Below are 54,072 nucleotides of genomic sequence, written 5' to 3' on the forward strand. Positions count from 1 at the left end.
TCTTTGCCTACTTTCTTGGCGAGACAAGAAAGTAGGTCGCCTCCCCGCAGGGGAGGTGAAACTGCCTTTGACTTTGAGCTTTTGACGTTAAGCAGTTGCTTTTGAAGTTAGGCAGTTGAATTTGCAGTGACGCAGCAACATGAATCGGCTCTGACGTCCCAGCCGATCCAGTCATGGTTGGCGCACAGCGGCATGCCGACGGCAACCAAGCCACTCCACTCACAACGCCTCCAGATCCCTCCCCCGCAACCCCACCAGCAGCGCCTGCCCATCCGGCCCCACGCGGAACTCGCCATAGCGTGCCTTCTCGAACCGCGCCGCCTGCCCTTCCTGGAAGAAGTACGCATCGGTGGACACCTGCGCCTGCACGCCGCCCCAGCGCGACGGCACGGTCTGGAAGCGCAGCAGTTGCTCACCCTCAGCCAGTGCCTCGCCCGCGTGCAGGCGCACCAGCGTGGCTTCGCCGCGTGCATCGCGGCGGATCACGGCGACTTGCTCGCGCGCGGGCTCGATGCCTTGCTGGCGGAGCGCCTCGCGGATGGCATCGGCGATGGCGAAGTTAAGGGCCATGTAGTCGCCTTGCATGAGCGAGCGCGGATCGACTGGCGCCAGGCGCAGGTAGACGATGTCGCCGTGCGCCAGCAGCCGTTCCTTGCCGGTGATGGCTAAGGCGGCGAGCCCGAGCGTGAGCACCCATGCCAACAGTATCCAGCGTTTCATGCTTGTCTCCTTGCACCGTCGCGATGCAGCGCCATGCGCAGCAGCAGCACGGCGATGCCGGCGCCGGCGAGCGTGACGGACTTGATCAGCAGCGTCCAGTGCAGCGCGCTGTAGTACCAGACGAAGCCGCTGCCGAGCGCGGCAACGGCCAGGCCCAGCCACGGCAGCGAGCCGCGGCGCAATGCCAGGCCAAGCGCGAGGGCGGCGGCGACTACCGCCGGCGCGCCGGCAAGCAGGATGCTGAAGAGCACGGCGCCGGCCAACGCCATGCCCCGCACCATCGGGCTTAACCGCAGCCGGCCTGCTTCGGCAAGGACAAAGGCCACGAGCACCGCGCCGAACAAGGCGCCGGCCAGCCAGTAGTTGCCGGCCTGGCGTCCGGTGTCGGCGTCAAACCACAGTGCGCCGGGCTGGCTGAGCCCGGTCCCCACCAGTGCGGCGCCAAGCGCGAACAGCAGCGTGGCGTCGGCGGCGGGCTCGATCCAGTTGTGCAGCCCGGCGGCGCAGAGCCGCCCCTCCGCCAGCACGAAGCCGGTGAGCAGCGTCATGGCGAGTGGCGCGAGCCAGCCCAGCGAGAAGCTCATGGCTTGCCAGCCGTGGCGCAAGCCGGGCGTCATGGCCAGGTGGAGCGCTAGCGCCACCGCCGTCCATACGCCCAGCGCGGCCAGGAAGCGATGCAGCCGGGTGCTGACCAGCACGTAGAGCACGGCCTCCAGCAGCGCCAGCGCGCCCCAGAAGGCGGCCGATTCGAGCAGGCGGGCGCCGCCGTAGGCCTGGCTCGCGCCGTACACGAGCAGCCCCTGGCCGCTGAGGCTGACGGCCAGCGCGAATTGCTCGAGCGCGGTGGCAGCCGCGCGGCGCCGGTACAGCACCGCGGCCAGCGCGATCATGGCAGCGCCGCAGGACGCCATTGCCGTGGCGTTGTCGCGCGCGGCCACAAACACCGAGCCGAGCAGGAAGACGAGGAAGAACACCGCGCCGAGCCAGCCCGCCAGGCCCATCAGCAGCCTGACAGCCCAGGGCGTGCGCGCTTGCGCGGCCTGCGGCTGCCCTTGCACCAGGCCGCGCGCGGCCAGGTCCTGCCACAGCGCTTTTACTGCGAGACGATCGCTGGTCATGCCGGCTCTCCATTGGGCGCGCCGCTCGGGGCCTGCCCGTGGTGTCGATAGGCGCGCAACAGCCATGCCGCGGCCGCGGCGGACAGGCCGATGGTCAGCAGCCCGAGGATCAGGAAGGCGCCGAACCCGGCCCCGTTGCCCTCCAGCAGCAGCCGGGCCATGCCGGTCACCAGCAGCACGATGACGGAGAAGCTGGCCAGGCTGAGCGCCACCACATCGAATGCCCGCAGCCGGAACCAGGCCAGCAGCGCGCCAAGCGTAAGCATGGCCACGCCGAACATGGCGGCGTCGAAGCGGTTGTGGACGATGCTGGCGAGGCCGAGCCAGCCCGCGTAGGCGCACGCCAGCGCGGCAAGGATGCGCGCGCCGGCCAGCCCGCGAAAGCCGTAGCCCGGCGCCAGTGCGCACAGCGCGAACCACAGCGCCAGCTGCGCCAGCGTGGCCGCCACCAGCGACAGCGTGGTGGCCCGCTCGCCGGCTGCGCCGAACAGCAGGTCGAACATGGCGCCCACGCCAAGACGCACGCTGAAATACCGGAGCAGCGCCACATTGGCCAGCACGATCACCAGCCACCAGTGCGGGGCCGCGCGTGCCGCCAGCGCCCACGGGATCGCCAGCAGTGCCCACAAGGCAAACAGCTGCCAGGCGTCGGCGCCGGTCTGGTACACCTGCCCGATCACGGCCAGCAGCACGCCGGCCACCACCTGGGCGCCGCAGAGCGCCGCCAGCCCCGCCAGGTCGGCAGGCGGGCGCAGCCAGGCGAATCCCGCCAACAGGGTGAGCGCGCCGGCCAGCAGGCCGAACTTGGCGAACTTGTGCAGGTCCTGCCAGTTGAAGGCGAAGAACACGATCACGCCGGCGCACAGCAGCGCCGCGCCCAGCATCAGCAACGTGCGGTCGAGCCAGGCCCGCCACTGGGCCGCGTCGGGCTCGGTACCCGGCCAGGCGGCGACGACGCCTTCTGCGCCAAGCGCGCCCTGCTCTCGCCAGTCCGCCAGCGCCTGGCGCATTGCCCGCCGGTCTTGTAAGCCCTGCATCGAGGTTGGCCGCATGGGTGTCCTATGTGATGGATACGCCAGTGCACTGTAGCAAAGGCGCCGCCCTCTGCGCAGCTTTCCTTGCGCGAGGACAGCGGGGGGTGCCGCCCTTCGCGGCGAGGCTTTGCGGCCGTGCCCCCTGCCCGGTATGCTGTGCGTTTTTCCCAATCCAGCCGCGCCCCGCCATGACCCTAGGTATCCTCGCCGCCATCCACGATGAAGTCGACGGCCTGATCGCCGCCATGCGCCACGACGACGCGCGCGCCACCGTGCAGCGCATCGGCATGCGCGACTATCACGTCGGCCACCTCCATGGCCAGCGCTGCGTGCTGGTGCTCGCGCGCATGGGCAAGGTGGCGGCGGCGGCCACCACGGTGACGCTGGTGCGCGAGTTCGGTGTGGACGAGATCGTCTTCACCGGCCTGGCCGGCGGCATCGGTGCCGAGACCCGGGTCGGGGATGTGGTGGTGGCGGACCGCACGCTGCAGCACGACCTGGACGCGCGGCCGTTTTTTGGCCGGCATGAGGTGCCGCTGCTGGAGCGCGCGGAATTCCCCACCGATCCGGGCTTGACCGCCGCGCTGCGCGAGGCCGTGGCGGGCTACCTGCGGGATGACCTGCCGGCTTCGGTGCCGGCCGACGTGCTGGCCCGCTTCGGGGTCAGCGCGCCCAGGCTGCATGTGGGGATGATCGCCAGCGGCGACCAGTTCATCGGCTCGCCCGCCGCCGCGGCCGAGTTGCGCGAGCGCTTGCCCGGCGTGCTGGCAGTGGAAATGGAAGGCGCCGCGGTGGCGCAGGTTTGCCATGAATATGGCGTGCGGCATGCGGTGATGCGCACGGTATCCGATCGGGCCGACGATACCGCGCACGTGGATTTTGCGGCGTTCCTGACGGACGTGGCCAGCCATTATTCCAGCGGGGTTTTGCAACGGTTTTTGGAGCAGCGCGGTTAATTCGGCATTCGAGCTCCGCGGGTATTAATTCAATCTCACCGTCCCCTGGCCACGCCCCCGACTCCGACCAGCACAGCCGCGCCCAGGATGGCCGCGAACCAACCCGCCATCTGCCCGTCGGCAAACCAATGCAGCCCCCGGCCGCCGTAAAACGCGGCCAGCGCGCCCAGTGCACCGAACACCACCGCCGCAAGCAGGCTGACCCGGCCCACAGGGTGCAGCCACCGGGCCGCCAGCCCAACCAGCACCCCTACCACCAGCGTACCCAACATCACTTTCTCCTGATTATCTGAATCTGGCGCGCTGTCTGGGGAGGCTCGCCAGGCGCCGCGCGTGGCCGTAACAATACGGTAAACCCGACCGTGCCCCGGCAAGATCCGCGCCGGGCGGTATAATGTAGCCCGGTTCGGCGGCGCTTTGCGCCGGAATCCGCGCTTGAATTCATGCCCGGATTGCACCTGACTCCCGCGCTGCAGCCTGCAAAGCCGCTGCCCGGAGCCCGGCCAGAGAGACATGCTCCCCACCATGCAACTGCTCGCGATCGGTATCAATCACACCACGGCGCCCGTCTCGCTGCGCGAGCGAGTGGCGTTTCCGCTTGAGCAGATCAAACCCGCCCTGGGCGCCTTGCGCACCCACCTGGCCGGCAAAAACGGCACCGAAGCCGCCATCCTTTCCACTTGCAACCGCACCGAGATCTACTGCGCCACCGATGTGCTGGTATCGGGCTCGGAAGGCTTCGAGCACACGCTGCGCTGGCTGGCGCAGCACCATAACGTGCCGGCCGGCGAACTCGCTCCCCACCTGTACGCGTTGCCGCAGTCCGAAGCCGTGCGCCATGCGTTCCGCGTGGCCAGCGGGCTGGATTCGATGGTGCTGGGCGAGACCCAGATCCTGGGCCAGTTGAAGGATGCGGTGCGCACCGCCGGTGAAGCCGGCGCGCTTGGCACCTACCTGAACCAGTTGTTCCAGCGCACGTTCGCGGTGGCCAAGGAAGTCCGCGGCCAGACCGAGATCGGCGCGCATTCGGTGTCCATGGCCGCCGCCGCGGTGCGCCTGGCCCAGCGGATTTTTGAAAGCGTCTCGACCCAGCGCGTGCTGTTTATCGGCGCGGGCGAGATGATCGAGCTGTGCGCCACGCACTTTGCAGCCCAAACGCCGCGCCAGATCGTGGTGGCCAACCGCACGGTCGAGCGCGGCGAACGGCTGGCCGAGCAACTGGCCGGCCAGGGCCTGACGACCGAGGCCATCCGCCTGTCGGACCTGGGCGCGCGCCTGCATGAGTTCGACATCGTGGTGTCGTGCACCGCCAGTTCCCTGCCCATCATCGGGCTGGGCGCGGTGGAGCGCGCCGTCAAGCTGCGCCGCCACCGCCCCATCATGATGGTGGACCTGGCCGTGCCGCGCGACGTGGAGCCCGAAGTCGCACGCCTGGATGACGTCTTCCTGTACACCGTGGATGACCTCGGCGCCATCGTGCGCGAGGGCAATGCCATGCGCCAGGCCGCCGTGGCCCAGGCGGAAGCCATTATCGAGAGCCGCGTGCAGAATTTCATGCACTGGCTGGAAACCCGCAGTGTGGTGCCGGTCATCCGCGACCTGCAGGCGCAAGGCGAGGCCATGCGCCTGGCCGAGCTGGAACGCGCGCGCCGCATGCTGGCGCGCGGCGACGACCCGGAAGCCGTGCTTGAAGCCCTCTCCGGGGCGCTCACCCGCAAATTCCTGCATGGCCCGACCCACGCCCTGAACCACACCCAGGGCGACGACCGCGAGACCTTGCTGCGCCTGGTGCCGGGCCTGTTCCGCCACAGCAGCCACTCCGAGCGCTAGCCGCGCTCACCTCGGCCGTGCGTGTCCTGCGCGCGGCCACCTTTGCGTTGCCTCCGGCCTTTGGCCCGCACGCATCCCCGGCAGCAAACATTCGCCTCCACCCGTTTCACCGCGCCCCTTCGGATCTCCATGAAAGCCAGCATGCTTGCCAAGCTCGACCAATTGTCCGAGCGACTCGACGAAGTCAACGCCCTGCTTGCGCGCGAAGATGCCACCGCCAAGATCGACCAATACCGCAAGCTCACGCGTGAGCACGCCGAACTGACGCCGGTGGCCGAGCAATACGCGCAGTACTGCCAGGCGCAGGAAGACCTGGCCACCGCACAGGCGTTGCTGGACGATCCCGAGATGAAGGAGTTCGCGGCCGATGAGATCACCGCGGCCCGCGAGCGGCTGGAAACGCTGCAAGGCAGCCTGCAGAAACTGCTGCTGCCCAAGGATCCCAACGACGAGCGCAACCTGCTGCTGGAAATCCGCGCGGGTGCGGGCGGCGAGGAAAGCGCGCTGTTTGCCGCCAACCTACTGCGCATGTACACGCGCTACGCCGAGCGCCAGCGCTGGCAGGTGGAGGTGATGAGCGAATCGGCGTCCGACCTGGGCGGCTATAAGGAGGTGATCATCCGGATTGCCGGCGATGCGGCCTTTTCCCGGCTGAAGTTCGAATCCGGCGGCCACCGCGTGCAGCGCGTGCCGGCCACCGAGGCGCAGGGGCGCATCCACACATCGGCCTGCACGGTGGCGGTCATGCCCGAGGCCGACGAGGTGACCGAGGTGGAAATCAATCCGGCCGACCTGCGCGTGGATACCTTCCGCGCATCCGGCGCCGGCGGCCAGCACGTGAACAAGACCGATTCGGCCGTGCGCCTTACCCACCTGCCCACCGGCATCGTGGTGGAGTGCCAGGACGACCGCAGCCAGCACCGCAACAAAGACAAGGCCATGAAGGTCCTGGCGGCCCGGCTGATGGACGCGAAGCTGCGCGCGGCGCAGGCGAAAGAGGCCAGCACCCGGCGCAACCTGATCGGCACCGGCGACAGAAGTGATCGTATCCGCACCTATAATTTCCCGCAGGGGCGGGTGACGGATCACCGTATCAACCTGACGCTCTACAAGATCGACATGATCATGGACGGCGATCTCGACGAGCTCCTGTCCGCATTGTCCGCGGAACACCAGGCGGATCAACTGGCGGCGCTGGGCGAAGGGCATTAATCGCTCGGCAATAACAGATTATTGCGACGATATAGCGGTCATTAAGGCAAACTTTTGGATCGCGCTGCATAAATCGCGATTTCTGAACGAAAACCTTTGTATCTGTTGTAAATGCTTGCAACAGCACTGGCGCGCCATTTTTCGCTGTCTATAATCGATTTCGACTGAGCCGCCAGACAGAGGTCGGCGTGTCGCCACTCGAAAACGGACAAAAGGACGAAATCATGAAGAAATTGCTCGCGCTGTTGATGATCACCGCCGCCATGGCTGCCTGCAGCAAGAAGGAAGAAGCCCCCGCCACGCCGAGCGCTGACAGCGCCATGCAGAGCGCCGCCGAATCCGCCAAGGCCGCCGCCAGCGACGCCGCATCCGCCGCCAGCAATGCCGCCGATGCTGCCAAGGCCGCTGCCAGCAGCGCTGCCGCCGATGTCTCCGTTGCCGCCGAAAAGGCCAAGGTAGACGCCGGCAATGCCATGGAAAAGGCTAAGGAAGCCGCCAAGGACGCTGTCAACGCCAGCGCCGACAAGGCCAAGGACGCCGTCAACAAGTAATCTGCACGCCACGGCGGCAAGGGGCTGGCGCACCGCGACCAGGCACCGCCGGCCAGGCAAGCGCGTTACACTGCAAACCCCGTCAGGGCACTCCCGACGGGGTTTTGTTTTTTTGCCTTCTCCATGCCCAGCACCACGTCCACCACGTCCACCGCCTCCTCCCCCAGCCCCAATGCCGCCGCACCGGTCCCACTGCCTGAGACGGCCACGGTACGCGATGCCCTGGCCCTGGCTGCGGCAGCCGGCTTGCCAGCGCTGGAGGCGCGCCTGCTGCTGAGCCATGTCACCGGGCTGACCCGCACACAGCTGATCACGCGCGACGACGAGACGCTTGCCCCGGCCCAGCGCGACAGCGTTGCCGCCTTGCTCGGGCGCCGCCTGGCCGGCGAGCCGGTGGCTTACTTGCTGGGTGAGCGGGAATTCTTCGGGCGCGCCTTCCGCGTCACCCCGGATGTGCTGATTCCGCGCCCGGACACGGAAATCGCCGTGGAAGCGGCCTTGAAGCTGCTGGCGCCGCTGGCTGCCCCCCGGGTGCTCGACATGGGCACCGGCTCCGGCGCGCTGGCCGTCACGCTGGCCTGCGAGCGGCCCGACGCCGAGGTCTGGGCCACCGATATCTCGCCCGGCGCGCTGCAAGTGGCGCAAGACAACGCGCGCGCGCTTGGCGCCGGCAATGTGCGCTTTCTTGCCTCCGACTGGTACGCCGCGCTGCCCGATGGCCTGCGCTTCGACCTGATCGTGAGCAATCCGCCCTATATCGCCGCCGGCGATCCGCACCTGGGCCAGGGCGACCTGCGCTTCGAGCCGATCGATGCGCTGACCGATCACGGCGATGGCTTGTCGGACCTTGGGACAATCGTGGCCGGGGCCGCCGCGCGCCTGCATGCGGGCGGCTGGCTGCTGATGGAGCACGGCTATGACCAGGGCCAGGCTGCCCGCGACCTGCTGGCCGCCGCCGGCATGGCCGAGATCTTCACCGCGCGCGACCTCGCCGGCCATGAACGCTGCAGCGGGGCTCGCCTGCCAACGCAGGCCGGGGCGGCCGCCTGAAGCAAGCGGCCGATTCCGGTAAAATCAATAACTTGATTGCATCAAGGCGCGCGTATCACGCGCGCCCTCCGATTTCCCGATAGCGGCGCCGGCCTTTACCGGCACCGCGAGCAACTGAAAAGAGACATCATGAGTGACGCGCAGCAAAAGATCGACCAGATCGTCAAGGGCAGCCCGGTGGTCCTGTTCATGAAGGGGACCGCCCAGTTCCCGATGTGCGGCTTCTCCGGCCGTGCCATCCAGATCCTGAAGGCCTGCGGCGTCGACGCACCGACCACGGTCAATGTGCTGGAAGACGATGGCATCCGCCAGGGCATCAAGACCTACGCCAACTGGCCGACCATTCCGCAACTCTATGTGAACGGCGAGTTCATCGGCGGCTCGGACATCATGATGGAGATGTACCAGAACGGCGAACTGCAATCGCTGCTCAAGGCCTGAGCGCGACATGACCGCAGCGGGTGCAGCGGGTGATGGCAAGCCGCGGCGCATCGTTGTCGCGATCACCGGCGCCACCGGCGCGGTCTATGGGGTCCGCCTGGTACAGATACTAGGCGCCGCGCCTGGCGTGGAGGCCCATCTGCTGATCTCGGCGGCGGGCGTGATGAACCTGCAGCACGAACTCGACATCAGCAAGGCCGAGGTGGAAGCCTTTGCCCACGTGGTCCACAACGTGCGCGATATCGGCGCCACCATTGCCAGCGGCTCCTTTGCCGCCCACGCGATGGTGGTGGCGCCCTGCTCCATGCGCACGCTGGCCGCGGTGGCGCATGGCCTGTCCGACAACCTCATCACCCGCGCCGCGGACGTCACGCTCAAGGAGCGCCGCAAGCTGGTGCTGATGGTGCGCGAAACGCCGTTGAACCTCGCGCACCTGCGCAATATGATCGCCGTCACCGAGATGGGCGGCATCATCTTTCCCCCGGTCCCCGGCTTCTACCAGAAGCCGCAGAGCGTGGCGGAACTGGTCGACCATACCGTCGGCCGCGTGCTCGACCTGATCGACGTACCGCAAACACTGGCGCCAAGCTGGGCCGGGCTCAACGGCCAGGCCTGACCCACAGGTTTTACCTCGTTCTATCCCGTGCTACCGCTCTCGCTTCAGTGCCAGTAGCGATAGCGGCGGCCACCGTAGTACCCGCCGCGATAGCCGTAGTAGCCACCATAAAAACCAGGGGCTACCACTACCGGCGGCGCGGCGTAGACCGGCGCCGGCGCCACTGCGACCTCGCCGCCACCATAGCCATAGCCGGGATAAGCCGGGTAGACCGCGCAGCCGCCAAGCATGGCGGCGGCGCCAGCCACCACGAGTCCCATCATCCATGTTTTCATCTCATCGTCCTTGTGGCTTGTTTAGCCATAAGAACGTTATACGGAGCGGTTTGGTAATACAGGGTCAATCTGCTGTAACCCTTGTTACGAATCGCAACGTTTGGATGAACGTAAAGGCCTCAAACCTCAAACCGAACCCCCTGCGCCAACGGCAACGCATCCCCATAGTTCACGGTATTGGTAGCGCGCCGCATATACCCCTTCCAGGCATCCGAGCCCGACTCACGTCCGCCGCCAGTCGCCTTCTCACCACCAAACGCACCTCCAATCTCCGCCCCGCTGGTGCCGATATTCACATTGGCGATCCCGCAATCGCTGCCGCTTGCCGACATGAAGCGTTCCGCCTCCCGCAGCGACTCGGTGAAGATGCAGGACGACAAGCCATGCTCCGAAGCGTTGTTCAGCGCGATGGCTTCGTCCAGCGTGGTGTACGGCATCACATAGAGAATCGGCGCGAAGGTTTCGCTCAGCATCATCTCGTGCTGGCGATCGGTCAGCACCAGCGCGGGCCGCACATACTCGGCATTGGGGTACTTTTCGGCCAGCACGCGCTCGCCGCCGTGCACGGTGTTGCCGTGCTCGCGGCAGCGGAGCAGCGCGGCGGCCATGGCGGCCCCCGCGGCGCCATCGATCAGCGGCCCGACCAGCGTTGTCTCGGCCAGCGGGTCGCCCACCGGCAGGCGGCCGAACACCTGGACCAAGCGCGTGGTCACGGCCTCCAGCACATCGACATGCACAAAGGCGCGGCGCAGCGACGTGCAGCGCTGCCCGGCCGTGCCCGCCGCCGCAAAGGTCATGGCGCGCACGGCGAGATCGAGATTGGCCGAGGGCGCGATGATCGCGGCATTGTTGCCGCCGAGTTCCAGGATGGCGCGCTTGAACCGCTCGGCGCAAGCGATGCCCACGGCGCGGCCCATGCGGGTAGAGCCAGTGGCGCTCACCAGCCGCACATCGGCGTGTTCCACCAGATGCTGGCCCAGCGCCGGCCCGCCCGAGAGCACGGTGGCGATGCCAACGTGCTGGGGCGCGGCGATCTCCAGCACGCCGTCAAGCAGGCTCTGCATGACCAGCGCGCTCAGCGGGGTCTTCTCCGACGGCTTCCAGATCACCCCGTTGCCGCACACCAGTGCCAGCGCCGCATTCCAGGCCCAGACCGCCACGGGGAAGTTGAAGGCCGAGATCACGCCGCACAGGCCATAGGGATGCCAGGTCTCGCGCATCGCATGCTGGGGCCGCTCGGACGCGATGGTGAGGCCATGCAACTGGCGCGACAGGCCGACCGCGAAGTCGCAGATGTCGATCATCTCCTGTACCTCGCCCAGCCCTTCCTGCAGGATCTTGCCGGCTTCGAGCGAGACCAGTTCGCCGAGATGCTTCTTGTGTTCGCGCAGCACTTCGCCAAAGCGCCGCACCACCTCGCCGCGCACCGGCGCGGGCACCAGCGCCCAGCTGGCTTGCGCCACGCGGGCGCGCTCGATGCGCGCGTCGGCCTCGGCGAGGCTGCAGGCGGGCAGGTGCCCGAATGCCTCGCCGTCGATGGGCGAGCGTACCGGCAAGGCGCCGGTGGGGCCTTCGCCGTCGCGCCACGGCGGCGTCAGCCCGATGGCCTGCCAGCAGGCCGCGAATTCCTTTGCTTTCATACCGTTGCCTCTTGAAGCGGATGACGGGTGTAGTGTCGGCCGAAACGGTTGGCCAGGAAAGTGTCCAGCGCCATCGCCTCTTGCGGCACGAAGCCGGCCTGCGGCAGTTCGCCGTTGGCCACCAGGTCCAGCGCGGTGCAGATGCCGGCCGCCGTGGTGAGCTGGATCGCATTGACGTGGCCGGCAGCCGTATCCGCGCCGCCGATGCGCACCGAGAACGACGCCTGCGTCAGCGGCCCGCGCCCACCTTTGCCGCCGCCCGCGGCATAGCCGGTGGCGTTGGCGAACACGATCACCACGTCCTGCTGCGTGGCGGGGATCGCGCTCTCGAAGATTTCCCGCATCCAGTCGCGGCGCTCGCGCAGGCGCAGGTCGTTGAGCAGCAGCTTCATCACCGCGCAGTGGCCCGGATAGCGGATCGACTTGTAGTCCACGTCGCGCGCCCGGCCCGCCAACGTCTCGGGCAAGGTGCCAAGCCCTCCTGAAGTATTAAAGGCCTCGTACTCGATGCCGTCCAGCGCGAAGCTCTCCAGCCCTTCCAGCGCCGGCACTTCCACGCGGCGCCCGTCGACGATGGCCTCGCACGGGTTGCAGTATTCGTTGATCAGCCCTTCCGTGCTCCAGGTCAGGTTGTACTTGAGCGCATTGCTCGGGTAGCGCGGCAGCGCGCCGACGCGCAACTTCAGGTCGAGCAGTTCGCCGCCGCCGCGCAGGAAGCGCTGGGCCAGGTCATTGCCGACCACGCCGATAAAGCCGGGGGCCAGCCCGCATTGCGGCATCAGCACGGAGCGCGCGCCATCGGCCAGGCGGCGAATGGCGTGGGTGGCGGCAACGTCTTCGGTCAGGTCGAAGTAATGTACGCCCAGGCTGGCCGCTACCGTGGCCACGCCGACCGCGGCGTGGAACGGCAGCGCGTTGAGCACGGCATCTGCGCCGCCGAGCAGCCAGGCGCAATCCTGGGTCTGGTCCGGGTCGCCGACACGCACGGCGATGCCTTCAGGCATGCCCTCGAGATGGGTGGGCTCGCGGTCGACCAGGGTCACGCGGTAGTCGCCGCTGTCATGCAGCATGACCGCGATGGTGCGGCCGATCTTGCCCGCGCCCAGCACGACCACGCGCATCGGCGTTTGCCGCGGCGTGCGCGCGGCGGTGGCGGCCGGAGTGACGGTACCTGGGTTGCCGGGCTGGGTGGTGAGTGCCGCGGCTTGGGTGTTCTGTCCAGTTTGGTCCAGATGGCCGGTTGGAATTTTGTAGGTCATGATGTCCCTCGTGGATCGCGAATGGAAGTTCCGTGACTGAAGTATGGTTGCGACCACAGTCAGAATGAAGGGACAAGATTGACGAAAGAGCCTCACAATCGAACGATTCGACGAAAATAACAGTCGAATCGACGAAATGCCCTTTCGCAGCCCTCGTTCAGCCGCATCCCCCGCCGCCCATGACCGACCTCGACCAGACCGACCGCCACCTGCTCTCCCTGCTGCAGGCCAACGCGCGCGAGAATGCCGCCAACCTCGCGCGCAAGCTCGGCATTGCCCGCACCACCGTGGTGGCCCGCATCGCGCGGCTGGAGCGCGAAGGCGTGATCGCCGGTTACGGCGTGCGGCTAGGCCAGCAGATGGAGGACAACGCCATCCTGGCGTTCTGCGGCATGTCGGTGATGCCGAAGAGCGCACCGGCGGTGGTGCGGGCGCTGCAGCGCTTTCCCGAAATCGAGGAGCTGAACTCGGTCAGCGGCCCGGTGGACTACATGGCGGTGATCCGCTGCGACACCCATGCCCGGCTGGACAAGCTGCTGGACGAAATCGGCGCGCTGGACGGCGTCAACCACACCACCACCTCGATCGTGCTGGCACGCAAGATCGACCGGCGCCGCGCCGCGGGCTGAGCCAGCGGCGCGCGCGGAAAAGGCTTATGCTGCACAGCTTGGCAGCCAGCCCGGCCAACCGGACACCCCGGAAAACCATCCAGATCAGGAGAGCAAGACCATGAGCAATCGCATTCGAGTCGCCGTGGGCGGCGTGACCGGCTGGGCCGGCGGCGAACTGGCGCGCGGCGTGGCCACGCGGATGACATGACGCTGGTGGCCGGGCTGTCGCGCGGCGCGGCTGGCCAGACCCTGGCGGCGCTGACCGCGCACAAGGGCACGCCCGGCGTGGCGGTGGCCAGCATCGACGAGCTGGCGCAGGGCGCCTTCGACGTTTATGTGGAATACACCAAGCCGGACATTGCCAAGCGCAACATCCTGCAGGCGCTGGCCAAGGGCGCGCACGTGGTGGTGGGCACGTCCGGGCTATCCGACGAGGACTATGCCGAGATCGACGCCGCCGCGCGCCAGGCCGGGCGCGGCGTGCTGGCCTGCGGCAACTTTGCCATTACCGTGGTGCTGCTGCAGAAGTTCGCCGAGATGGCCGCGCGCCACCTGGAGCACTGGGAAATCATCGACTACGCCAAGGCCGGCAAGATCGACGTGCCCTCCGGCACCGTGCGCGAGCTGGCGTATCGCCTGGGACAGGTCCGCGAAGCCAAGCAGGTGGTGCCCATCGACCAGGTCAAGGGCCCCCAGGAAACGCGTGGCGCAACGATGTCCGGCAGCCAGGTGCACGCCGTGCGACTGCCGGGCTATCAGTTGGGCGTGGAGGTGATCTTCGGCGCCGACGGGCAGCGCCTGCATCTGAAGCACGAGTCCGGCGACGGCTCAAAGCCGTATGTGTCGGGCGCCCTGCTGGCGATCCGCAAGGTGCATACCTTGACCGGGCTGGTGCGCGGTCTGGACAAGGTGATGGAAGGGCTTTGAGGACTTTGCGGACTTTGCGGCGTGCGCAGCGCCGCAAAGCCACAAACGCTACCAGCTGCCTTCCTTCCCCTTTTTCTCCCCGGCCTTGCCGCTCGGCGCCGCTTGCGGCGCCGACGCCGCCTTGGGGTTGAGCTGTTCCGCCATCGCGCTGTCCTGGTTGGCCATCAGCACGCGGGCCTGGGGCAGCAGCAGCTCGATGGTGCCGGTGGCGGGATCCTCCGGAATGGCATAGAGCTCCACGGTCAGCGGTTTTTTCATCCAGCCGGCATGCACGCTGGTGATGGGCTGGCCGGCCTTGTCCTTCATCTTCGTCTGCTCGGAGCGGAACGGCTTGCCGTAGCGCGCGGTGAGACTGTCCACCACGTCTTTCTCGGAGCGGACGCCGTCGGTTGGCACGATCACGCCGACCAGGGCGTTGCGGTCGACAAAGGCCACCACGTGGGGACCGTCCATGAAGGCGGGCCGCTTGTCGCGCGGCACGCCAACCTGGCGCATCACGCCGTCGCCACGCACTTCAACACACAGGGCGGTCACGTCGCGGCCGTCTGGGGTGCGCTTGTCGGCGCAATCGGGCAGCGTGGGCAGCGGGCTGCCAATCTCCAGGCTATCCAGCATCGGCGCCAGCTTGTCGGCGGCGCCATCCTTGGGGGCAGCGCCGGCCCAAGGCGAAATCAGCAGCAAGCTGGCAACGGCCAGCCCGGCGAGGGGGTATTTCATCCAGACTCCTGAGAAAAGCTCCAGGTTGGAGCACCCCCTGCGCGCGTGGTTCCTGCCACCCGCCACAAGATGGCATGGCAGGCACATTGCCGGGGGTTAATGCGTCATATTCATCACTGCGTTGGCCATGACCGCCAGCAACACCAGCATCAAGCCCCACAGCATCAGGCGCGGCACCCGGCTGGGCGGCAACTGCCGCCGCGGCGAGCGCGCCGACGACGGTAACGGCGCGCGCGGGCGGGTATGGCCATGCAGGCCGCGCGTATGCCAGACGGTGTCCGGCCCGAGGTCGCGCAAAGCGGTGCTTTCCTTGCTATGGGACTTCTGCGGCTGCGGGCGTGATGCGGCGTCAATGCCCGACGGTCGTCTTGTGGCCATCTGTGCTCCCCGGTTCGTGGTGCCGGCGCGGATCCTCCTGTGCCGCCGGTACACAGCGCCGGGTGCATGGCCCGGGCGCCGCCCATGGTAAGACAAAGCGGCACCCGGCACCATGGCCACGGCTCTTTATGTGGCGGGGGCCACTTTGCGCGTGGCTGCCAGGGCTTCGCGCCGGAAGGCATGGCCCACGTGGTGATAGAACGGGTGCGGGCAGAACTGGCGCGCCAGGAACGAGGCCAGCAGCGACGCCGCCAGCAGGAACAGGGTGAGGTCCTGCGAGCGCGTCATCTCCATCACGATCACGCTGGCGGTGATGGGCGCCTGGGTGGCGGCAGCCAGGAAGGCGGCCATCGACACCAGCGCCAGGACGCGCGGCTCTGTCATGCCGCCGAAGAGGTGGCCGACCCAGTCCGCCACATTGGCGCCGATGCCGGCACCGATAGCCAGCGAGGGGGTGAAGATGCCACCGGGAATGCCCGCGAAATACGAGACCACGGTCGCCGCCAGCTTGGCCACGCCGAACCACAGCGTGGCGTGCGGCTCGCCATTGATCAGGCCGGCGGCCTGTTCGTAGCCGGTGCCAAAGGTGGCGCCCCCGGTGGACCAGCCGATCACCGCGGCCACCAGGCCGCACAGGAAGGCCACCAGCACGGGATGCTGCAACGGCCAGGCGCGCAGCCGCGCCGGCATCAGCGCGGGCACGCCGCCGATCAGCAGCTTGGCAAACAGGCCGCCCAGCACGCCGTTGACCAGGGCGCACAGCAGTACCGGCCCCCAGGCATCGTGCAGTGCGAGGATCGGCGTCTTGACGCTGAAATAGGGATTGTTGCCAAGGATCGCCAGCGAGAGAAAGCCGGCGGTCAGCACCCCCGACAACACCAGCCGGTCCCAGCGCACGGCTGTACCGCGGCCGAGCTCCTCGATGGCGAACACCACGCCCGCCAGCGGCGTATTGAAGGCGGCGGCCAGCCCCCCGGCGGCGCCGGCGGCGATCAGCGCGTTGGGATGAAAGCCGATGCGAAAGCGCAGCTTTTCCTGGCACCAGCGCCCCCAGGCGAGCATGGCCGCGGCGCCCACCTGCACCGACGGCCCCTCGCGGCCGATGGAGGCGCCCGCCAGAAGGCCGCCGGTGGTCAGCAGCACTTTCCACATGGACTGGCGGAACGACACCAGCAGGGTCTGCGCCGGCCCCGCCGGAGGCAGGCCGAACGCGGCGATCACCTGTGGGATGCCGCTGCCACGCGCCTGCGGCGCCAGGCGGATCGTGAGCCAGCGCAGCGCGGCCAGCCCGAGGGGCAGCAGCACGAAGGCCAGCCAGGGCGTGGCGGCCGCCAGCTGCGCGTTCCAGCGCAGGGCCACCTCGGCAATCCACGCGAAGATCAGGGAGAACAGCGCCACGCCGCCGGCGCCGCACATGAAGACGGCGTAGCGCAGGGTGGTGCGGGAGATACGCCACATCTGGCGCGACTTGCGGCCCGCGGCCATGCGGGCGCGACGGCGCAGCGCGCGCAGCCGGTCGCGGTCGGAGGCGCGCTCGGAAACGCGGTCGGAAGCGTTGCCAGGATCGGACGGCTCGGGACCTTGGCTGTGATTTGGCGTGACGTCGTTCATGGAGCGGCAGGCGTGGGCGAAGAAATGCCGTGACCAGCCCGAGGGCCGGAATCATCACGGCGTGATGGAACTATACGCCGATCGCCTCCAGGCATGCCGCGCACAAAGCGCGCACCAGACGCCCTCCACTCAGTCCAGGCTGATGCTGTTGGCGCGGATGACCTTGCCCCAATGCTCGCGATCCGCCTCCACGTAGCGGTCGATCTCGGCCTGGCTGCGCGGCGGCTGGATCACCAGACCCAATGCGCTGAAGGTCGCCCGGAAGTGCGGATCCTTGAGGACCTGCGCGGCTGCGGCCTGCAGCTTTTCCACCACGTCCGGCGGCGTCTGCGCCGGCACGGCGAGCCCGAACCAGGTTGCGGCCTGGAAGTTGGGATAGCCGCCTTCGGCCACGGTCGGTACATTGGGCAGCACTTCCAGCCGGGTGCGGCCGGTGACCGCCAGCGCGCGCAGCTTGCCGCCCTTGATGTGCGGCAGCGAGGTGCTGACCACGTCCACCATCAGTTGCACATCGTTGGCGAGCAGCGCCGAGAGCGCCGGCGCGCTGCCGTTGTACGGCACATGGGTGACCGAGATCCCGAGCTCGGTCTTGAGCATTTCGGTGGCGAGCTGCAGCGCGTTGCCCAGGCCGACCGAGGCGTAGTTGAGCTTGCCGCCGCTGGCCTTGGCGTAGGCCGCGAACTCGCGGATGCTGGTCGCCGGCACCTGGCTGTTGGTCACCACCACCAGCGGCGCCTCGGCACCAACGGTAAAGATCCGGAAGTCGCGCGGCGGATCGTAGGCGATCTTCTTGTAGAGCATGGGGTTGAGCACCATGCTGCCGTTGGTGGCCAGCACCATGGTGTAGCCGTCGGCGGGCGCGCGCGCCACGCTTTGCGTGCCGATCATGGTGGCGGCGCCAGGGCGGTTCTCCACCACCACCGTCTGCTTGAGCACACGGCTCATGCCATCAGCCAGCCCACGCCCGAACTGGTCGGTGGAGCCGCCCGGCGTGTAGGGCACTACCAGCTTGATGGGACGGTCGGGATAGGCGGCAGCCGCGAGTTGCGAACAGGCGAAGAGGGCGGCGCCGGCCCAGGCGCGCCATCCGGTTTTCCAGCTATGCATTGCGTAGTCTCCTTGGTTTTTCTGATGTCTGGTGCCCCGCTCAAACCCGCCGCGTACGCCCTTCCCAGTACTGGTCGCGCAGGCGGCGCTTGGCCAGCTTGCCGGTATCGTCGCGCGGCAGCAGCGCCTCCACCACGATGGTGCGCGGCACCTTGAAGCCGGACAGGCGCTGGCGCAGCCACTCGATGATGGCCCCCTCCTCCAGCGTGGCCCCCGCCACGGGTTGCACCATGGCCAGCAGGCGCTCGCCGTATTCGTCGTCGGGCGCGCCAAACACCACGCAGTCGGCCACGCCGGGATAGAGCACCAGCTCGTGCTCGATCTCGGCCGGGTAGATGTTCACGCCGCCGGAGATCACCATGTCGGAGGCGCGGTCACAGATAAAGAGGTAGCCGTCCGCATCCAGGTAGCCCATGTCGCCCAGGCTCACCAGGCCGTCGCGGTCGATGGCGCGGCGGGCGGCCTCGTTGTTGCGATAGGTGAAGTCCGGGTAGGCGGGCTGGCGCACATAGACCAGGCCGATCTCGCCGGGCGCGCAGGCAACGCCCTGCGCATCCAGGATGCGCACTTCGCCCTGGTCCACCGGGCGGCCCGCCGTGCCAGGCTTGGCCACGGCGTCGGCGGGGGTGGCCACGGTAATCATGCCGGCCTCGCTCGAAGCGTAGGTTTCGTGGACCACAGGGCCCAACCAGTCCAGCATGGCGCGCTTGACCTCGGGCGCGCACGGCGCGCCAGTCGATGCGACAAAGCGCAGCGAAGACAAGTCGTAACGGGCGCGCACTTCGGGCGGCACCTTGAGCATGCGCACGTACATGATCGGCACCAGGTAGAGCACGTCGATGCGGTGCTTCTCCACCAGCGCCAGCACGTGCTCCGGATCGAAGCGTGCGCACAGCACCAGGCGCTCGCCGAGCTGCAGCGCGTTCTGGATGAACACGCCCGGTGCGCTGTGATACAGCGGCGCGGCCATCAGCGCGCGCGTGCCCTGTACGATGCCCATGGTCTGCGCCACCACCGAGCGCATGCGCGCGAGCTGCTCGGCCAGCATGGTCAGCGGCGGCGCGGCGCGCAGCACGCCCTTGGGGCGGCCGGTGGTGCCGGAGGTGTAGGCCATGTGGCCGCGCGGCGCCACGCGCGGGCCGTCATACGGTTGCTGCGCGGCGAGCCAGCTTGCGTAGTCGGTGGCGCCCGCGGGGCTGCCCTGGCCCGGCGCGGCCACGGCCAGCACCTGCACGCTTGCGGGCACCACGGCGCGCACGCCGTCCAGCAGGTCGGCGCCGACGATCAAGGCGCAGGCGCCGCTGTCGGTCAACAGGAAGCGGATTTCCTCGGCGGTGAAGTGCCAGTTGATCGGGCAATAGTAAGTGCCGGCCGTGCGGCAGGCGTGCACGATATCGGCAAAGACCGGGTCATTGCGCAGCAGCACCGCGACCACGTCGCCTTCGGCCAGGCCGAGCGCGCGCAGGCCGCCGGCCAGGCGCGCGCCGCGCTCACTCAGTTCGGCGCCGGTACGGTGGGTGTCTTCAAACCAGAGGTCAGCGGCCATCAGTTGTCTCCAGCCTGGCTAGGCTTGGTGGTAGGGGTGGTCGGGGTCGGTGCGTTGACAGTGCGGCCGGCACGATCGGCCGCGTTCCTGGCCGCGATGCGCTCACGCGCGGCTTGCCACTCGGCATCGCCCCAATCCAGGTACTGCTTGAAATAAGCGCCGTTGGCGAGGTAATCGCCACCATCCAGCGCAATGGTCTGTCCGTTGATCCAGGAGTTGTCGCGGGCCAGCAGGAAGGCGGCCAGGTTGCCGATATCCTGCGGCTGGCCGATGCGGCCCGTGGGGTTCTGGCCGCTCATGGCGTCTTGCTGCGAGTCCTGCGGGCGCAGGCGCGAGCCCGCGCCTTCGGTCGGGATCACGCCCGGCGCGATGGCGTTGCAGCGGATGCCGTGGCGACCCCACTCCACGGCCAGCGACTTGGTCATTGCATCCACGCCCGCCTTGGACATGGCAGAGGGCACCACGAAGGGCGAGCCGGTCCAGACCCAGGTCACGACGATGGAGAGCACCGAGCCAGGATGGCCGTCGCGGATCCAGCGCTTGCCCACGGCCTGCGTGGTGTAGAAGGTGCCGCGAAAGACGATGTCGGAGATGGCGTGGAAGGCGTTGGGCGACAGGTCCTCGGTGCGGCTGATGAAGTTGCCTGCGGCGTTGTTGACCAGGCAGTCGAGCGGGCCGTGCCGGGTCCAGATGGTCTCGATCATGGCGTCGACGGCAGCCGCGTCGCGGATATCCACCGCGTGGGTCACGACCTTGGTGCCGTGCTGGTGGCGCAGCATCTCGGCGGCCTCGTCCAGCACCGCCAGCCGGCGCCCACACAGGTGCAACTCTGCCCCCAGCCCGGCCAGGCGCTCGGCCATGATCAGGCCCAGCCCGGTGCCGCCACCGGTGATCAGCACGCGCTGGCCGGCGAAAAGATCGTTCTTGAACATGGTGTCTCCTGCTTGTTGTAGGGCGGCGTGGCGCCTGCCTGGCCCCGTCGTGGCAATCCGCCAGGGCATGGTCACTGTAGCCCCGGTTCCCGGCATCGACAATTCCCTCGTGGAAACTCACAATGTTGCATCAGACGCGACAATTCTCCATGGAATCCCGGATGGACCTCAACCTGATCCAGGCCTTCGTCGACATCGTCGAGGCCGGCAATTTGTCCGAGGCGGGCCGGCGGCGCGGCGTCACGCGCTCGCAGGTCAGCCGCCAGCTGCGCGAGCTGGAGCACCAGGCCGGCGCGCAGTTGCTGCGCCGGACCACGCGCCGGCTGGAGCTGACCGAGCCGGGGGGCGCGCTCTACCAGCACGGCCTGCGCATCCTGCAGGAAGTGGCGGCGGCCCAGGCGGAGATCGACAGCTTGGGCACCACCCTGCGCGGCCATGTGCGGGTGAGCGTGCCGACCGGGCTGGGCGACACCTTCCTCGCGCCGCTGCTGCTGGAATTCACCGGGCGGCATCCCGGCATCTCGCTGCGGGTGTTCTTTGCCAACCGCGTGGTGGACCTGATCGCCGCGGAGATCGACGTGGCGCTCAAGGTCACCTCGCAGCCACCGCTGGACCACGTGGCGCGCGACATCTGCGCCATCGACTGGCAGCTCTGCGCCTCGCCCGGCTACCTGGCGCGCCACGGCCCGCTGCTAACCCCGGCCGACCTGGCGCGCTGCCAGTTCCTGTGCCCGCCCTACCCCGCGCGGCGCTTCGTGCTCACGCTCAACCGCGGCGAGCAGCGCGAGGAAGTGGAACTGAGCCCGCACCTGCAATCCGAGCATTTCCCCTTCCTGATGCGCGCGGTACGCGACGGCCACGGCGTGGGCCTGCTGCCCGTCTACGCCGGCTGGGACGATGTGCGCGAAGGCCGCCTGGTGCCGGTGCTGACCGGATGGAAACCGGAAGGATTGGGCAGCCGGCTCTACATCATCACCACACCCAACCTGCATCCGTCGATGGCCACGCGCGCCTTGATCGACTTCCTGCGCGAGCGGATTCCGGCGCTGGATGTCTTCAGCGGCCCGGGCGATGCCGCTTTGTGCGCACCCTGATCCGCTTTGGCGCGGGTCTCCCCGCACGCCACTCGCAGCACGCCAGCGAACTTTCAAAGTGCAAGTTAAGATACGCCGGAACCGCTGGCTTGCAAAATGCAAGTAAAAAATCCGAGCCAACCCTGCAAGCCGCGCGAAAGGAGACCATGGGACATACCGACTTTGCCAGCATGCCTTGCCCGATTGCCCGCTCGATGGCGGTACTGGGCGAGCGCTGGGCCATTCTTTTGTTACGCGAGGCGTTCTACGGCAGCACCCGCTTTGACGAATTCCAGCGCCACCTGGGCATCGCGCCCAACATCCTCAGCGCGCGCCTCAAGACGCTGGCGGAACACGGCATGCTGGAGCGTGTGCCAGCACCCGACAGCGCGCGGCACGTCTACCACCTCACAGAAAAAGGCCGCGACTTCTTCCCCGCCTTCGTGGCGCTGAAGGCCTGGGCCGACCGCTGGATGACCGACGAGCGCGGCCCGCTCACCTTGCTGCAGGACAAGCACACCGGCGCGGAGATCGCCACGCCGGCGCTGGCCCGCCCGGACGGCAGCCCGCTGACGCTGGACGACCTGCGCGTGGCCCCCGGCCCGGGCGCGGGCGGCTATCTGCGGCGGCGCTTTGGCGCCGCTGCCGACCCGCAAGCCACGAACGACCCGCTGACGGAAGAATCGGTGTCCAGCCATGAGTGAGCCGCAAGCCAATCCCATGGCCGCAGCCGCGATGGCGCCGGCCGCAGGCACGGCCGCACCCATTGCCACCCCCATTGCCACCCCCACACACCCGCTGATGCGCGAACTGATGCGCCGCATCCTGGTGCTGGCCGCGCCCACCAGCCTGATCGCCTTGCTGCAGGCCGGCGCGCAACTGATCGAGACCTGGCTGGCGGCACGCCAAGGCACGGCGGCGCTGGCGGGCTGGGCGGTGGTGCTGCCATTTGCCTTGCTGCTACAGCAGATGTCCACCGGCGCCATGGGTGGCGGCGTGGCAGCGGCCATCGCCCGCGCGCTGGGCGCGAACAAGCGCGAGGAAGCCTCGTCGCTGGTGCTGCACGCGCTCATCATCGCGCTCACGGCGGGCCTGGCGTTTGCCGTGGCGATGGCCGGCTTCGCGCACGGCATCCTGGGCGCGGTGGCGGGGCAGACCGCGGCCGACGCGGCCGCCACGTATGCGATCTGGCTGTTCGGCGCCGGCGCGGTGCCGGCCTGGCTGGCCAACACGCTGGCATCGGTGCTGCGCGGTGGTGGCCGCCATGCGCTGGCGGCGCGGGTGCTGTCGCTGATGTGGATCGTCTTCCCGGTGCTGGCCTGGACGCTGGCCGAACCGGTGGGCATGGGCCTGGCCGGCATCGGCGCGTCGCTGGCGGCGGTGTCGTGGGCGGCAGCGCTGGCCATGGCCTGGGTGGTGCTGCGGGGCGGCGCGGGGTTCGTGCCGATGCTGCGGATCCGCCCGTCGCGCGCGCTGTTCACCCGCATCCTGTCGGTGGGGCTGGTGGCCTGCGCGCTGGCCTCGGTAGCCAACCTGTCCACCATCCTGGTGACCGCACAGCTGCGCCACTACGGCACCGCCGCAGTAGCCGCTTACGGCATCTCGGCGCGGCTGGAGTTCCTGATGATTCCGCTGGCGTTCGGCGTGGGCTCGGCGCTGACCGCGCTGGTGGGCCTCTCGGTGGGCGCGGGCGACTGGGCCACCGCGCGCCGCACGGCGTGGGCCGGTGCGTTGATGGCACTGGCGCTGGCCGGTGCGGTCGGTGCCGTGGTGGGGCTGGCGCCGGATACCTTTGTCGGGTTCTTCACCAAGGATGCCGAGGTGGCCAGCATCGCCGCGCGCGCGCTGTCCTGGGTAGCGCCGGCCTTCGGCGGCTTCGGGCTGGGCATGGCGCTGTATTTTGCGTCGATGGGCGCCGGCCGCATGGGCTGGCCGATCGCGGCCGGCATCTCGCGCATCGCGCTGGCCGCCGGCGGCGGCTGGGTGCTGGCCAATGTCGCGGGCATGGGCCTGGACGGGCATTTCCTGGGCGTGGCGCTTGGCATCACTGCCTACGGCGTGGTGACGGCGTTCGGCGTGCGCGACGCTAACTGGTCGGCGCGCTGAGGCTGAGGCGGGCGGCGAATCGCGGCGAGCTGCGCATCTTGCTTCGGTGGGTTCGGCCATGCAGCTAAAACACGGCTTGGGTCTTGAATGTGCCTGGCGGCAGCCTCAGCTACGTACCTCTTGCATGGCGCGGCGAAAAAGCGACGCCAAACGGACATTGAGCGACAACAGGCGCACGGGCACGGAAGGCCTGCCTTTCACCTGCGGTTCCGCCTGCATCGCGGCGCTGGAATGCACTAAAACAAAACTGGACGCGGGAATGTTCCTGGCGTTCGCTCTCCTGGAGGTGGCATGCCCCCTCGCACCACCGTTTTCGTCGCGGCCATCGTGGTTGGGCTGTTGCATGGCTACATCGGCCTGCGCCTGCTACCCGACCTGCCCGTATCCTATGTCGTCAAGGCACTTGCCGTGGCGTGGCTGGCGCTATCCTGGCCGCTGATCCCAGCCGGCCTGCTGGCGCGGCGCCTGGACCAGCCGTGGTCCGATGCGCTTACCTGGGTGGGCATGCTGGCAATGGGCTTCTTCTCCTCGCTGCTGGTGCTGACGCTGACACGCGACGTGGTGCTGCTGGCAAGCGCCGTCGCAAGCTGGCAGCCGGACTGGCTGCTGCCCCGCACCGCGGTGGCGGTGCCAGTGCTCGCGCTGCTGGTCACCGCGCTGGGGCTGTTCAATGCGCGGCGGCTGGCGCAGGTGGTGGAGGTGGAAGTGCCGATCGCCGGCCTGCCAGACTCGCTGCACGATTTCACCATCGTGCAGATCAGCGATATCCACGTCGGCCCCACCATCAAGCGCGCCTACCTGGAGCGCATCGTGGCGCGCGTCAACGGGCTGCGGCCGGACGCCATCGCCATCACCGGCGACCTGGTCGACGGCACTGTGCGCGAGCTGGCGCCGCACACCGCGCCGCTGGGCGATCTGAAGGCGCGCCATGGCACGTTCTTCGTCACCGGCAACCACGAGTACTACGCCGGCGCCGAGCCGTGGATCATCGAGCTGCGCAGGCTGGGCCTGCGCGTGCTGATGAACGAGCATGTGGTGATCGGCGAGGATGAGGAAGCGCTGGTGCTGGCCGGCGTGACCGACTACTCCGCCCACCGCTTCGACGAAAGCCACCGCAGCGACCCGGCGCGCGCGCTGGACGGCGCGCCGGCGGTGGTGGCAGCGCGCGTGCTGCTGGCGCACCAGCCGCGCACCGCGCCAGCCGCTTCCACCGCCGGCTTCGACCTGCAGCTTTCCGGGCATACGCACGGCGGCCAGTTCTGGCCCTGGAACCTGTTCGTGCCGATGCAGCAGCCCTATACCGCCGGGCTCAACCGGCATGAGGCAATGTGGGTGTATGTGAGCCGCGGCACCGGCTACTGGGGGCCGCCCAAGCGCTTTGGCGCGCCCTCGGAGATTACGAAGCTGCGGCTGGTGCCCAAGGCAGGGCCGCCGCGCAACGCGAACCTGGCGTAAAGATCGGGCGGGCGAAAGAGAAAGGGCCCCGCGCGAGCGGGGCCCTTGTCCTTTGTTGGCGCGCAACCGTACGCCGCCTTCCGATCCTGCTTATCGCACGATAGGCTTGTAACGAATACGCTTGGGCTTGGCACCCTCTTCACCCAGGCGGCGCTTCTTGTCCGCCTCGTATTCCTGGTAGTTGCCCGGGAAAAACTCCACGTGCGACTCGCCCTCGAAGGCCAGGATGTGAGTGGCGATCCGGTCCAGGAACCAGCGATCGTGGGAGATCACCATCACGCAACCAGCGAACTCCAGCAGCGCGTCTTCCAGCGCGCGCAGCGTTTCCACGTCGAGGTCGTTCGACGGTTCATCGAGCAGCAGCACATTGCCGCCGGAGATCAGCGTCTTGGCCAGGTGCAGGCGCCCGCGCTCGCCGCCCGAGAGCGTGCCCACGTGCTTCTGCTGGTCGGAGCCCTTGAAGTTGAAGCGGCCGATGTAAGCGCGCGACGGCGTTTCGTAGCGGCCAACCGTCAGCACGTCGGCACCGCCGGAGATCTCTTCGAACACGGTCTTGCTGCCGTCGAGCGCATCGCGGCTCTGGTCCACGTAGGCCATCTTCACGGTCGGGCCGACCTTGATCTCGCCGCTGTCCGGCTGTTCCTTGCCGGTGAGCATGCGGAAGAAGGTCGACTTGCCGGCGCCGTTGGGGCCGATGATGCCGACGATGGCGCCGGGCGGCACCTTGAAGCTGAGGTCGTCGATCAGCAGGCGCTCGCCGTAGGCCTTGCTCACGCCGTTGAACTCGATCACCTCGTTGCCCAGGCGCTCACCTGCCGGAATGAAGATTTCCTGGGTTTCGTTGCGCTTCTGGTATTCCTGGCTGTTCAGTTCGTCAAAGCGCGCCAGACGCGCCTTGGACTTGGCCTGTCGCCCCTTGGGGTTCTGCCGCACCCATTCCAGTTCCTTGTGCAGCGCCTTCTGGCGGGCCGACTCGCTCGATTCTTCCTGTTTCAGTCGCGCTTCCTTCTGGTCCAGCCAGGAGCTGTAGTTGCCCTTCCAGGGAATGCCTTGGCCACGGTCCAGCTCCAGGATCCACTCGGCCGCGTTGTCAAGGAAGTAGCGATCGTGGGTCACCGCCACCACGGTGCCGGGGAAGCGCGTGAGGAACTGCTCCAGCCATTCCACCGATTCCGCATCCAGGTGGTTGGTCGGTTCGTCGAGCAGCAGCATGTCGGGGCGCGACAACAGCAGGCGGCACAGCGCCACGCGGCGCTTCTCGCCGCCCGACAGGTTGCCCACCTTGGCTTCCCACGGCGGCAGGCGCAGCGCGTCGGCTGCGATCTCCAGCTGCAGCTCGGCGTTGTTGCCGTCGCTGGCCGCCAGGATGGCTTCGTACTTGGCCTGGTCCGCTGCCAGCGCGTCGAAATCCGCATCCGGCTCGGCATAAGCCGCATAGATCTCGTCGAGCTTCTTGCGGGCTTCGAACACGCCGCCCAGCGCTGCTTCCACCGACTCGCGCACGGTTTGCTCGGGATCCAGCTGCGGCTCCTGCGGCAGGTAGCCGATGTTCAGGTTGGGCATGGGCGTGGCTTCGCCTTCGATTTCCTTGTCGAGGCCCGCCATGATCTTCAGCACGGTCGACTTGCCCGAGCCGTTCAGGCCCAGCACGCCGATCTTGGCGCCCGGGAAGAAGGACAGGGAAATGTCCTTGAGAATGTGACGCTTGGGCGGGACGATCTTGCCCACGCGGTTCATGGTGAAAACGTACTGTGCCATGCGGATCCGGGTGAAATTGGGAGGAATCGGCCAAGTGTAGCAAAGCCGGTCCGCACAAGGCCCTTCATGACGCCCCTGAGGACGCCTTCCGGGCGCGCGGCGCGGCGCTCGGCGTGCCGGCTGCGCGCTTGCGCGTGCGGGTCAGGCTGGAGGTCAGGCGGCGGTAAGCGATGTCCATATGCCGCTGCATGACCGCGCGCGCCAGCTCCGGATCCTTGCCGCGCAGCGCCGCCAGCACTTCACGGTGCTCGGCGATGGCCTGTGCCCAGACCTCGGGCGTCTCGAAGTGGCTGTTCAGCTGATCGAACAGCGGCCCGAGGCGCAGGTCGAAGAGCCGGCGCACCACGCCCACCAGCACGCTGTTGCCGGTGGCTTGCGCCACCCGCACATGGAACAGGCGATCCGCATCGAGCGGCTTGATGCCGGCGGCAGCTTCGGCGGCCATCTGCGCAATGGCCTCCTCGATCGCGTCGAACTGGGCCTTGCGCCCGCTCCTGGCCGCCAGCGCGGCGACCTCGCCTTCCACCAGCGCACGCGCGCGAATCAGCTCGAGCGGCCCTTCCTCGCCGGACAGGTCGAAGCCGGCGTCGACGGATGACGGCGGCTCGCACACGTAGATGCCGGAGCCCATCCGCACTTCGATATAGCCCTCGACCTCGAGCGCGATCAACGCCTCGCGCAGCGATGGGCGGCTGACGCCGAGCTGCACCGACAAATCCCGCTCCGCCGGCAGGCGCGAGCCCACCGGAAACTCGCCGGCCTGGATCAGCGTGCGCAGCTGGGCGCTGATCTGGCGGTACAGGCGTTGCGGTTCGATCGAATGGATAGGCATGTGCGGCCCGAGCGTCTGGCGAAATTGGTTTGACCATTTGTCCAGCCGGCTGGAGTCTAGGCAGCGCGCTAGCGAATGTCCAGGCGGATTCATCGCGCGCTGCAGCATGCGCTGCGGCATCGGTAAAGACCACTAATTGGTAATACCAGTTTACCTGTCCAGACTCGTGAACTAGACTCCGCTCACTCGGCATGCATGCGGCAAGGCAGTGCAATTGGTCGTGGGCATCCGTATCTGCAGCGCACAATAAAGCGGGCATCAGCACACGTAGCGCCTACGCGCCAGCCGTCGCTACGCGGCCCCCGCGAAAACGCAGGAGACCCGAGTGAACGACGACAAGCCGACGCCCCCCACGCGCCGCAGTCAAGCCTGGTTTGGCCGCCTCGACCGCGATGGCTTCATCTATCGCTCATGGCTCAAGAACCGCGGCATCCCCCACGACCAGTTCGATGGCCGTCCGGTCATCGGCATCTGCAACACCTACTCCGAGCTCACGCCCTGCAACTCGCATTTCCGCACGCTGGCCGAACAGGTCAAGATCGGCGTGTGGGAAGCCGGCGGCTTTCCGCTTGAATTCCCGGTGATGTCGCTCGGCGAAACCATGCTGCGCCCCACCGCCATGCTGTTCCGCAACCTGGCGAGCATGGACGTGGAGGAATCGATCCGCGGCAACCCGATCGATGGCGTGGTGCTGCTGATGGGCTGCGACAAGACCACGCCTGCGCTGATGATGGGCGCGGCCTCGTGCGACCTGCCCACCATCGGCGTCTCCGGCGGCCCGATGCTGAGCGGCAAGTTCCGCGGCGGCGAGCTGGGCTCCGGCACCGATGTGTGGAAGATGTCGGAAGAAGTGCGGGCCGGGCAGATGTCGCAGGAAGACTTCTTCGAGGCCGAGAGCTGCATGCACCGCTCGCACGGCCACTGCATGACGATGGGCACCGCGTCGACCATGGCCAGCATGGTGGAGGCGCTGGGCATGAGCCTGCCCGGCAACGCGGCGATTCCCGCGGTGGATGGCCGCCGCAACGTGCTGGCGCGGGCTTCCGGACGCCGTATCGTGGAGATGGTGAAGGACAACCTGGTGATGTCGAAGATCCTGACCCGGGACGCGTTCGAGAATGCGATCCGTGTCAACGCGGCCATCGGCGGCTCGACCAACGCCGTCATCCACCTGCTGGCCATCGCCGGGCGCATCGGCGTCCAGCTCAAGCTGGAGGACTGGGATGCGCTGGGCCACGAGCTGCCATGCCTGCTCGACCTGCAGCCATCCGGGCGCCACCTGATGGAAGATTTCTACTACGCCGGCGGCCTGCCCGCGGTGATCCGCGAACTGCAATCGGTGCTCGCGCAAGACGCGCTCACCGTCAACGGCAAGACGCTGTGGGACAACTGCAAGGACGCGCCCAACTGGAACCGCGAAGTCATCCACGCCTTCGACGCGCCCTTCAAGGACAACGCCGGCATCGCCGTGCTGCGCGGCAACCTGTGCCCCGACGGCGCGGTGATCAAGCCATCGGCCGCCACGCCGGCACTGCTCAAGCACACTGGGCGCGCGGTGGTGTTCGAGAACAGCGAGCACATGCACCAGCGGCTAGACGATGAATTGCTCGACGTCGACGAGACCTGCGTGCTGGTGCTGAAGAACTGCGGCCCGCGCGGCTACCCCGGCATGGCCGAGGCCGGCAACATGCCGCTGCCGCCCAAGGTCCTGCGCAAGGGCATCACCGACATGGTCCGCGTATCGGATGCGCGCATGAGCGGCACGGCTTACGGCACGGTGGTGCTGCACGTGGCGCCGGAAGCCGCCGCCGGCGGCCCGCTCGCGCTGGTGCAGGACGGCGACATGGTGGAGCTGGACGTGGCCGCGCGCAAGCTGCACCTGCATGTCGACGAGGCCGAGCTGCAGCGCCGCCGCGCCGCATGGCAGGCGCCCGCGCTGCCGATGGAGCGCGGCTGGACGCGCCTGTATGTCGAGCACGTGCAGCAGGCCAACCTGGGCGCCGACCTGGATTTCCTGGTAGGCAAGAGCGGCGCCGCCGTACCCAAGGACAACCACTGAGGCGCGCCGTCGCCACACACGGCTTTCCATTCGCGACGCACTGCCGCCCCCGGCATGAACGGGCATAAGCGGCTCACGGAGACACCACCCATGGCATCGGTCCAGATTCGCGGCATCCAGAAATACTTCGGCAGCACGCAGGTCATCCGCGGCGTGGACATCGATATCGCCGATGGCCAGTTCACGGTGCTGGTCGGGCCATCCGGCTGCGGCAAGTCCACGCTGCTGCGCATGATCGCCGGGCTGGAGGAGATCACCACCGGCGAGATCTCCATCGGCGAGCGCGTGGTCAACCGCCTGCCGCCCAAGGAGCGTGACATCGCCATGGTGTTCCAGAACTATGCGCTCTACCCGCATATGACGGTCTACGACAACATGGCCTTCTCGCTCAAGCTCGCCAGGGGCGACAAGGACGAGATCAAGCAAAAAGTGGCCAAGGCCTCGGCCATTCTCGGCCTGGACAGCCTGCTGGAGCGCTACCCGCGGCAGCTCTCGGGCGGACAGCGTCAGCGCGTGGCCATGGGCCGCGCCATCGTGCGCGATCCGCAGGTGTTCCTGTTCGACGAGCCGCTCTCCAACCTGGACGCCAAGCTGCGCGTGCAGATGCGCGCGGAGATCAAGGAGCTGCACCAGCGCCTGCGCACCACTTCGGTCTATGTCACGCACGACCAGATCGAGGCCATGACCATGGGCGACCAGATCGTGGTGATGCGCGACGGCCGCGTGGAGCAGCGTGGCAAGCCGCTCGAGCTCTACGACCATCCCGACAACCTTTTCGTGGCCGGCTTCATCGGCTCGCCGGCGATGAACTTCCTGCCCGGCGTGCTGCGCCTCCAGGGCGGCAATGCCGTGATCGAGTTTCCCGACGGCACGTGCCTGGCCGCCCCCGCGCGCTTGGACCCCAGCGCGGGGACCGACGGCCAGCGCGTGATCTACGGCGTGCGGCCGGAGCACCTGAGCCTGGGCGAGCCCGGCCAGGGCCTGCAGAACCGTGTATCGGTGGTGGAGCCCACCGGCGCCAACACCGAGATCTATTCCCGCTTTTGCGAGACGGAGTTCATCTCGATCTTCCGCGAGCGCCATGAATTCGCGGCAGGCGACATCCTGAGTCTGGTGCCCGACCACCAGCACACGCATCTGTTCGATGCCGATTCAGGCCAGACGCTATTGCGGCGCGGCCCGGCGGCACCGGCGGACGATCCGGGAAGCAGGCATGACCAGCACGGGGCGGAGCCCCTGACCACGGAGGAGACAAAGCGATGAGCACACCGAGCAACTTCACGAGACGCGATTTCCTGGTATCCACGGCGGCGGTTGCGGCCACCACGGCGATCGGCGGCAATGCCTTCGCCGCGCCGGCTGCACTGCAATACAAGCCGGAAGCCGGCGCCAAGCTGCGCGTGCTGCGATGGAAGCGTTTCGTGCAGGGCGATGAAGACCTGTGGAACGCCAACACAAAGAAGTTCACCGAGCTGACCGGCGTCGAGGTACGCGTCGACAACGAAGGCTGGGAAGACGTGCGCCCCAAGGCCGCGGTGGCGGCCAGCGTGGGCAGCGGGCCGGACGTCATCGTCGGCTGGTTCGATGACCCGCAGCAATATCCCGACAAGCTGGTCGACCTGACCGACCTGGCCACCTACCTGGGCGGCAAATATGGCGGCTGGTACGACGTCTGCCGCAAGTATGGGACGCATAACGGCAAGTGGATTGGCCTGCCGCTGGGCGTGGTCGGCAACGCGCTCGTCTATCGCGAGAGCCACATCAAGGCTGCTGGTTTCGACACCGTGCCCAAGGACATCGCCGGCTTCCTCAAGCTGTGCCAGGGCCTCAAGGCCAAGAACACGCCGTGTGGCTTTGCCCTCGGCAAGGCCGTGGGCGACGGCAACAACTGGGCACACTGGCTGCTGTGGTCGCACGGCGGCATGCTGGTCGACAACAAGGGCAAGGTGGTGGTCAACTCGCCTGAGACCTGGGCCGCGCTGGAGTATGCCAAGCAGCTCTACGCCACCTTTGTGCCGGGCACGCTGTCATGGCAGGACCCGTCGAACAACAAGGCCTTCCTCGACGGACAGATCAGCCTGACCGCCAACGGCATCTCGATCTACTATGCGGCCAAGAATTCGAAGGAGCCCAAGCTGCAGGAGATGGCGCGCGACATCCAGCACGCGCACTTCCCGATCGGCACGTCAGGCAAACCCACCGAGCTGATGCAGATCACGCAGATGATGCTGTTCAAATACTCCAAGTATCCGAACGCGGCCAAGGCCTACCTGCAGTTCATGATGGAGCCGGAGCAGTACAACCCCTGGATGGAAGCCGCCATCGGCTACGTCAGCCAGCCGCTCAAGGCCTACGAGGCCAACCCGATCTGGACGGCCGATCCCAAGCACACCGTCTATCGCGACGCCGCCGCGCTGATGCTCGACAACGGCCATGCTGGCCCGCTGGGCACCGCGTCGGCCGCGGCCATGGCCGACTACATCGTGGTCGACATGGTGGCGGAGGCGGCCAGCGGCTCCAAGACGCCCAAGGAGGCGGCGGCGCGCGCGGCGGAGCGGGCGCAGCGATACTACAAGGCGTAGTTGGCCAACTAATGGCCAACGCCTGAAGCGAGACGAGGGCGCGGCAGCACCGCCGCGCCCGCAAAAGCCGAACCCTGCGAGGTGAGCCATGCGAGGTAAACCATGATTTCCCGCCTGTTGAACAACCGCCATGCGCTGGGGCTGCTGTTCATGCTGCCCACCGCGCTGTTGCTGCTGGTCTTCCTGACGTACCCGCTCGGCCTCGGCGTATGGCTCGGCTTCACCAATACCAAGATCGGCGGCACCGGCGAATGGATCGGGCTGTCGAACTACACCTATCTGGCCGGCGACTCGCTCACCCAACTGGCGCTGTTCAATACGATCTTCTACACCGTGGTGGCCAGCGTGGTGAAGTTCGCGCTGGGCCTGTGGCTGGCGCTGCTGCTCAACAAGAACCTGCCGTTCAAGTCCTTCTTTCGCGCCATCGTGCTGCTGCCGTGGATCGTGCCGACCGCACTGTCGGCACTGGCCTTCTGGTGGATCTATGACGCGCAGTTCTCCATCATCAGCTGGACGCTGGTCAAGCTCGGGCTGATCGACCGCTATATCGACTTCCTGGGAGACCCGTGGCTGGCGCGCTTGTCCACCATCGCGGCCAATGTCTGGCGCGGCATTCCCTTTGTCGCCATCTCGCTGCTGGCTGGCTTGCAGACGATCTCGCCCTCGCTGTACGAGGCCGCGTCCATTGACGGCGTGACGCCGTGGCAGCAGTTCCGCTACGTCACACTGCCGTTGCTGACGCCGATCATCGCGGTGGTGATGACCTTCTCCGTGCTGTTCACCTTCACCGATTTCCAGCTGATCTACGTGCTCACGCGCGGCGGCCCGCTGAATGCCACGCACCTGATGGCCACGCTGTCGTTCCAGCGCGCGATTCCCGGCGGCTCGCTAGGCGAAGGCGCGGCGATCGCCACAATGATGGTGCCCTTCCTGCTGGCCGCCATCCTGTTCTCATACTTCGGCCTGCAGCGGCGCGGCTGGCAACAGGGAGGCGACAAATGAAAGCGACGGCCGCAGCTGAGCAGCAGGACACCGCGCAGGGGATGGACTACCTGCAATCGATACCGCGGCGCTGGGTGACCATCTACATCCCGCTGGGCATCTTCGTCTTCGTGCTGCTGTTTCCCTTCTACTGGATGGCGATCACCGCCTTCAAGCCGGACGGCGAACTGCTGATGCGCAGCGCCAACCCCTTCCTGGTGATGGCACCCACGTTCGCCCACTTCAGGAAGCTGCTGTTCGACACGCCCTACCCGGCCTGGCTGCTCAATACCGTGATCGTCTCCACGATCTCCACCTTCGCCTCGCTGGCCGCCAGCGTGCTGGCCGCCTATGCCATCGAGCGGCTGCGCTTCCAGGGCGCGAAGCAGGTCGGGCTGGCGATCTTCCTGGCCTACCTGATCCCGCCCTCGATCCTGTTTATCCCGCTGGCATCGATCGTATTCCAGCTCGGCCTGTTCGATACGCGCTGGGCGCTGATCCTCACCTACCCCACCTTCCTGATCCCGTTCTGCACCTGGCTGCTGATGGGCTACTTCCGCTCCATCCCCTACGAGCTGGAAGAGTGCGCGCTGATCGACGGCGCCACGCGCTGGGAAATCCTGGTCAAGATCATCCTGCCGCTGGCCGTGCCGGGCCTGATCTCGGCCGGCATCTTCGCCTTCACGCTGTCGTGGAACGAGTTTATCTACGCGCTGACCTTTATCTCCTCGTCAGAGGTGAAAACGGTGCCGGTGGGCATCGTCACCGAACTGGTCGAGGGCGACGTCTACCACTGGGGCGCGCTGATGGCGGGTGCATTGCTGGGCTCGTTGCCGGTGGCGCTGATCTATTCGTTCTTCGTCGAATACTACGTATCGGGCATGACCGGAGCGGTCAAGGAATAGGCGGAAAGCCAGCGGACAAGCCGGCGGAAAGCGCAACGGTGCAGAGTGTGAACGCCTGGCAAGGGCAGGTTAAAATGCGCGTTGTTCTGCCGGTTATCGCCGGCACTGCCGAATCACGCCATATTCAAGCCAGATCAGATGAGCCCCAAACCCGCCCGCACCCTCACCTTCAAGTGCAAGAAGTGCACCAAGCCCGTCACGCTGTTTCTGCAGAAGGTGTCCGCCTGCTCGCACATCACGCCGTACCAGGGCTTTTGCAAGTGCGGTGAACTGGTGCGCCACGCCACCGGCGACAAGGACGCCGTGGAGTCCTTCGTCAGCTCCGTCGATGGCAGCTGGGCCCACCATCACCACCATCACCATTGAGCACCCGTAGCATCCCCGTCCCCACCAGCGAGGCCTGGCGCCCCGGCGTCAAGGATCCGCTGCGCTTTCTCAGCGCGTATCCCGACGGCGTGCTCGACCAGGTGCGCCAGATGGTGGCCGCCAACCGCCTGGGCGAGCACCTGGCGAAGAAATACCCCGCGCGGCACACCGTGCAGACCGACCGCGCGCTGTATGACTACACCGCCGAGCTGAAGCAGGAGTTCCTGCGCACCGCGCCGCCGATCCACAAGGTCGCATTCGATGCCAAGATCGACGTGGTGCATCGCGCGCTCGGGCTGCACACCGCCATCTCGCGCGTGCAAGGCGGCAAGCTCAAGGCCAAGAAGGAAATCCGCGTGGCGTCGCTGTTCAAGGAAGCGCCACCTGAATTCCTGCGCATGATCGTGGTGCACGAGCTCGCGCACCTGAAGGAAAGCGATCACAACAAAGCGTTCTACCGCCTGTGCGAATACATGGAGCCGGCGTATCACCAATTGGAATTCGATACGCGCCTGTTTTTGGCGTGGCGCGAGCTGGAATCCAGCTAGACAGAAACACCACGCCATCGCAGGCGCGGCCGGCCCTACTTGCGGCGCGCGGCCACCACTTCGATTTCCACGCGCCAGGCCGTGTTGGCCAGCGCCATCACCTGGAATACGGAGCGCGTCGGCAGGTTGGGCTGCTCCTTGGTGCCGAAGAACTGCGTGTAGCCCTCCATAAAGCCGGCGAAATCCATCTTGTTGTCCTTGGCGGGATCGCCCACCAGGAACACCTGCATCTTCACCACATCACCCAGCCCCAGGCCCAGGCCGGCCAGGCTCTTCTCGATGGACTTGAGTACCCCGACGGTCTGCGCCTTGGTATCGCCGCCATAAGCAAGCGGATTGTCGCGCGGCTGGGTGGCGTCCTGAACCGGCGGGACTTGCCCGGACAGATAGATCGTGGAAACCGTTGTCGGGATCTCGACAGCAGCGGCGATGGGAAACGTGGAATTCGGGATGCGGTGACGAATCACGTCGTCGGCCGCGCGGGCCGCGCCGCCTGCCAGGGCAGACAACGCGCAAAGTGCCAGGAGTGACTGACGAAAGAAGAACGGCATATTGGGTTCCTTGTAATGGATGGGTGCGGCATGGCGCAATGTGTGCCATGCCGCCTGTCGCTTGGCAACGCATTCAGCGCTGAACTCAGCGCCGGAGCTTCGCGACGTTTTCCGCGGTGATGGCATCGGTGTACTGGTTGCCGAAATGCGTGCGCACGTAGCCCACCACGGCGGCGATCTGCGCATCGTCGAGCATCTTGCCGAAGGACGGCATGCCCTTCTGGCCGTGCAACACCACATAGAGCGGATAGTCCGCTCCCGCCAGCCGGGGATCGCCGGCCAGCGCGGGGTATGCGGCGGCGCCTTTCGCCCCCTGTGCCTGCGGCATGTGGCAGCCCTGGCAGATGGCATGGAAGATCGCCTCGCCGGAGGTCTGCTGGAACTTGGGGCCGGCAGAGAAGACCGGATCGGATTGCGCCTGCGCGAACGGGCAAAACGCCAGTCCCAGCAGCAGGGCGGGCACGGCGAGCGTGCGTCGGAAGATCATGGCATTCATGGATGTGGATTCCTGTGGGAGCGGATCACGAGACGGCATGCGCATGCAGGCGCTCAATCGCGTCGAGCGCGGACAACAGCGCGCCCTCCTGCCAGGCCGGGATATAGGAAGCATGCTCCCCCGCCAGCGCGATGCGGCCATCGATCTGGCAGAGGTTCTTGTAGTGCTTCTCCCGGCTTTCATCGGTCCACAAGCCGTAGCAGCCCTGCGACCACGGCACGCGGTGCCAGCCCACCGCAATGCCGTTGTCGAACTCCCGCGCGTATTGCGGGTGTAGCTGGCTGCCCTGCTCCACGGCGCGGCGCACGCGCTCCTGCGGCGTCATGGCGGTGAACTCATAGGCATTGGGGCCGAAGGCATAGGCGCCCAGCAGCACCGACTTGCCTTTGGCGCCGTAGCGCGTGGAAGGGTAAGAGATGCGCGTGATGGGCTGGTCCGTATAGCTGATGCCGCCGTAGATGGATTCGTCCTCCTCCCAGAAGCGGCGCTTGAACTGCAGGCCGATCTTGATCGAGGCGTCATAGGGCACGGCGTTGATGGCCTGCTGCATGGCGTCGCCGACCTGCACGTCGAGCTGGCTCAGCACCGACAGCGGGATGGTGCACAGGCACCAGTCGGCCTTGGCCTGGGCGACCGCGCCGCCGTGCGCGTCATCGGTATAGGTCACGGTGACGCCGCGCTCGTCCTGCGCGATCTTCGTCACCTTGGCGTGGTAGCGGATCAGGCTGCCCACCTCGCGCTGGAAGGCCTGCGCAATCATGTCCATGCCGCCCACCGGCTGGAAAATGGTGCTCTGGAATTCGTACTCCTGCCCGCTGGCGATATAGCGCCACAGCCCGGATTGCAGCAAGTCGCTCAGTTCCAGCGGCTTGGAGGGCTTGGCCAGCGGCAGCATCAGGCCGCCGCCGGGATCGATCTCGTAACCGCGCCGGTCACTGGTGAGCGCGCTTTCGCGGTAGCGCATCTGCGCATCGAGCGCGCCCCATTTGCGCAGGCCCTCCAGCAATTTCTCCTTGTCCTCGCGCGTGAGCGCCGTGTCCAGGTTGCCCTGCGTGGCGGCCTTGCCGAGCAGTTCCGCCACGTAGCCCTGGAAGTCGCCTTGCACGTGGCGGTAGCGCTGCGGCTTGCCGCCGTAGGCCTTGGTGGAGTGCACCAGCGCGTTGTAATTGACCTGCACGAAAGGCTCGAGCGCCACGCCCAGCCGCTTGCAATAGTCGAGCACCGCATGGTGGTGATACGGGATGCGCCACGGCCCCGGGTTCAGGTATTCGCCTTTGGCGAACTCGCAGTGCTGCACGGCGCCGCCCATCTCGGTGAAGACATCGCCGCCGCGCAGGGTCCAGCAGCGGCCGCCGGCACGGCCGCTGTATTCCAGGATCTGCACCTTGTAGCCGGCGCGCCGCAACTCCAGCGCGGCCACCATGCCAGCCAGTCCCGCGCCGAGAATCAGCACCGAGGCACCGCGCTTTGCGCCCTGGAGTTTCGGCGGGCCCGTGTAACCGGATTCCGCCGCGAGGCCGAGCGAAGTCATCGCCTGGTACATCGCCGCGCCACCTGCTGCCTTGCCGACGAGCGCAAGCAGGTCACGGCGGCTGAAGGCCTTACTGTCAATTGAAGTCATGTTCAGGCTATCGAGGAGTCTTTGTGGGTTGCGCATTTCGCACCGTTAACGTCACCAGGCACGGTACGGCAGCGCGATGCGCCGAATAGCGCACGCAACATCCATGCCATTTCTGACATATTCGACCGCGCTCCCGCAGCGCCTGCCGATGGCCTGGCCAAATGCGCCATCCGCAAAACGTGGCCATGCAAGGGATCATGTGCCGAACGCGCCAGTGTCGTCAGATGTTTGCATTTGCGCCTCAGGCTGCCGGGAACGAGCCCGCACCGCAGCGCGCATGCGCAGCAGCCCTAGCGAAGCTGCCCCACATGAGTGTGTCCATGCCGCGTCGCGGTGCACGACGCGTACCGCGCTCGCGTGGTGAAGCGGAGGACTCCCGGCCGGAGTGGTTCAAGCTCATCGTGCAGATGGTCATCGTCACTGCGAAACAGCGGGCCAGGTCACGCGCGCAGCTTGATTGCGGGGCAGCCGCCCATCGTGCGGCGGCGCCCTGGCAACGCACCTTTACTTCGCCGCAGTCACCCGCCAGACCACATCGCCAACATCATCCGCCACCAGCAACGCGCCGCGCTTGTCGATGGCAACGCCCACCGGGCGCCCTTGCGCGTCGCCGTCCTTCGTCAGGAAGCCGGTGAGCACGTCGACCGGGACGCCCGCTGGCTTGCCGTTGGCGAACGGCACGAAGATCACCTTGTAGCCGCTGTGCGGCTTACGGTTCCACGACCCGTGCTGGCCGACGAACATGCCGTTCCTGAAGCGGGAGGGCAACGCGTTGCCTAGCGCCGAGGCCAGGCCAAGCGACGCGGTATGCGGTCCGACGGCATAGTCGGGCGCAATGGCCTTGGCCACCATCTCCGGCTGCTGCGGCTTCACGCGTTCGTCTACATGCTGGCCGTAGTAGCTGAAGGGCCAGCCATAAAAAGCGCCGTCTTTGACCGAAGTGATGTAGTCCGGCACGAGATCGCTACCAATCTCGTCGCGCTCGTTCACCGCAGTCCATAGCGCGCCGCTGTCGGGATCCCAGGCCATGCCGTTGGGATTGCGCAGGCCGCTGGCAAACACGCGGTGCGCGCCGGTCTTGGGATCGACCTCCCAGATGGCTGCCCGCGCTTCCTCCTTGTCGAGGCCGTTCTCGCCGACGTTGCTGTTGGAGCCGACGGTGACGTAGAGCTTGCTGCCGTCCTTGCTGGCGATGATGTTCTTGGTCCAGTGGTGATTGATGGGGCCGGCAGGCAGGTCGACCACCTTCACGCCGGGCCCGGTGATCTGGGTCTGCCCCGGCTGGTAGGGGAAACGCAGGACGGCATCGGTGTCCGCCACATAGAAGTCATTGCCCACCAGCACCATGCCGAAGGGCGAATGCAGGTCCTTGAGAAATACGGAGCGCGCATCGGCGACGCCATCGCCATTGGTGTCGCGCAACAGCGTGATGCGATTGGCGCTTGGCACGCCGGCGCCCGCGCGTTTCATCATCTGCGTCATGACCCAGCCCCGGATGCCCTTGCCGTCATCCGGCTTAGGCGGCGCATTGGTTTCGGCCACCAGCACGTCGCCGTTGGGCAGCACGTAGATCCAGCGCGGATGGTCCAGCTTGTCGGCGAACGCCACGACGGACAGGCCGACCGCTGCAACCGGTCTGGCACCATCGGCCCAGCCTTTGGCAGGGGCGATGTTCACCGTGGGCAGCATGGTCTTGTTTGGCGATGGCAACTGCGGACTCAAGCCGGTGCCGGCGGAGACCGGCAGGGTCGCGGTGTCGCCACATGCAGTCAAGCCCGCCGCCATCAGCAGGCAGAGAGACAAAATGGACAATCGCTGCAAGGGCATGATCGGCTCTCCGGAAAGGCGGCGCGTCGCCCCGTCGGCGTGCGCTGTCCGCTCCACTATAGGACGCATGCGCGATGCCGGCTGTCGGCGGATTGGAGGCCGCGCGGTAGGACGAATGCGCCGGCTCCCGGCCTGCGCCTTGCGGCCTATCCCGCCACCTCAATCGCAAGCGTAGCGGAACGCGTCATCCAGGTTCAGCGGGAGCACCAGCGTACGAAGGTGCGCCGCCTGGGCCGAAGTGCAAAGCGCGGCGCGCGTCGCTGCGGTCTTGTACTTCGACGCGTACTCGACGTTGAACACCGCCTTGCCCTGCGCCGTGAACGGCTTGTAGCTCGCGCACTCGCTGTACTGGAAGCACTGCTCGTTCACCGCGAAATCAAAGTCCGTCGCCAGCTGCGAGACTTGATCCACATCGTTTTTCAAGCCCACCGCCAGGCCGCGCGCATGCGCCTCGGCCGCCAGGAAGCTGTTGTAGTCCAGCTGCGTAGCCGCCGTCAGCGGAAAACCCGGCTTATTGGTATAGCCATCCACGTTGTCCGGGTCCACGCCATCGCAGCCCTTCGACTTCGCCAGGTCCATGCGCGCCTGCATGATCTGGCGCACGTTGGCCGAGCGCGTATCGAGCCAACGCTCGCCCGCCCACCCCGACAACGCCTTGCCCATATCCGCCGCGGCAAACTGCTTGAAATCCGGCCGCCAGTTCTCCGAGCTACCCGCCGAAAAATAGCAGACCACGCGCTTGCCCTGCTCCTTCAAGGCATTGATGGTCGCCTGCGGCGTATCCACCAGGTCGATATCGAAGACCTGCGCCGGATAGCTCGTGTTGACCGTACCCGTCAACTGCAACTGCCATGTATCGGTTGCCGCCGGCATCCAGCGCGAGACCGCCAGCGTTTGCGCCGAGGGCGTCAAGGTCGCGGCCGACGCATTCACCGCCGACACGGACTTGATGGAAGCATCCGTCTGCGCCGACGAGCCATCGCCTCCGCAGGCCGACAGACAGGCGAACGAGGCCATCCATGCGATGCGTGCAAGTTTCCGATTCACGGATGTTTTTCCTTTTTGGTTCTTCTTTGGTTTGGCTGACTAAATGCACGGTACGAGTTAGCGCTCAGTCAGATTGTCGGCTGGGACTGGGTGGATCTTGAGTGGTTTCACGGATGCTAAGGTATTCGGGTCGGGTGACAGGCGCAAGGCAGTGAATACCAGCGTTGGGCATCCACGCCAAGCACCGCCAACCCGAGGAGCCAAGCATGCAACAGTCCAGAATTAAGGCAACCTACATCGTCGCGTTCTCCGACGCAAAAGCAGCGCGGGGCGGAGAAATCCAGGAAGGTTCGGCAGGTGTAGTGGATAGATGGATACGAGGCGCGCGGGTGGGAGACAAGGCCAGATACGCTGACGGCACCGAAGCGCGGATCACTACAGGCGCCGGCTCTGCCTTACGCTATGGCAGCCGGCCAATGGCCATCCTTTTTTATAGAAAGAAGCTCGACTATGTTCTGCCCTTGATTCGCCAACGGAATACCGTGAAATGCGCCCAGCGATGACACCACGCCTCGTCGCCAATCTCATGGCACTTGCCCTGCTCCAAGCGCCGGCGATAGCGGCGGACAAGCCTTTTACCGGTTCCTTTCAAGGCCAGGGACGCGGATGCTGGGGCAAGCTATACGTGAAGACGCGCACTATCGAATGGAATACGCCGTACAGCGTGTGTGCGAAAACTACCTACGCCATCATCGGGAAGGACCTCGACTCAGCATCGCCGCGCATCGCCTTCGCGCTGGATCGAAGGAGCAAGTCATGCCGCTATACGGTAGTAGAGTTGTCGTTTGATCCCGCATACCCGGACTATTGGCACGCTAGAGGATTTGTGTCTCGCACCGACTACGACAGCAGAGAAAAGCCGGACGAAGGAGTGCGGTTGAGAACGCTGTCGTGCGGTGTTCAGCGGGAAGACTGATATTTCACGCAGGGAGGTTCATCGTTATCCTCCATATGGCGTGCTGCCTGAACCCCTGGAAGACGCCAATCGAACCCGCTGGCTCGCTCTGTGAAATACGATACAGGTCTTGAAAACTGCGCTCTGGCCTGGCGGTGCGCTTGACACGCTCAACAGGGTATGGCGCTGGTATATGTAGGGTGTACAAAAAAGAACGGCCCCCCATTACTGGAGGGCCGCTCTCAAATTCTGGTGCCGGCTGCAGGACTCGAACCCGCCACCTGATGATTACAAATCAACTGCTCTACCTGATGAGCTAAGCCGGCATGTTTGGTGCAGACCGCGATTCTACTGCATGCGGCGCAAATTGACGATGGCTTCCTGTACCTACTTCACTACCTTCAGCGAAGGTTTCTTGGCGCCGATGCGGGACACGGGTGGCGGCGTGGGTTCGTCGTCGCCGTTGTGGTCTTCGTTGGCTTCCGCTGTGACCAGCGGCTCGCTTTCCACCGAGGACAGCTTGGGCGGCGGGTTGTTCTCGCGCTCGGTGGCGGCCTGGGTTTCGGGCACGCTGCGCTCGACGGGGAAGGCCATGCCCTGGCCGTTTTCGCGCGCGTAGATGGCGAGCACGTTTTCGATGGGCACGTCGATCTTGCGCGAGATGCCGCCAAAGCGGGCGCTGAAGCCGATCCACTCGTTGCCCATGTCCAGGCCGCTGGTGGCGTCGAAGCTGACGTTCAGCACGATTTCGTTGTTCTTGACGAACTCGCGCGGCACGCTGGTGTTAGCGTCGACGAAGACGGCGATGTATGGCGTGAAGCCGTTATCCGTGCACCACTCGTAGATGGCGCGGATCAGGTAGGGCTTGGTGGAGGTTTCAGGCATTGTGCTTCCAGTGGCGCAGTCCGGCGGCCCGAGGCGAGCTTGTCGCTTCGGGCCGGAGCCGGTTTAGCGGCGCATCACCTTTTCAGACGGGGTGAGCGCTTCGATGTAGGCCGGGCGGCTGAAGATGCGTTCGGCGTACTTGAGCAGCGGCGCGGCGTTCTTCGACAGTTCGATGCCGTAGTGGTCCAGGCGCCACAGCAGCGGGGCGATGGCGACGTCGAGCATCGAGAACTCTTCGCCAAGCATGTACTTGTTCTTGACGAAGATCGGCGCGAGCTGGGTCAGGCGGTCGCGAATGGCGGAGCGGGCGCGCTCGTGATTCTTCTCGGCGGCCTTGCCCTTTTCGTTTTCGAGGGCGTAGACGTGCGTGAAGAGTTCCTTTTCGAAATTGAACAGGAACAGGCGGGCGCGGGCGCGCTGCACCGGGTCGGCCGGCATCAGCTGCGGGTGCGGGAAGCGCTCGTCGATGTACTCGTTGATGATGTTCGACTCGTACAGGATCAAGTCGCGCTCGACCAGGATGGGCACCTGACCGTAGGGGTTCATCACCGAGATGTCTTCCGGCTTGTTGAACAGGTCGACGTCACGGATCTCGAAATCCATGCCCTTTTCGAACAGGACGAGGCGGCAACGTTGGGAGAACGGGCAGGTGGTGCCCGAATACAACACCATCATGGTTGGATTCCTTTGATGCGGGGTCGATTGACTGGATCGGTATTCTGGCAGAACCGATATAGAGAAAGCAAATTAGAGATTCTTGAAGCACATTTAAGTGCGTTCGAGGCACTTAAAAGACGACTTAAGCGCACATTGATCGCGCATCGCACCTGCAGTCTGTAAAGCAAAAGGGCTGGTGCGGGGTTGCTCTGCACAACACCCGCCCCAGCCCTTTTCCGCCATCGGACCAGCAGGTCTTCCGGGGCTTTACCGCATTTACTTGATGTCCTTCCAGTACGAAGCGTTCAGGCGCCAGGCGAAGACGGTGAACACGCCGAGGAACATCAGCACCCATACGCCCAGGCGCTTGCGCTGGTTCTGTGCGGGCTCTGCCATCCAGTCCAGGAAGCCAACCAGGTCGCTCGTGGCCTGGTCGTACTCGAGCGTGCTCATCTTGCCCGGGGTGAGCTGCTCGAAGCCGGCAAACTTGTGCACCTTCTCGCCGTGTTCTTCGGCTTCGACGAACTTGGCGGCGCGCTGGCCTTGCAGCTCCCACAGCACGTGCGGCATGCCGACGCTCGGGAACACCAGGTTGTTCCAGCCCGTGGCGCGGTTGTCGTCACGGTAGAAGGTACGCAGGTAGGTGTACAGCCAGTCGTCGCCGCGGGCGCGGGCGATCACCGACAGGTCCGGCGGCGTGGCGCCAAAGAACGCCTTGGCATCCTTCGGCGGCATGGCGATGGTCATCATGTCGCCCACCTTCTCGCCGGAGAACAGCAGGTTCTGGCGGATCTGGTCGTCGGTCAGGCCGATGTCCTTGAGGCGGTTGTACCGCATCATGGACGCGCCGTGGCAGTTCAGGCAGTAGTTGACGAACAGCTTGGCGCCGCGCTGCAGCGAGGAAAGATCGCTGGTCTGCACGGGCGCCGGCTCGAGGGGGTAACCCCCTTCGCTGGCCATGGCGGGCGCGGCGGCAAAGCAGGCGCCGGCCAGCGCGAGAATCGAAAGCAGCTTTTTCATCTTTTGTCCTTGTGCTCTTGTCGGGGTTCGTCCGGGCTCAGTGCGGGTGGAACGTGACACGTTCCGGCACTTGCTTGAACTGGCCGACACGGCTCCACAGCGGCATGGTCAGGAAGAAGGCGAAGTACAGCAGGGTTCCCAGCTGCGACACCTTTTCACCCACCGGCGACGGGGGCATGACGCCCAGGTAGCCGAGCACGATGAACACCACCACGAACACGATCAGGATGCTCTTGTGGAAGGCCGGACGATAGCGGATCGATTTCACCGGCGAGTGGTCCAGCCACGGCAGGAAGAACAGGATCACGACCGAGCCGCCCATCACCAGCACGCCCCAGAACTTGGCGTCGATGAAGTAGAAGCCCACGGCCAGGATCACGGCGATGGCAAGCGCGCCCACCTTGATGCGGACGTCCTTGCTACGCAGGAACACCAGGCCGAGCAGCACCGCGAAGAACACCCACAGGATCGGCAGGAAGTTCGAGGTGGTGGCGCGCAGCATCGAGTAGAACGGCGTGAAGTACCAGACCGGCGCGATGTGCGGCGGGGTCTTGAGCGGATCGGCCGGGACGAAGTTGTTCGACTCCAGGAAGTAACCGCCCATCTCCGGGAAGAAGAAGATCACCGCGGAGAAAATCACCAGGAAGCCGCCCACGCCCATCAGGTCGTGCACCGAGTAGTACGGGTGGAAGGGGATGCCGTCCAGCGGCACGCCGTTCTCGTCCTTCTTGGCCTTGATCTCGACGCCGTCCGGGTTGTTCGAGCCCACTTCGTGCAGCGCGATGATGTGCGCGACCACCAGGCCCAGCAGCACCAGCGGCACGGCGATGACGTGGAAGGAGAAGAAGCGGTTCAGGGTCGCGTCGCTCACGACGTAGTCGCCGCGGATGAACAGCGACAGGTCGCCGCCGATCACGGGGATGGCCGAGAACAGGTTCACGATCACCTGGGCGCCCCAGTACGACATCTGGCCCCAGGGCAGCAGGTAGCCCATGAAGGCTTCGGCCATCAGGCACAGGAAGATCAGGCAGCCGAAGACCCAGACCAGCTCACGCGGCTTGCGGTACGAACCGTACAGCAGGCCACGGAACATATGCAGGTACACCACCACGAAGAAGGCCGAGGCGCCGGTGGAATGCATGTAGCGCACCAGCCAGCCCCAGGGCACCTCTCGCATGATGTATTCCACGCTGGCGTAAGCCACGGGAATGCCGGCGGCGTTGAGCGTGCCGTCCGGCTTGTAGTTCATCACCAGGAAGATGCCGGTGACGATCTGGATCACCAGGACCAGCAGGGCGAGCGAGCCGAAGAAGTACCAGAAGTTGAAGTTCTTCGGTGCGTAGTACTTGGAAAGGTGATCTTCCCAGAGTTGGGTTGCGGGGAAGCGCGCGTCGATCCAGCCAAGCAGGCCGGTCGTCTTTACTTGTTTTTCGGCCGCCATGGTCAAGCGTCTCCTTTTTCATCCTTGCCGATCACGATCTTGGTGTCGGACAGGAACTGGTACGGGGGTACGTCGAGGTTTTGCGGAGCCGGCTTGTTCTTGAACACGCGGCCAGCGAGGTCGAACGTCGAGCCGTGGCAGGGGCAGAGGAAACCGGGGTCGGAGCCGAGCTGGGGATTGGAGCCGGAACCGAAGGGGCCGGAGGGCGAGCAGCCCAGGTGGGAGCAGATGCCCACCACGACCAGCAAATCTTTGTGTTCTGCGCGGGAACGGGTTTCGTTCTTGCAGTACTCGGGCGTCTTCATGGTGAAGGGGACGTCCGAGTTGGGGTCGGCGACTTCGGCATCGGTTTTCTTCAGCGACGCGAGCATTTCCTCGGTGCGCTTGAGGATCCAGACTGGTTTGCCGCGCCATTCAACGGTCATCATCTCGCCCGATTTCAGGGCGCTGATGTCGGCTTCTACCGGAGCTCCGGCGGCCTTTGCCTTCTCTGACGGCGCAAACGTACTGACGAACGGAACAGCTACCGCCACGCCTCCGATGCCGCCAGCGACTGACGTCGCAATCAACCAATTGCGGCGACCCTTATCCACGTTCTTCACGTTTTGCTGGTCACTCATTCCAAACCCCAGGGGATGTCAAATTAGATTTTGCGTCAACCGTAAATTGTACCTTAGGCACATGTGGCATTGAAAGGCACACGGTGATTGTGCGACGTACGATAATCGGCCACAAAAAGGGCTATGTGGCCTGTACGCTTGCGTTACAGGCGGTGATGGGGCAGGCTTTTATCCTGACGACCGTTCAACGGAAGCAACACTGGGAGAAAAGCATGGGGATGATGTCGGAGTTCAAGGCCTTCGCAATGCGGGGCAATGTAGTCGACCTGGCGGTGGGTGTGATTATCGGCGCCGCGTTCGGCAAGATTGTCGATTCCGTGGTGAATGACCTGATCATGCCGGTGGTGGGCCGCATTATCGGCAAACTCGACTTCTCTAACCTTTTCGTGATGCTGGCCGAGCCGCCGGCGGGCGTGCCGCATACGCTCGACGCCCTTAAGAAAGCAGGCGTTCCCGTATTTGCCTATGGGAATTTCCTGACTATTCTGGTCAATTTCATCATTCTGGCTTTCATCATCTTCGTCATGGTGCGCGCCATCATGAAGATGCGCGCCGCCGAACCCGCGCCGGCGCCGGCTGCCACGCCCGAGGATGTGGTGCTGCTGCGCGAGATCCGCGACAGCCTCAAGGTACGCCAGCCCTAAGGTAAACCCAGGCACGCGGCCCGGCCACCACGCCGGGCTCGCGGCATCAGTCCGGCATCAAACCGGGTTGGGAATATCGATAAAGGTATGGCGCAGGCCGAATTGCTGCGCCAGGTGCTCGCCGAGCGACTGGATGCCGTAGCGCTCGGTGGCGTGATGCCCCGCTGCCAGATAGGCAACGCCGCTCTCGCGCGCCAGGTGGGTGGTCTGCTCCGAGATCTCGCCGCTCAGGTAGGCATCCACGCCGGCTGCTACCGCCGCGTCGAAGTAGCCCTGGGCTCCGCCGGTGCACCAGCCCACGGTGCGGATCATCTGCTCGGGGTCCCCGATGGCAAGCGGCTCGCGGTTGAGCACGCCGCCCACATGGGCGGCCAGCGCGGCTAACGGCATGGATTGCGGCAAGGTGCCGGTCCAGCCAAGCTGGCCCTCGCCGAAGCGCCCGGTTGGCGTGAAGCCGAGCTGCAAGCCCAGTTGGGCGTTGTTGCCGAACTCGGGATGGTCGTCGAGCGGCAGGTGATAGGCGAGCAGGTTCACGTCGGCGCCCAGCAACCGCTTCAAACGGGCGTGCTTTTGCCCGATCACGCGGGCATCTTCGTTTTTCCAGAAGTAGCCGTGATGGACCAGGATGGCATCGGCGCCGGCCTCGATGGCGGCTTCGACCAAGGCCAGGCTGGCGGTCACGCCGGTTGCGATGTGCTCCACCTCAGGGCGGCCTTGCACTTGCCATCCGTTCGGGCAATAGTCTTTGTATCGAGGCACTTGAAGCAGGTCGTTCAAGTACAATTCAAGATCTTTTGTTTTCATATCCTGCCCAAAATCCAATATGTTGCGCCGCTTTTGGCTGTTCTTTGCTCAGGCTGTCACCGTTGTGCTGGCAGTGTGGTTCGTCGTGGCCACGCTCAAACCCGAATGGCTGCAGCGCGGCCGGGTGGCCGTGCAATCCGGTTCGCCTATCGTAGCGCTGAAGGAAGTCGTCCCCAATGTGGCCGGCTCCTCCGCGCCGGGCTCGTACAGCGAGGCGGCCCAGCAGGCGATGCCGGCGGTGGTCAACATCTTCACCAGCAAGAACGGCCATAGGCAAACGCCCAATCCGCAGGCAGAAGACCCCTGGTTCCGCTTCTTCTTTGGCGATCGCCTGCCGGAACGCCAGGAGCCGGTATCCAGCCTTGGCTCGGGCGTCATCGTCAGCGCGGAAGGCTACATTCTAACCAACCACCACGTGGTGGACGGCGCCGATGAAATCGAGGTTGCGCTGACGGATGGCCGCAAGGCCAACGCCAAGGTCGTGGGCTCGGACCCGGAAACCGACCTGGCCGTGCTCAAGATCACGCTCAAGGACCTGCCGGCGATCACGCTGGGGCGTATCGAGAACGTCAAGGTAGGCGACGTGGTGCTGGCCATCGGCAACCCCTTCGGCGTCGGCCAGACCGTCACCATGGGCATTGTCTCGGCACTCGGCCGCAGCCACCTGGGCATCAACACCTTCGAGAACTTCATCCAGACCGACGCGGCGATCAACCCGGGCAACTCCGGCGGCGCGCTGGTCGACGCCCAGGGCAACCTGCTGGGCGTCAACACGGCCATCTATTCGCGCTCCGGCGGCTCGCTTGGCATCGGCTTCGCCATTCCGGTGTCCACGGCCAAGCAAGTGATGGAATCCATCATCTCGACCGGCTCCGTGACCCGTGGCTGGATCGGCGTGGAGCCGCAGGACATGACCCCCGAGATCGCCGAGTCGTTCGGCCTCGAAGCCAAGGAAGGGGCGCTGATCGCGGCCGTGGTCCAGGGCGGCCCGGCCGACAAGGCCGGCGTCAAGCCGGGCGACGTGCTGGTCTCGGTGGATGGACAGGGCATTTCCGACACCACTGCCCTGCTCAACGCCATCGCCCAGCTCAAGCCGGGCGCGGAGGCCAAGATGAAGGTAGTGCGCCGTGGCAAGCCAACGGAACTGACGGTGATGATCGGCAAGCGGCCACCGCCGCCACGTCGGGCCCTGCCGCTGGATGAGGAAGAGTAAGCCGGCAGAACAGGCTTTCGGATCCAGTGCTGCCCTGCCCTCGCGTGCAAGCCGCTCCACCTGACCCCGTCCCTTGTGGCGGGGTTTTTGTTTCTGGGTTGGGTGTGCACCCATATTGGGCCGGGCGAGTGTCCCCGGCGCTGCGCTGAAAACCGATGGGGGGATAGCAGCCTGCCACTGCGGCGCCAGGGAAGCCGGAAGCTGAAGCGTGCTCGGGAAGGTCCGGCCGCCACGAACCGGAAAGGCTCGCAGTCCGGGCAATCCTGAATGCGCCGGAAGTCTTCGGGCGTTGGGGCGAGGGATCTTCTGCGGGCCCGCTGCCCTCTGCTTGTGCGAAATCAACGGCATTGCGCCATGACTCGCAGGTGCCGCAAGGCCGCTACACAGTCGAGCGGCAACCCGGGAGAGCGTTGCTCACCATCGCCGATACCGCGCGCGCAAAACAAAACGCCGGCATCCTTGCGGATGCCGGCGTTTTGAGTTCAAGCCAATCTAGAGCGAGCTTACGCCCGCGCTAAATTAGAACTTGTGGCGAACACCAACCACGCCGCCGAGCTGGTTGCCACCAGTTTGGACGGTCGGACCAGACGAAATTTGGTCGTTGAAGCCATTCACGCTCAGAGCCGATTTGCCACCCTTGTTGAGGATGTACGTAGCCGAGGCGTACAGGTCGGTACGCTTCGACAGCGCGTAGTCGGCGGTCGTCACGAACTGCCACGGGTTAGCCTTGGCGTTACGCAGGTTCTGGTAGTAAGCGGCGCCCGACAGCGACAGCGCCGGGGTCAGCTGATAGCCCAGACCAACCCAACCCAGGTTCGAGGAGGTGTTCTGCGCGCCGGAAGCACCCGGCAGGCTCGCGTTGTTGTAAGCGTGAGCGTAGCGGTAGCCAGCGTAGACCTTGGCCGGGCCGAAAGCGTAGGTACCAGCAATGGTAGCGCGACGGATCAGCTGATTGTCGGTGAGGACGCCTGCCGCCGATTTGTTCGACTGGTCATAAGCAGCACCAACCGAGAACGGGCCTGCAGCGTAGCTCGCCAGGAAGCCGTATTCGCGGCCGTTGGTGAAGTTACCCGCAACCTCTTGGTTGTTGTTGTTGAAGCTGTAGAAGGCTGAAGCGGTCAGACCACCGAAAGTGCCGGTGTACTTAACGGTATTGTCGGCGCGGAAAGCGTATTCCGGAGCCGTCGCGGTAATGCTGTAACGGGTCGAAATGGCCATCGGATCATAGATCAGGCCGAAATCATAGAACGTGGTCTGCTGGCGGCCCAGGGTCAGCGTGCCGTACTGGTTCTGCAGGCCAACGTAAGCGTTACGACCGAACAAACGGTTGCCTTGAGCCGAAGTGCCATTGTCAACGTTGAAGCCGCTTTCCAGGACGAAAATGCCCTTCAGGCCGCCGCCCAGGTCTTCCACGCCACGCAGGCCCCAACGCGAACCGGACTGGTTGCCCGACTGCAAGGCAAACAGGTTGTGGTTGCCGGTGGTAGTTGCGTTCTTGTTGGTGTATTCAATACCAGCGTCAACAACGCCGTACAGGGTCACGCTCGATTGGGCATACGCACCACCAGCGGCCAGGGCAGCTACAGCGGCTGCAAACAGTTTCATCTTCATATCGACACTTTCCTTGTCAACTGATTGGGAAATCTTGGCTTGCCCAAGTGCTTGGGCGACGCATTTACCTTCACGTCTGCTGCGTATTATGGGTCAGCCCCCCCGGCCGCTAGAAGGCTTTTTCGTCGTAAACCATGGTTACGGAGGCATTTTGTTGTGATGTCGCAACAGCATAGACGGTGGTTTTCACCGTTTTGGTGCAAAAGTTGCGGTACCAAGCCTTGTACTCGCCATTCGGCCCGGCCGTCAATCCGGCTGGGCTTCGCTGGCTGCAGCGTCCACGGCAGCCGGCTTTGCGGTGAATCGGGCCATGATCAGCCCCAGCTCATAAAGCGCCACCAAGGGCACTGCCAGCAACAGCTGGGACAGCACATCCGGCGGCGTCACCACGGCAGCGATCACGAAGGCGCCCACGATCACGTAGGGGCGAATCTGCTTTAGCTTCTCCAGCTCGACCACGCCGAAGCGCACCAGCACGATCACGACCACCGGCACCTCGAAGGTAATGCCGAAGGCCAGGAACATGGTCATGGCGAAGCTGAGGTACTTGTCGATGTCGGTCGACATCTCGGCCCCCAGCGGGGCGTTGTAGTGCGCCATGAAATGGAACACCGTGGGAAACACGAGGAAATAGGCAAACGCCACGCCGCAGATAAACAGGATATAGCTGCTGCTCACCAGCGGCACGATCAACCGCTTCTCATGCTGGTACAAGCCGGGCGCAACGAACTGCCATATCTGGTAGAGCACCCAGGGCAGCGCTATCAGGAAGGCCACCAGCAGCGTCACCTTCATCGGCACGAAGAAGGAGCCGGTGACATCGGTGACGATCATCCTGCCGCCCTTGGGCAGCGATTCCATCAACGGCTTGGCAAACAGGTTGTAGATGTTTGGCGCCCAGTACACCAGGCTGACGAACACCAGGATCACGCCCGACGCAGCCTTGACGATACGCGAGCGCAACTCCACCAGGTGAGAGATGAAGGTTTCCTGCTGACCATCGTCTTGCGGGTCTTGGGGATCTTGGGAACGGGAGTCGCTCATGGCGTGGACCGCTCAGCCGGGGTGGCTGGCATCGAGGAATCAGTGGCGATACAACGGCACGGCGCGCAAGTCGGAACGCACGACAGCGATGGCCGGCCGGGTACCGGCGTGTGGACAAGCCCCTTCATGCTCACTCGAAGAAAGAGCGGGCGGGACCGGTGGCGGGACGGTGGCGCTTGACGCGCGCGGCGCCGGATTGCGCCCACACGCGTACATTGTGCTGGCGCTTGTACCACAAGGGCTGCGCGCCTTGCTTGACTCGCCAGCTCTTGCGGCCGTTGTGGGCCTTGTGCGCCGTGTCCCAGGATGGCACGTAGCCGCTGGGCGGGCTTGCCCCCTCCTGCGCGCTGGAATCGGTGCCGGTCAGCGCATCGTTCAGGGCCTGGCCGTGCTCGTGCACTTCCTTGTGGATAGTGCGCTCTACATCACGCGCGGCGTCCTCGAACTCCGTGCGCATCTTGCGCAGTTCGTCGAGTTCGACCTCGCGGCTGACTTCTGCCTTCACATCGTTGATATAGCGCTGCGCGCGGCCGACCAGTGCGCCGACCGTGCGCGCCACCTTCGGCAGCCGCTCGGGACCGATCACCACCAGCGCCACCGCGCCGATCAGTGCAAGCTTGGAAATGCCGAGATCGATCATGCGAGGTTCGAAAGGATGAGGCCGCAACAACGGCCGCCCCGGCCAGCGCACAGATCGTCACGCTGGCGAGCGTGGCAAAGCGAACGTGGCCGGCAAGGCATTGCTGCCAGTAGGAAGGGCATCAGGCGTGCTGACAAGAGTGGGATCGCGCTTACTGCTGGCGCGACTTTTCCTTGGCTTCGACGTCGATGGTGGTGGCGTCGCGCAGCTCCTTGGCGGGCGCGTCCGGAGCGTCAGCGGGATTGCCGTTGGCATCCTTCATGCCGTCCTTGAAGCCCTTCACGGCGCCGCCGAGGTCCTGGCCGATATTGCGCAGCTTCTTGGTGCCAAAGACCAGCATGACGATCACCAGCACGATGAGCCAGTGCCAAATGCTAAACGAACCCATTTTCTGCTCCTGATGAAGCCTGGGGCGGCGCCTTGCCATCCCGGCTTGTTGTTCCGTCACTGAAGGCCATGCCGGGCGACGGTTGCCGGCACGGCATCTGACCGAGGGCCACACGGCCCGCGGTCCTGCATGGGTTGGCTGCCAGGCTGGCTTGAGGCCAGCCTTTAAGGCAGCGGCACCTTCCACTGGTTGCGCGGGCCGCCAAGCACGTGCAGATGGAGGTGGTACACCTCCTGTCCGCCATCCGGACCGGTATTGATGACCGTCCGGAAACCATTGCCACAGCCTGCCGCGCGCGCCAACTCGGGCACTTTCAACATCATTTTAGCAAGCACCGCGCTTTCACCGGGTCCGCAATCGGCCAGCGAATCGACATGCACCTTGGGAATGAGCAGGAAGTGTACCGGGGCTTTCGGGTGGATATCATGGAAAGCCAGCATTTCGTCGTCTTCATACACCTTGCGCGACGGTAGCTGGCCGGCCACGATCCGGCAGAAGAGGCAATTGTGCGGTGAATTCATGAAAATTTCGTTGCGCGCAGCAAATCAGGCTGCGATTTCGCCGTGAACCTGCCAGAAACCCGTCGGGATCCCGTCAGAAACGTCAGAAACGCTGATCCGGGTACATCGGCTTGCTGTCGTTCAGGTAGAGCCAGCCCTTGACGATACGATACAACATCCACAGGGACAGCACGCCCCATACCGCGAACGCCAACGGTATCAGGATCACCGTGGCAAACAGCACGCCCCCCAGGATGGCCCACGCCACCGACCACCAGAAGGACCGGATCTGCCAGGCAAAGTGGGAACCGTAGAGGGTGCCCTGCGTGTCGTCGCGCTTGACGTACCCCACCACGATGGCGATCAGCGCGGTGATGCCGCCAGTCAGCCAGAAAATGGCGTACAGGGCATAAAGAATGTGCGTCAGCTTGCGCAGGCTGGCGAGCCGGTCGTTGTCAGCGGTGATCACATCCCCCATCGTCGTTGCTCCTCAAAGCGGCTCGAATCTGCTGGTAGCTGCGGGTTGCCCGGCCGGCCGGCGCGAGAATTCAGCTGCCGTCGGCCTTGCGCTGGGCTTTTTCCTCGAGGCCGGACAGGCCTTCGCGGCGGGCCAGTTCGTTGACCACGTCGGCCGGCTTCAGGCCGAAGCGGGCGAGCAGCACCATGCTGTGGAACCAGAGATCGGCCACTTCGTACACCACCTTGCCGACTGCCTCAGGGCCCAGGCCGGCGGCGCGGGCGTCCTTGGCTGCCATCACGGTCTCGGTGGCTTCCTCGCCGATCTTCTTCAGGATGGCGTCGTCGCCCTTGTGGAACAGGCGTGCCACATAAGACTTGTCCGGATCGCCGCCGTTCTCCGGCTTGCGCGACTCCAGCACGGCGGCCAGGCGGGCCAGCACGTCCGCGCTGCTCAAGTGTTGCTCGCTCATGGCTTGGCCGCGTAAATGGTGGACGGATCCTTGAGCACGGGCT

General features: G+C 65.8%; 57 protein-coding genes, 1 tRNA gene and 1 pseudogene (1 of these 59 only partly in view). 24 read left to right on the forward strand and 35 right to left on the reverse strand.

Going from position 1 to position 54,072, the window contains the following annotated elements; all coding sequences use genetic code 11:
- Positions 1 to 219: 219 nt before the first annotated feature.
- From ACGLHR_RS01560 to ACGLHR_RS01570, 3 genes are read right to left on the reverse strand one after another with little or no spacing between them, the layout of a single operon-like run.
- Positions 220 to 720, reverse strand: a complete 501-nt coding sequence (locus ACGLHR_RS01560; RefSeq protein WP_400091497.1) for a GDYXXLXY domain-containing protein — start codon at positions 718 to 720, stop codon at positions 220 to 222.
- Positions 717 to 1,838, reverse strand: coding sequence for a DUF4401 domain-containing protein (locus tag ACGLHR_RS01565; protein WP_400091498.1), 1,122 nt, complete (start codon positions 1,836 to 1,838; stop codon positions 717 to 719). Before ACGLHR_RS01565 ends, ACGLHR_RS01560 begins: the two co-directional genes overlap by 4 nt.
- Complete coding sequence (locus ACGLHR_RS01570; RefSeq protein ID WP_400091499.1) at positions 1,835 to 2,890, reverse strand: DUF2157 domain-containing protein; 1,056 nt, start codon at positions 2,888 to 2,890, stop codon at positions 1,835 to 1,837. The genes ACGLHR_RS01565 and ACGLHR_RS01570 overlap by 4 nt, the downstream gene beginning before the upstream one ends.
- A gap of 170 nt (positions 2,891 to 3,060) precedes the next feature.
- On the opposite strand from ACGLHR_RS01570, the gene ACGLHR_RS01575 reads away from it, so the two are divergent.
- The gene (locus ACGLHR_RS01575; protein WP_318231148.1) at positions 3,061 to 3,828 is read left to right on the forward strand and encodes a 5'-methylthioadenosine/adenosylhomocysteine nucleosidase; all 768 of its coding nucleotides are present in this window, start codon (positions 3,061 to 3,063) and stop codon (positions 3,826 to 3,828) included.
- Between the two features lie 35 nt (positions 3,829 to 3,863).
- Here ACGLHR_RS01575 and ACGLHR_RS01580 read toward each other — a convergent pair whose 3' ends face one another.
- Positions 3,864 to 4,100: a hypothetical protein gene (locus ACGLHR_RS01580; protein WP_318231149.1), complete on the reverse strand. Its 237-nt coding sequence runs from the start codon at positions 4,098 to 4,100 to the stop codon at positions 3,864 to 3,866.
- Positions 4,101 to 4,353: 253 nt separating this feature from the next.
- Here ACGLHR_RS01580 and hemA point away from each other — a divergent pair, with 253 nt between their 5' ends.
- The 6 genes from hemA to ACGLHR_RS01610 all read left to right on the forward strand — a co-directional run bounded on the left by hemA (position 4,354) and on the right by ACGLHR_RS01610 (position 9,528).
- Positions 4,354 to 5,658 carry a glutamyl-tRNA reductase gene (hemA, locus tag ACGLHR_RS01585; protein ID WP_400091608.1) on the forward strand — a complete coding sequence of 435 codons (1,305 nt, stop codon included), beginning with the start codon at positions 4,354 to 4,356 and terminating at the stop codon, positions 5,656 to 5,658.
- A gap of 129 nt (positions 5,659 to 5,787) precedes the next feature.
- Positions 5,788 to 6,870 carry a peptide chain release factor 1 gene (gene prfA, locus ACGLHR_RS01590; protein WP_400091501.1) on the forward strand — a complete coding sequence of 361 codons (1,083 nt, stop codon included), beginning with the start codon at positions 5,788 to 5,790 and terminating at the stop codon, positions 6,868 to 6,870.
- A gap of 224 nt (positions 6,871 to 7,094) precedes the next feature.
- Positions 7,095 to 7,421 carry a hypothetical protein gene (locus ACGLHR_RS01595; RefSeq protein WP_267605124.1) on the forward strand — a complete coding sequence of 109 codons (327 nt, stop codon included), beginning with the start codon at positions 7,095 to 7,097 and terminating at the stop codon, positions 7,419 to 7,421.
- A gap of 123 nt (positions 7,422 to 7,544) precedes the next feature.
- Positions 7,545 to 8,471, forward strand: coding sequence for a peptide chain release factor N(5)-glutamine methyltransferase (gene prmC / locus ACGLHR_RS01600; RefSeq protein ID WP_400091503.1), 927 nt, complete (start codon positions 7,545 to 7,547; stop codon positions 8,469 to 8,471).
- Between the two features lie 129 nt (positions 8,472 to 8,600).
- A complete protein-coding gene (gene grxD / locus ACGLHR_RS01605; RefSeq protein WP_006162611.1) occupies positions 8,601 to 8,912 on the forward strand; it encodes a Grx4 family monothiol glutaredoxin in 312 nt (103 codons plus the stop codon).
- Positions 8,913 to 8,919: 7 nt separating this feature from the next.
- On the forward strand, positions 8,920 to 9,528 hold the full coding sequence (locus ACGLHR_RS01610; RefSeq protein ID WP_318231152.1) for a UbiX family flavin prenyltransferase: 609 nt from the start codon (positions 8,920 to 8,922) through the stop codon (positions 9,526 to 9,528).
- Positions 9,529 to 9,572: 44 nt separating this feature from the next.
- Here the strand turns inward: ACGLHR_RS01610 and ACGLHR_RS01615 are convergent, their stop codons facing one another.
- The 3 genes from ACGLHR_RS01615 to ACGLHR_RS01625 all read right to left on the reverse strand — a co-directional run bounded on the left by ACGLHR_RS01615 (position 9,573) and on the right by ACGLHR_RS01625 (position 12,564).
- Positions 9,573 to 9,803, reverse strand: coding sequence for a hypothetical protein (locus tag ACGLHR_RS01615; protein WP_400091506.1), 231 nt, complete (start codon positions 9,801 to 9,803; stop codon positions 9,573 to 9,575).
- Positions 9,804 to 9,922: 119 nt separating this feature from the next.
- Entirely contained in the window at positions 9,923 to 11,443 is a 1,521-nt protein-coding gene (locus tag ACGLHR_RS01620) for an aldehyde dehydrogenase family protein (protein WP_318231153.1), read from the reverse strand.
- On the reverse strand, positions 11,440 to 12,564 hold the full coding sequence (locus ACGLHR_RS01625; protein WP_318231211.1) for a saccharopine dehydrogenase C-terminal domain-containing protein: 1,125 nt from the start codon (positions 12,562 to 12,564) through the stop codon (positions 11,440 to 11,442). Before ACGLHR_RS01625 ends, ACGLHR_RS01620 begins: the two co-directional genes overlap by 4 nt.
- 317 nt (positions 12,565 to 12,881) lie before the next feature.
- On the opposite strand from ACGLHR_RS01625, the gene ACGLHR_RS01630 reads away from it, so the two are divergent.
- Positions 12,882 to 13,331: an Lrp/AsnC family transcriptional regulator gene (locus ACGLHR_RS01630; RefSeq protein ID WP_400091508.1), complete on the forward strand. Its 450-nt coding sequence runs from the start codon at positions 12,882 to 12,884 to the stop codon at positions 13,329 to 13,331.
- 100 nt (positions 13,332 to 13,431) lie between these two features.
- Positions 13,432 to 14,240: pseudogene (dapB, locus tag ACGLHR_RS01635) on the forward strand (4-hydroxy-tetrahydrodipicolinate reductase).
- 48 nt (positions 14,241 to 14,288) lie between these two features.
- Here dapB and ACGLHR_RS01640 read toward each other — a convergent pair.
- The 6 genes from ACGLHR_RS01640 to ACGLHR_RS01665 form a co-directional block, all read right to left on the reverse strand.
- Entirely contained in the window at positions 14,289 to 14,957 is a 669-nt protein-coding gene (locus ACGLHR_RS01640; protein WP_318231155.1) for a hypothetical protein, read from the reverse strand.
- Positions 14,958 to 15,053: 96 nt separating this feature from the next.
- Positions 15,054 to 15,335: a hypothetical protein gene (locus tag ACGLHR_RS01645; protein ID WP_400091510.1), complete on the reverse strand. Its 282-nt coding sequence runs from the start codon at positions 15,333 to 15,335 to the stop codon at positions 15,054 to 15,056.
- Between the two features lie 126 nt (positions 15,336 to 15,461).
- Positions 15,462 to 16,946 carry a chloride channel protein gene (locus ACGLHR_RS01650; protein WP_400091512.1) on the reverse strand — a complete coding sequence of 495 codons (1,485 nt, stop codon included), beginning with the start codon at positions 16,944 to 16,946 and terminating at the stop codon, positions 15,462 to 15,464.
- A 129-nt stretch (positions 16,947 to 17,075) separates the two neighbouring features.
- Entirely contained in the window at positions 17,076 to 18,053 is a 978-nt protein-coding gene (locus ACGLHR_RS01655) for a Bug family tripartite tricarboxylate transporter substrate binding protein (protein WP_400091514.1), read from the reverse strand.
- Between the two features lie 40 nt (positions 18,054 to 18,093).
- A complete protein-coding gene (locus ACGLHR_RS01660) occupies positions 18,094 to 19,599 on the reverse strand; it encodes an acyl-CoA synthetase (protein ID WP_400091516.1) in 1,506 nt (501 codons plus the stop codon).
- On the reverse strand, positions 19,599 to 20,531 hold the full coding sequence (locus ACGLHR_RS01665) for an SDR family oxidoreductase (protein ID WP_267605112.1): 933 nt from the start codon (positions 20,529 to 20,531) through the stop codon (positions 19,599 to 19,601). Before ACGLHR_RS01665 ends, ACGLHR_RS01660 begins: the two co-directional genes overlap by 1 nt.
- 161 nt (positions 20,532 to 20,692) lie before the next feature.
- On the opposite strand from ACGLHR_RS01665, the gene ACGLHR_RS01670 reads away from it, so the two are divergent.
- The 4 genes from ACGLHR_RS01670 to ACGLHR_RS01685 all read left to right on the forward strand — a co-directional run bounded on the left by ACGLHR_RS01670 (position 20,693) and on the right by ACGLHR_RS01685 (position 25,165).
- The gene (locus tag ACGLHR_RS01670; protein ID WP_318231160.1) at positions 20,693 to 21,625 is read left to right on the forward strand and encodes a LysR family transcriptional regulator; all 933 of its coding nucleotides are present in this window, start codon (positions 20,693 to 20,695) and stop codon (positions 21,623 to 21,625) included.
- A 146-nt stretch (positions 21,626 to 21,771) separates the two neighbouring features.
- On the forward strand, positions 21,772 to 22,308 hold the full coding sequence (locus ACGLHR_RS01675) for a winged helix-turn-helix transcriptional regulator (protein WP_400091520.1): 537 nt from the start codon (positions 21,772 to 21,774) through the stop codon (positions 22,306 to 22,308).
- A 97-nt stretch (positions 22,309 to 22,405) separates the two neighbouring features.
- Positions 22,406 to 23,710 carry an MATE family efflux transporter gene (locus ACGLHR_RS01680; protein ID WP_400091610.1) on the forward strand — a complete coding sequence of 435 codons (1,305 nt, stop codon included), beginning with the start codon at positions 22,406 to 22,408 and terminating at the stop codon, positions 23,708 to 23,710.
- Positions 23,711 to 24,001: 291 nt separating this feature from the next.
- Positions 24,002 to 25,165, forward strand: coding sequence for a metallophosphoesterase (locus tag ACGLHR_RS01685; protein ID WP_267605108.1), 1,164 nt, complete (start codon positions 24,002 to 24,004; stop codon positions 25,163 to 25,165).
- 90 nt (positions 25,166 to 25,255) lie between these two features.
- Here ACGLHR_RS01685 and ettA read toward each other — a convergent pair whose 3' ends face one another.
- Together ettA and ACGLHR_RS01695 are read right to left on the reverse strand one after the other, a co-directional pair.
- On the reverse strand, positions 25,256 to 26,923 hold the full coding sequence (ettA, locus tag ACGLHR_RS01690) for an energy-dependent translational throttle protein EttA (protein ID WP_318231162.1): 1,668 nt from the start codon (positions 26,921 to 26,923) through the stop codon (positions 25,256 to 25,258).
- A gap of 64 nt (positions 26,924 to 26,987) precedes the next feature.
- Complete coding sequence (locus tag ACGLHR_RS01695; RefSeq protein WP_400091521.1) at positions 26,988 to 27,755, reverse strand: FadR/GntR family transcriptional regulator; 768 nt, start codon at positions 27,753 to 27,755, stop codon at positions 26,988 to 26,990.
- A gap of 325 nt (positions 27,756 to 28,080) precedes the next feature.
- Here ACGLHR_RS01695 and ACGLHR_RS01700 point away from each other — a divergent pair, with 325 nt between their 5' ends.
- The 7 genes from ACGLHR_RS01700 (at position 28,081) to ACGLHR_RS01730 (ending at position 35,196) form a co-directional block, all read left to right on the forward strand.
- Positions 28,081 to 29,814 (forward strand): IlvD/Edd family dehydratase, encoded by a 1,734-nt coding sequence (locus tag ACGLHR_RS01700; protein ID WP_400091522.1) that lies wholly within the window; start codon positions 28,081 to 28,083, stop codon positions 29,812 to 29,814.
- A 90-nt stretch (positions 29,815 to 29,904) separates the two neighbouring features.
- A complete protein-coding gene (locus ACGLHR_RS01705; protein ID WP_400091523.1) occupies positions 29,905 to 31,077 on the forward strand; it encodes an ABC transporter ATP-binding protein in 1,173 nt (390 codons plus the stop codon).
- Positions 31,074 to 32,396, forward strand: a complete 1,323-nt coding sequence (locus ACGLHR_RS01710; RefSeq protein ID WP_400091524.1) for an ABC transporter substrate-binding protein — start codon at positions 31,074 to 31,076, stop codon at positions 32,394 to 32,396. The genes ACGLHR_RS01705 and ACGLHR_RS01710 overlap by 4 nt, the downstream gene beginning before the upstream one ends.
- 102 nt (positions 32,397 to 32,498) lie before the next feature.
- The gene (locus ACGLHR_RS01715) at positions 32,499 to 33,398 is read left to right on the forward strand and encodes a sugar ABC transporter permease (RefSeq protein WP_318231166.1); all 900 of its coding nucleotides are present in this window, start codon (positions 32,499 to 32,501) and stop codon (positions 33,396 to 33,398) included.
- Positions 33,395 to 34,282, forward strand: a complete 888-nt coding sequence (locus ACGLHR_RS01720) for a carbohydrate ABC transporter permease (RefSeq protein ID WP_318231167.1) — start codon at positions 33,395 to 33,397, stop codon at positions 34,280 to 34,282. Before ACGLHR_RS01715 ends, ACGLHR_RS01720 begins: the two co-directional genes overlap by 4 nt.
- 138 nt (positions 34,283 to 34,420) lie before the next feature.
- Positions 34,421 to 34,648: a hypothetical protein gene (locus tag ACGLHR_RS01725; RefSeq protein WP_267605099.1), complete on the forward strand. Its 228-nt coding sequence runs from the start codon at positions 34,421 to 34,423 to the stop codon at positions 34,646 to 34,648.
- A 59-nt stretch (positions 34,649 to 34,707) separates the two neighbouring features.
- Positions 34,708 to 35,196, forward strand: a complete 489-nt coding sequence (locus ACGLHR_RS01730) for a M48 family metallopeptidase (protein ID WP_318231214.1) — start codon at positions 34,708 to 34,710, stop codon at positions 35,194 to 35,196.
- A 35-nt stretch (positions 35,197 to 35,231) separates the two neighbouring features.
- Here ACGLHR_RS01730 and ACGLHR_RS01735 read toward each other — a convergent pair whose 3' ends face one another.
- From ACGLHR_RS01735 to ACGLHR_RS01755, 5 genes are all read right to left on the reverse strand, one after another.
- Positions 35,232 to 35,747, reverse strand: coding sequence for a RidA family protein (locus ACGLHR_RS01735; RefSeq protein ID WP_267605098.1), 516 nt, complete (start codon positions 35,745 to 35,747; stop codon positions 35,232 to 35,234).
- 85 nt (positions 35,748 to 35,832) lie between these two features.
- Entirely contained in the window at positions 35,833 to 36,243 is a 411-nt protein-coding gene (locus ACGLHR_RS01740) for a c-type cytochrome (RefSeq protein ID WP_400091525.1), read from the reverse strand.
- Positions 36,244 to 36,268: 25 nt separating this feature from the next.
- Positions 36,269 to 37,864, reverse strand: coding sequence for a flavin monoamine oxidase family protein (locus tag ACGLHR_RS01745; RefSeq protein ID WP_400091526.1), 1,596 nt, complete (start codon positions 37,862 to 37,864; stop codon positions 36,269 to 36,271).
- 504 nt (positions 37,865 to 38,368) lie between these two features.
- A complete protein-coding gene (locus ACGLHR_RS01750) occupies positions 38,369 to 39,691 on the reverse strand; it encodes a PQQ-dependent sugar dehydrogenase (RefSeq protein WP_400091527.1) in 1,323 nt (440 codons plus the stop codon).
- Positions 39,692 to 39,850: 159 nt separating this feature from the next.
- Positions 39,851 to 40,708: an endo alpha-1,4 polygalactosaminidase gene (locus tag ACGLHR_RS01755; RefSeq protein WP_400091612.1), complete on the reverse strand. Its 858-nt coding sequence runs from the start codon at positions 40,706 to 40,708 to the stop codon at positions 39,851 to 39,853.
- A 236-nt stretch (positions 40,709 to 40,944) separates the two neighbouring features.
- Here ACGLHR_RS01755 and ACGLHR_RS01760 point away from each other — a divergent pair, with 236 nt between their 5' ends.
- Complete coding sequence (locus ACGLHR_RS01760; protein WP_400091529.1) at positions 40,945 to 41,241, forward strand: hypothetical protein; 297 nt, start codon at positions 40,945 to 40,947, stop codon at positions 41,239 to 41,241.
- Positions 41,238 to 41,654 carry a hypothetical protein gene (locus tag ACGLHR_RS01765; RefSeq protein WP_400091530.1) on the forward strand — a complete coding sequence of 139 codons (417 nt, stop codon included), beginning with the start codon at positions 41,238 to 41,240 and terminating at the stop codon, positions 41,652 to 41,654. Before ACGLHR_RS01760 ends, ACGLHR_RS01765 begins: the two co-directional genes overlap by 4 nt.
- Before the next feature lie 229 nt (positions 41,655 to 41,883).
- Here the strand turns inward: ACGLHR_RS01765 and ACGLHR_RS01770 are convergent.
- From ACGLHR_RS01770 to petA, 6 genes are all read right to left on the reverse strand, one after another.
- Positions 41,884 to 41,959 (reverse strand) — tRNA-Thr (locus ACGLHR_RS01770).
- Positions 41,960 to 42,020: 61 nt separating this feature from the next.
- Complete coding sequence (locus tag ACGLHR_RS01775) at positions 42,021 to 42,518, reverse strand: ClpXP protease specificity-enhancing factor (RefSeq protein ID WP_150985693.1); 498 nt, start codon at positions 42,516 to 42,518, stop codon at positions 42,021 to 42,023.
- 63 nt (positions 42,519 to 42,581) lie between these two features.
- On the reverse strand, positions 42,582 to 43,193 hold the full coding sequence (locus ACGLHR_RS01780) for a glutathione S-transferase N-terminal domain-containing protein (protein WP_006159674.1): 612 nt from the start codon (positions 43,191 to 43,193) through the stop codon (positions 42,582 to 42,584).
- A 258-nt stretch (positions 43,194 to 43,451) separates the two neighbouring features.
- Positions 43,452 to 44,195, reverse strand: a complete 744-nt coding sequence (locus ACGLHR_RS01785) for a cytochrome c1 (protein ID WP_400091533.1) — start codon at positions 44,193 to 44,195, stop codon at positions 43,452 to 43,454.
- Between the two features lie 37 nt (positions 44,196 to 44,232).
- Complete coding sequence (locus tag ACGLHR_RS01790) at positions 44,233 to 45,636, reverse strand: cytochrome bc complex cytochrome b subunit (RefSeq protein WP_400091534.1); 1,404 nt, start codon at positions 45,634 to 45,636, stop codon at positions 44,233 to 44,235.
- 2 nt (positions 45,637 to 45,638) lie between these two features.
- The gene (gene petA / locus ACGLHR_RS01795) at positions 45,639 to 46,256 is read right to left on the reverse strand and encodes a ubiquinol-cytochrome c reductase iron-sulfur subunit (RefSeq protein ID WP_267604528.1); all 618 of its coding nucleotides are present in this window, start codon (positions 46,254 to 46,256) and stop codon (positions 45,639 to 45,641) included.
- Between the two features lie 212 nt (positions 46,257 to 46,468).
- Between petA and mscL the strand changes: the two genes are divergently transcribed.
- Positions 46,469 to 46,900 (forward strand): large conductance mechanosensitive channel protein MscL, encoded by a 432-nt coding sequence (gene mscL, locus ACGLHR_RS01800; protein WP_400091614.1) that lies wholly within the window; start codon positions 46,469 to 46,471, stop codon positions 46,898 to 46,900.
- Between the two features lie 57 nt (positions 46,901 to 46,957).
- Here mscL and ACGLHR_RS01805 read toward each other — a convergent pair whose 3' ends face one another.
- Positions 46,958 to 47,704, reverse strand: coding sequence for a Nif3-like dinuclear metal center hexameric protein (locus ACGLHR_RS01805; protein ID WP_318231174.1), 747 nt, complete (start codon positions 47,702 to 47,704; stop codon positions 46,958 to 46,960).
- A 19-nt stretch (positions 47,705 to 47,723) separates the two neighbouring features.
- On the opposite strand from ACGLHR_RS01805, the gene ACGLHR_RS01810 reads away from it, so the two are divergent.
- Positions 47,724 to 48,917, forward strand: a complete 1,194-nt coding sequence (locus ACGLHR_RS01810; RefSeq protein ID WP_318231175.1) for a Do family serine endopeptidase — start codon at positions 47,724 to 47,726, stop codon at positions 48,915 to 48,917.
- Between the two features lie 519 nt (positions 48,918 to 49,436).
- Here ACGLHR_RS01810 and ACGLHR_RS01815 read toward each other — a convergent pair.
- The 8 genes from ACGLHR_RS01815 to hisI all read right to left on the reverse strand — a co-directional run.
- Positions 49,437 to 50,528: a porin gene (locus ACGLHR_RS01815; protein WP_400091538.1), complete on the reverse strand. Its 1,092-nt coding sequence runs from the start codon at positions 50,526 to 50,528 to the stop codon at positions 49,437 to 49,439.
- 246 nt (positions 50,529 to 50,774) lie between these two features.
- The gene (gene tatC / locus ACGLHR_RS01820; protein ID WP_400091540.1) at positions 50,775 to 51,572 is read right to left on the reverse strand and encodes a twin-arginine translocase subunit TatC; all 798 of its coding nucleotides are present in this window, start codon (positions 51,570 to 51,572) and stop codon (positions 50,775 to 50,777) included.
- 130 nt (positions 51,573 to 51,702) lie between these two features.
- Positions 51,703 to 52,212, reverse strand: coding sequence for a Sec-independent protein translocase protein TatB (gene tatB / locus ACGLHR_RS01825; RefSeq protein WP_400091541.1), 510 nt, complete (start codon positions 52,210 to 52,212; stop codon positions 51,703 to 51,705).
- Positions 52,213 to 52,363: 151 nt separating this feature from the next.
- On the reverse strand, positions 52,364 to 52,600 hold the full coding sequence (tatA, locus tag ACGLHR_RS01830) for a Sec-independent protein translocase subunit TatA (protein ID WP_400091543.1): 237 nt from the start codon (positions 52,598 to 52,600) through the stop codon (positions 52,364 to 52,366).
- A gap of 164 nt (positions 52,601 to 52,764) precedes the next feature.
- Complete coding sequence (locus ACGLHR_RS01835; protein ID WP_267604534.1) at positions 52,765 to 53,121, reverse strand: histidine triad nucleotide-binding protein; 357 nt, start codon at positions 53,119 to 53,121, stop codon at positions 52,765 to 52,767.
- An 82-nt stretch (positions 53,122 to 53,203) separates the two neighbouring features.
- A complete protein-coding gene (locus ACGLHR_RS01840; RefSeq protein ID WP_318231179.1) occupies positions 53,204 to 53,578 on the reverse strand; it encodes a hypothetical protein in 375 nt (124 codons plus the stop codon).
- A gap of 70 nt (positions 53,579 to 53,648) precedes the next feature.
- On the reverse strand, positions 53,649 to 54,029 hold the full coding sequence (locus ACGLHR_RS01845) for a phosphoribosyl-ATP diphosphatase (RefSeq protein WP_253931149.1): 381 nt from the start codon (positions 54,027 to 54,029) through the stop codon (positions 53,649 to 53,651).
- Positions 54,026 to 54,072: the 3' portion of a phosphoribosyl-AMP cyclohydrolase gene (gene hisI, locus ACGLHR_RS01850; protein WP_006159660.1), read on the reverse strand. 361 nt of this gene lie beyond the right edge of the window; only the last 47 of its 408 coding nucleotides appear in the window; its start codon lies off the right edge, out of view; its stop codon occupies positions 54,026 to 54,028. The genes ACGLHR_RS01845 and hisI overlap by 4 nt, the downstream gene beginning before the upstream one ends.

The sequence above is a fragment of the Cupriavidus sp. CuC1 genome (genome assembly GCF_044627735.1).
GTDB classification, from domain to species: Bacteria; Pseudomonadota; Gammaproteobacteria; order Burkholderiales; family Burkholderiaceae; genus Cupriavidus; species Cupriavidus ulmosensis.

Bases quoted from the DNA above. Each gene is read 5' to 3' on its own strand.
- ACGLHR_RS01560 (WP_400091497.1), bottom strand. From the start codon at position 720: ATGAAACGCTGGATACTGTTGGCATGGGTGCTCACGCTCGGGCTCGCC.
- ACGLHR_RS01565 (WP_400091498.1), bottom strand. From the start codon at position 1,838: ATGACCAGCGATCGTCTCGCAGTAAAAGCGCTGTGGCAGGACCTGGCC.
- ACGLHR_RS01570 (WP_400091499.1), bottom strand. From the start codon at position 2,890: ATGCGGCCAACCTCGATGCAGGGCTTACAAGACCGGCGGGCAATGCGC.
- ACGLHR_RS01575 (WP_318231148.1), top strand. From the start codon at position 3,061: ATGACCCTAGGTATCCTCGCCGCCATCCACGATGAAGTCGACGGCCTG.
- ACGLHR_RS01580 (WP_318231149.1), bottom strand. From the start codon at position 4,100: ATGTTGGGTACGCTGGTGGTAGGGGTGCTGGTTGGGCTGGCGGCCCGG.
- hemA (WP_400091608.1), top strand. From the start codon at position 4,354: ATGCAACTGCTCGCGATCGGTATCAATCACACCACGGCGCCCGTCTCG.
- prfA (WP_400091501.1), top strand. From the start codon at position 5,788: ATGAAAGCCAGCATGCTTGCCAAGCTCGACCAATTGTCCGAGCGACTC.
- ACGLHR_RS01595 (WP_267605124.1), top strand. From the start codon at position 7,095: ATGAAGAAATTGCTCGCGCTGTTGATGATCACCGCCGCCATGGCTGCC.
- prmC (WP_400091503.1), top strand. From the start codon at position 7,545: ATGCCCAGCACCACGTCCACCACGTCCACCGCCTCCTCCCCCAGCCCC.
- grxD (WP_006162611.1), top strand. From the start codon at position 8,601: ATGAGTGACGCGCAGCAAAAGATCGACCAGATCGTCAAGGGCAGCCCG.
- ACGLHR_RS01610 (WP_318231152.1), top strand. From the start codon at position 8,920: ATGACCGCAGCGGGTGCAGCGGGTGATGGCAAGCCGCGGCGCATCGTT.
- ACGLHR_RS01615 (WP_400091506.1), bottom strand. From the start codon at position 9,803: ATGAAAACATGGATGATGGGACTCGTGGTGGCTGGCGCCGCCGCCATG.
- ACGLHR_RS01620 (WP_318231153.1), bottom strand. From the start codon at position 11,443: ATGAAAGCAAAGGAATTCGCGGCCTGCTGGCAGGCCATCGGGCTGACG.
- ACGLHR_RS01625 (WP_318231211.1), bottom strand. From the start codon at position 12,564: ATGCGCGTGGTCGTGCTGGGCGCGGGCAAGATCGGCCGCACCATCGCG.
- ACGLHR_RS01630 (WP_400091508.1), top strand. From the start codon at position 12,882: ATGACCGACCTCGACCAGACCGACCGCCACCTGCTCTCCCTGCTGCAG.
- ACGLHR_RS01640 (WP_318231155.1), bottom strand. From the start codon at position 14,957: ATGAAATACCCCCTCGCCGGGCTGGCCGTTGCCAGCTTGCTGCTGATT.
- ACGLHR_RS01645 (WP_400091510.1), bottom strand. From the start codon at position 15,335: ATGGCCACAAGACGACCGTCGGGCATTGACGCCGCATCACGCCCGCAG.
- ACGLHR_RS01650 (WP_400091512.1), bottom strand. From the start codon at position 16,946: ATGAACGACGTCACGCCAAATCACAGCCAAGGTCCCGAGCCGTCCGAT.
- ACGLHR_RS01655 (WP_400091514.1), bottom strand. From the start codon at position 18,053: ATGCATAGCTGGAAAACCGGATGGCGCGCCTGGGCCGGCGCCGCCCTC.
- ACGLHR_RS01660 (WP_400091516.1), bottom strand. From the start codon at position 19,599: ATGGCCGCTGACCTCTGGTTTGAAGACACCCACCGTACCGGCGCCGAA.
- ACGLHR_RS01665 (WP_267605112.1), bottom strand. From the start codon at position 20,531: ATGTTCAAGAACGATCTTTTCGCCGGCCAGCGCGTGCTGATCACCGGT.
- ACGLHR_RS01670 (WP_318231160.1), top strand. From the start codon at position 20,693: ATGGACCTCAACCTGATCCAGGCCTTCGTCGACATCGTCGAGGCCGGC.
- ACGLHR_RS01675 (WP_400091520.1), top strand. From the start codon at position 21,772: ATGGGACATACCGACTTTGCCAGCATGCCTTGCCCGATTGCCCGCTCG.
- ACGLHR_RS01680 (WP_400091610.1), top strand. From the start codon at position 22,406: ATGCGCGAACTGATGCGCCGCATCCTGGTGCTGGCCGCGCCCACCAGC.
- ACGLHR_RS01685 (WP_267605108.1), top strand. From the start codon at position 24,002: ATGCCCCCTCGCACCACCGTTTTCGTCGCGGCCATCGTGGTTGGGCTG.
- ettA (WP_318231162.1), bottom strand. From the start codon at position 26,923: ATGGCACAGTACGTTTTCACCATGAACCGCGTGGGCAAGATCGTCCCG.
- ACGLHR_RS01695 (WP_400091521.1), bottom strand. From the start codon at position 27,755: ATGCCTATCCATTCGATCGAACCGCAACGCCTGTACCGCCAGATCAGC.
- ACGLHR_RS01705 (WP_400091523.1), top strand. From the start codon at position 29,905: ATGGCATCGGTCCAGATTCGCGGCATCCAGAAATACTTCGGCAGCACG.
- ACGLHR_RS01710 (WP_400091524.1), top strand. From the start codon at position 31,074: ATGAGCACACCGAGCAACTTCACGAGACGCGATTTCCTGGTATCCACG.
- ACGLHR_RS01715 (WP_318231166.1), top strand. From the start codon at position 32,499: ATGATTTCCCGCCTGTTGAACAACCGCCATGCGCTGGGGCTGCTGTTC.
- ACGLHR_RS01720 (WP_318231167.1), top strand. From the start codon at position 33,395: ATGAAAGCGACGGCCGCAGCTGAGCAGCAGGACACCGCGCAGGGGATG.
- ACGLHR_RS01725 (WP_267605099.1), top strand. From the start codon at position 34,421: ATGAGCCCCAAACCCGCCCGCACCCTCACCTTCAAGTGCAAGAAGTGC.
- ACGLHR_RS01735 (WP_267605098.1), bottom strand. From the start codon at position 35,747: ATGCCGTTCTTCTTTCGTCAGTCACTCCTGGCACTTTGCGCGTTGTCT.
- ACGLHR_RS01740 (WP_400091525.1), bottom strand. From the start codon at position 36,243: ATGAATGCCATGATCTTCCGACGCACGCTCGCCGTGCCCGCCCTGCTG.
- ACGLHR_RS01745 (WP_400091526.1), bottom strand. From the start codon at position 37,864: ATGACTTCAATTGACAGTAAGGCCTTCAGCCGCCGTGACCTGCTTGCG.
- ACGLHR_RS01750 (WP_400091527.1), bottom strand. From the start codon at position 39,691: ATGCCCTTGCAGCGATTGTCCATTTTGTCTCTCTGCCTGCTGATGGCG.
- ACGLHR_RS01755 (WP_400091612.1), bottom strand. From the start codon at position 40,708: ATGGCCTCGTTCGCCTGTCTGTCGGCCTGCGGAGGCGATGGCTCGTCG.
- ACGLHR_RS01760 (WP_400091529.1), top strand. From the start codon at position 40,945: ATGCAACAGTCCAGAATTAAGGCAACCTACATCGTCGCGTTCTCCGAC.
- ACGLHR_RS01765 (WP_400091530.1), top strand. From the start codon at position 41,238: ATGACACCACGCCTCGTCGCCAATCTCATGGCACTTGCCCTGCTCCAA.
- ACGLHR_RS01775 (WP_150985693.1), bottom strand. From the start codon at position 42,518: ATGCCTGAAACCTCCACCAAGCCCTACCTGATCCGCGCCATCTACGAG.
- ACGLHR_RS01780 (WP_006159674.1), bottom strand. From the start codon at position 43,193: ATGATGGTGTTGTATTCGGGCACCACCTGCCCGTTCTCCCAACGTTGC.
- ACGLHR_RS01785 (WP_400091533.1), bottom strand. From the start codon at position 44,195: ATGAAAAAGCTGCTTTCGATTCTCGCGCTGGCCGGCGCCTGCTTTGCC.
- ACGLHR_RS01790 (WP_400091534.1), bottom strand. From the start codon at position 45,636: ATGGCGGCCGAAAAACAAGTAAAGACGACCGGCCTGCTTGGCTGGATC.
- petA (WP_267604528.1), bottom strand. From the start codon at position 46,256: ATGAGTGACCAGCAAAACGTGAAGAACGTGGATAAGGGTCGCCGCAAT.
- mscL (WP_400091614.1), top strand. From the start codon at position 46,469: ATGGGGATGATGTCGGAGTTCAAGGCCTTCGCAATGCGGGGCAATGTA.
- ACGLHR_RS01805 (WP_318231174.1), bottom strand. From the start codon at position 47,704: ATGAAAACAAAAGATCTTGAATTGTACTTGAACGACCTGCTTCAAGTG.
- ACGLHR_RS01810 (WP_318231175.1), top strand. From the start codon at position 47,724: ATGTTGCGCCGCTTTTGGCTGTTCTTTGCTCAGGCTGTCACCGTTGTG.
- ACGLHR_RS01815 (WP_400091538.1), bottom strand. From the start codon at position 50,528: ATGAAGATGAAACTGTTTGCAGCCGCTGTAGCTGCCCTGGCCGCTGGT.
- tatC (WP_400091540.1), bottom strand. From the start codon at position 51,572: ATGAGCGACTCCCGTTCCCAAGATCCCCAAGACCCGCAAGACGATGGT.
- tatB (WP_400091541.1), bottom strand. From the start codon at position 52,212: ATGATCGATCTCGGCATTTCCAAGCTTGCACTGATCGGCGCGGTGGCG.
- tatA (WP_400091543.1), bottom strand. From the start codon at position 52,600: ATGGGTTCGTTTAGCATTTGGCACTGGCTCATCGTGCTGGTGATCGTC.
- ACGLHR_RS01835 (WP_267604534.1), bottom strand. From the start codon at position 53,121: ATGAATTCACCGCACAATTGCCTCTTCTGCCGGATCGTGGCCGGCCAG.
- ACGLHR_RS01840 (WP_318231179.1), bottom strand. From the start codon at position 53,578: ATGGGGGATGTGATCACCGCTGACAACGACCGGCTCGCCAGCCTGCGC.
- ACGLHR_RS01845 (WP_253931149.1), bottom strand. From the start codon at position 54,029: ATGAGCGAGCAACACTTGAGCAGCGCGGACGTGCTGGCCCGCCTGGCC.